This window comes from Mitsuaria sp. 7 (genome assembly GCF_001653795.1).
Lineage (GTDB): Bacteria > Pseudomonadota > Gammaproteobacteria > Burkholderiales > Burkholderiaceae_C > Roseateles.
Genome location: NZ_CP011515.1, coordinates 172487 through 227171 on the forward strand (window position 1 = coordinate 172487; position 54685 = coordinate 227171).

At 68.4% G+C, this 54685-nt stretch carries 55 protein-coding genes and 1 tRNA gene (2 of these 56 cut by a window edge); 27 read left to right on the plus strand and 29 right to left on the minus strand.

What is annotated here, in order from left to right:
- The 4 genes from ABE85_RS26235 to ABE85_RS26250 all read left to right on the plus strand — a co-directional run.
- On the plus strand, positions 1-121 hold the final stretch of the coding sequence (locus tag ABE85_RS26235; RefSeq protein ID WP_067283818.1) for a hemolysin family protein. The gene continues 1181 nt to the left of window position 1, outside the view; only the last 121 of its 1302 coding nucleotides appear in the window; the start codon falls outside the window, past its left edge; the stop codon is at positions 119-121.
- A complete protein-coding gene (locus ABE85_RS26240) occupies positions 118-867 on the plus strand; it encodes a SapC family protein (protein WP_067283820.1) in 750 nt (249 codons plus the stop codon). The genes ABE85_RS26235 and ABE85_RS26240 overlap by 4 nt, the downstream gene beginning before the upstream one ends.
- A gap of 164 nt (positions 868-1031) precedes the next feature.
- On the plus strand, positions 1032-2411 hold the full coding sequence (locus tag ABE85_RS26245; RefSeq protein ID WP_067283822.1) for a lyase family protein: 1380 nt from the start codon (positions 1032-1034) through the stop codon (positions 2409-2411).
- 485 nt (positions 2412-2896) lie between these two features.
- Positions 2897-3634: an N-acyl amino acid synthase FeeM domain-containing protein gene (locus ABE85_RS26250; protein ID WP_157523227.1), complete on the plus strand. Its 738-nt coding sequence runs from the start codon at positions 2897-2899 to the stop codon at positions 3632-3634.
- Positions 3635-3694: 60 nt separating this feature from the next.
- On the opposite strand, the gene egtD is transcribed toward ABE85_RS26250, so the two are convergent.
- Complete coding sequence (gene egtD, locus ABE85_RS26255; protein ID WP_067283827.1) at positions 3695-4609, minus strand: L-histidine N(alpha)-methyltransferase; 915 nt, start codon at positions 4607-4609, stop codon at positions 3695-3697.
- Positions 4606-5910, minus strand: coding sequence for an ergothioneine biosynthesis protein EgtB (gene egtB, locus ABE85_RS26260; RefSeq protein WP_067283830.1), 1305 nt, complete (start codon positions 5908-5910; stop codon positions 4606-4608). The genes egtD and egtB overlap by 4 nt, the downstream gene beginning before the upstream one ends.
- Positions 5911-6191: 281 nt before the next feature.
- Between egtB and ABE85_RS26265 the strand changes: the two genes are divergently transcribed.
- Entirely contained in the window at positions 6192-7100 is a 909-nt protein-coding gene (locus ABE85_RS26265) for a helix-turn-helix transcriptional regulator (RefSeq protein WP_067283832.1), read from the plus strand.
- Here ABE85_RS26265 and ABE85_RS26270 read toward each other — a convergent pair.
- Together ABE85_RS26270 and ABE85_RS26275 are read right to left on the minus strand one after the other, a co-directional pair.
- Positions 7072-7461, minus strand: a complete 390-nt coding sequence (locus tag ABE85_RS26270; RefSeq protein WP_067283834.1) for a VanZ family protein — start codon at positions 7459-7461, stop codon at positions 7072-7074. The two genes, ABE85_RS26265 and ABE85_RS26270, sit on opposite strands and share 29 nt — an antisense overlap.
- Positions 7462-7515: 54 nt before the next feature.
- Positions 7516-8313: a siderophore-interacting protein gene (locus ABE85_RS26275; RefSeq protein ID WP_082939125.1), complete on the minus strand. Its 798-nt coding sequence runs from the start codon at positions 8311-8313 to the stop codon at positions 7516-7518.
- A 58-nt stretch (positions 8314-8371) separates the two neighbouring features.
- Between ABE85_RS26275 and ABE85_RS26280 the strand changes: the two genes are divergently transcribed.
- From ABE85_RS26280 to ABE85_RS26295, 4 genes are all read left to right on the plus strand, one after another.
- Positions 8372-8827: a MarR family winged helix-turn-helix transcriptional regulator gene (locus ABE85_RS26280; protein ID WP_067283836.1), complete on the plus strand. Its 456-nt coding sequence runs from the start codon at positions 8372-8374 to the stop codon at positions 8825-8827.
- Positions 8828-8923: 96 nt separating this feature from the next.
- A tRNA-Thr gene (locus ABE85_RS26285) sits at positions 8924-8999 on the plus strand.
- 93 nt (positions 9000-9092) lie between these two features.
- Positions 9093-10475, plus strand: coding sequence for an alanine racemase (locus tag ABE85_RS26290; RefSeq protein WP_231993374.1), 1383 nt, complete (start codon positions 9093-9095; stop codon positions 10473-10475).
- A gap of 22 nt (positions 10476-10497) precedes the next feature.
- Complete coding sequence (locus ABE85_RS26295) at positions 10498-11871, plus strand: DUF2130 domain-containing protein (RefSeq protein WP_067283838.1); 1374 nt, start codon at positions 10498-10500, stop codon at positions 11869-11871.
- 104 nt (positions 11872-11975) lie between these two features.
- Here the strand turns inward: ABE85_RS26295 and ABE85_RS26300 are convergent, their stop codons facing one another.
- The 3 genes from ABE85_RS26300 to prfB all read right to left on the minus strand — a co-directional run bounded on the left by ABE85_RS26300 (position 11976) and on the right by prfB (position 16995).
- Positions 11976-12995: a class 1 fructose-bisphosphatase gene (locus ABE85_RS26300; protein WP_067283841.1), complete on the minus strand. Its 1020-nt coding sequence runs from the start codon at positions 12993-12995 to the stop codon at positions 11976-11978.
- Between the two features lie 73 nt (positions 12996-13068).
- Positions 13069-15816 carry an aminopeptidase N gene (gene pepN, locus ABE85_RS26305; protein ID WP_082939126.1) on the minus strand — a complete coding sequence of 916 codons (2748 nt, stop codon included), beginning with the start codon at positions 15814-15816 and terminating at the stop codon, positions 13069-13071.
- A 74-nt stretch (positions 15817-15890) separates the two neighbouring features.
- A protein-coding gene (gene prfB, locus ABE85_RS26310; protein ID WP_157523229.1) for a peptide chain release factor 2 occupies positions 15891-16995 on the minus strand; the annotation gives its coding sequence in 2 pieces (ribosomal slippage) (positions 15891-16913 and positions 16915-16995; 1104 coding nt in all).
- 206 nt (positions 16996-17201) lie between these two features.
- Between prfB and ABE85_RS28625 the strand changes: the two genes are divergently transcribed.
- Complete coding sequence (locus tag ABE85_RS28625; RefSeq protein ID WP_409072599.1) at positions 17202-17498, plus strand: DUF4212 domain-containing protein; 297 nt, start codon at positions 17202-17204, stop codon at positions 17496-17498.
- Between the two features lie 133 nt (positions 17499-17631).
- Here the strand turns inward: ABE85_RS28625 and ABE85_RS26320 are convergent, their stop codons facing one another.
- Positions 17632-18492 carry a plasmid replication/partition related protein gene (locus ABE85_RS26320; protein WP_067283845.1) on the minus strand — a complete coding sequence of 287 codons (861 nt, stop codon included), beginning with the start codon at positions 18490-18492 and terminating at the stop codon, positions 17632-17634.
- Between the two features lie 242 nt (positions 18493-18734).
- Here ABE85_RS26320 and ABE85_RS26325 point away from each other — a divergent pair, with 242 nt between their 5' ends.
- A complete protein-coding gene (locus tag ABE85_RS26325; protein ID WP_067284027.1) occupies positions 18735-19211 on the plus strand; it encodes a thioesterase family protein in 477 nt (158 codons plus the stop codon).
- On the opposite strand, the gene ABE85_RS26330 is transcribed toward ABE85_RS26325, so the two are convergent.
- The 3 genes from ABE85_RS26330 to ABE85_RS26340 form a co-directional block, all read right to left on the minus strand.
- Positions 19208-20134 carry an alpha/beta fold hydrolase gene (locus ABE85_RS26330; RefSeq protein WP_067283847.1) on the minus strand — a complete coding sequence of 309 codons (927 nt, stop codon included), beginning with the start codon at positions 20132-20134 and terminating at the stop codon, positions 19208-19210. The genes ABE85_RS26325 and ABE85_RS26330 overlap by 4 nt on opposite strands.
- 80 nt (positions 20135-20214) lie before the next feature.
- Positions 20215-20619 carry a hypothetical protein gene (locus tag ABE85_RS26335; RefSeq protein WP_067283849.1) on the minus strand — a complete coding sequence of 135 codons (405 nt, stop codon included), beginning with the start codon at positions 20617-20619 and terminating at the stop codon, positions 20215-20217.
- A gap of 11 nt (positions 20620-20630) precedes the next feature.
- A complete protein-coding gene (locus tag ABE85_RS26340; protein WP_067283851.1) occupies positions 20631-21203 on the minus strand; it encodes a GNAT family N-acetyltransferase in 573 nt (190 codons plus the stop codon).
- Between the two features lie 59 nt (positions 21204-21262).
- On the opposite strand from ABE85_RS26340, the gene ABE85_RS26345 reads away from it, so the two are divergent.
- Complete coding sequence (locus ABE85_RS26345) at positions 21263-21757, plus strand: GNAT family N-acetyltransferase (protein WP_067283853.1); 495 nt, start codon at positions 21263-21265, stop codon at positions 21755-21757.
- A gap of 26 nt (positions 21758-21783) precedes the next feature.
- Here ABE85_RS26345 and arsC read toward each other — a convergent pair whose 3' ends face one another.
- Positions 21784-22134, minus strand: a complete 351-nt coding sequence (gene arsC / locus ABE85_RS26350; RefSeq protein ID WP_067283855.1) for an arsenate reductase (glutaredoxin) — start codon at positions 22132-22134, stop codon at positions 21784-21786.
- Between the two features lie 229 nt (positions 22135-22363).
- Here arsC and ABE85_RS26355 point away from each other — a divergent pair, with 229 nt between their 5' ends.
- Complete coding sequence (locus tag ABE85_RS26355; RefSeq protein ID WP_067284029.1) at positions 22364-24088, plus strand: acyl-CoA synthetase; 1725 nt, start codon at positions 22364-22366, stop codon at positions 24086-24088.
- Between the two features lie 71 nt (positions 24089-24159).
- Here the strand turns inward: ABE85_RS26355 and ABE85_RS26360 are convergent, their stop codons facing one another.
- From ABE85_RS26360 to ABE85_RS26375, 4 genes are all read right to left on the minus strand, one after another.
- Positions 24160-24933 (minus strand): hypothetical protein, encoded by a 774-nt coding sequence (locus ABE85_RS26360; RefSeq protein ID WP_067283857.1) that lies wholly within the window; start codon positions 24931-24933, stop codon positions 24160-24162.
- A 191-nt stretch (positions 24934-25124) separates the two neighbouring features.
- On the minus strand, positions 25125-25820 hold the full coding sequence (locus ABE85_RS26365) for a hypothetical protein (RefSeq protein WP_067283859.1): 696 nt from the start codon (positions 25818-25820) through the stop codon (positions 25125-25127).
- Positions 25807-26049, minus strand: a complete 243-nt coding sequence (locus tag ABE85_RS26370) for a helix-turn-helix transcriptional regulator (protein WP_067283861.1) — start codon at positions 26047-26049, stop codon at positions 25807-25809. Before ABE85_RS26370 ends, ABE85_RS26365 begins: the two co-directional genes overlap by 14 nt.
- A 25-nt stretch (positions 26050-26074) precedes the next feature.
- Entirely contained in the window at positions 26075-26626 is a 552-nt protein-coding gene (locus ABE85_RS26375; RefSeq protein ID WP_067283863.1) for a DUF2975 domain-containing protein, read from the minus strand.
- 178 nt (positions 26627-26804) lie between these two features.
- On the opposite strand from ABE85_RS26375, the gene ABE85_RS26380 reads away from it, so the two are divergent.
- Entirely contained in the window at positions 26805-27863 is a 1059-nt protein-coding gene (locus ABE85_RS26380) for an aldo/keto reductase (RefSeq protein ID WP_067284031.1), read from the plus strand.
- Between the two features lie 165 nt (positions 27864-28028).
- On the opposite strand, the gene ABE85_RS26385 is transcribed toward ABE85_RS26380, so the two are convergent.
- Positions 28029-29138, minus strand: coding sequence for a DNA alkylation repair protein (locus tag ABE85_RS26385; RefSeq protein WP_067283866.1), 1110 nt, complete (start codon positions 29136-29138; stop codon positions 28029-28031).
- A 162-nt stretch (positions 29139-29300) separates the two neighbouring features.
- Between ABE85_RS26385 and ABE85_RS26390 the strand changes: the two genes are divergently transcribed.
- From ABE85_RS26390 to ABE85_RS26400, 3 genes are read left to right on the plus strand one after another with little or no spacing between them, the layout of a single operon-like run.
- Positions 29301-29804, plus strand: a complete 504-nt coding sequence (locus ABE85_RS26390; RefSeq protein ID WP_067283868.1) for an aminoacyl-tRNA deacylase — start codon at positions 29301-29303, stop codon at positions 29802-29804.
- Between the two features lie 6 nt (positions 29805-29810).
- Positions 29811-30527 carry a glycerol-3-phosphate 1-O-acyltransferase PlsY gene (gene plsY / locus ABE85_RS26395; RefSeq protein ID WP_197507422.1) on the plus strand — a complete coding sequence of 239 codons (717 nt, stop codon included), beginning with the start codon at positions 29811-29813 and terminating at the stop codon, positions 30525-30527.
- On the plus strand, positions 30524-30874 hold the full coding sequence (locus tag ABE85_RS26400; RefSeq protein ID WP_067283870.1) for a RidA family protein: 351 nt from the start codon (positions 30524-30526) through the stop codon (positions 30872-30874). The genes plsY and ABE85_RS26400 overlap by 4 nt, the downstream gene beginning before the upstream one ends.
- A 55-nt stretch (positions 30875-30929) precedes the next feature.
- On the opposite strand, the gene ABE85_RS26405 is transcribed toward ABE85_RS26400, so the two are convergent.
- From ABE85_RS26405 to ABE85_RS26415, 3 genes are all read right to left on the minus strand, one after another.
- A complete protein-coding gene (locus tag ABE85_RS26405; protein ID WP_067283872.1) occupies positions 30930-31577 on the minus strand; it encodes an L-threonylcarbamoyladenylate synthase in 648 nt (215 codons plus the stop codon).
- 132 nt (positions 31578-31709) lie between these two features.
- The gene (locus tag ABE85_RS26410; protein WP_067283874.1) at positions 31710-32576 is read right to left on the minus strand and encodes a 3',5'-nucleoside bisphosphate phosphatase; all 867 of its coding nucleotides are present in this window, start codon (positions 32574-32576) and stop codon (positions 31710-31712) included.
- Between the two features lie 104 nt (positions 32577-32680).
- The gene (locus ABE85_RS26415) at positions 32681-34519 is read right to left on the minus strand and encodes a bifunctional diguanylate cyclase/phosphodiesterase (protein WP_067283876.1); all 1839 of its coding nucleotides are present in this window, start codon (positions 34517-34519) and stop codon (positions 32681-32683) included.
- 294 nt (positions 34520-34813) lie between these two features.
- Here ABE85_RS26415 and ABE85_RS27220 point away from each other — a divergent pair, with 294 nt between their 5' ends.
- Both ABE85_RS27220 and ABE85_RS26425 read left to right on the plus strand, forming a co-directional pair.
- Entirely contained in the window at positions 34814-35215 is a 402-nt protein-coding gene (locus ABE85_RS27220) for a hypothetical protein (protein WP_082939129.1), read from the plus strand.
- Positions 35216-35225: 10 nt separating this feature from the next.
- Entirely contained in the window at positions 35226-35792 is a 567-nt protein-coding gene (locus ABE85_RS26425; RefSeq protein WP_197507423.1) for a type II toxin-antitoxin system MqsA family antitoxin, read from the plus strand.
- Between the two features lie 36 nt (positions 35793-35828).
- Here ABE85_RS26425 and ABE85_RS26430 read toward each other — a convergent pair whose 3' ends face one another.
- Entirely contained in the window at positions 35829-36290 is a 462-nt protein-coding gene (locus ABE85_RS26430) for a host attachment protein (RefSeq protein ID WP_067283879.1), read from the minus strand.
- Between the two features lie 189 nt (positions 36291-36479).
- Here ABE85_RS26430 and trxC point away from each other — a divergent pair, with 189 nt between their 5' ends.
- A complete protein-coding gene (gene trxC, locus ABE85_RS26435; protein ID WP_067283880.1) occupies positions 36480-36938 on the plus strand; it encodes a thioredoxin TrxC in 459 nt (152 codons plus the stop codon).
- Positions 36939-36952: 14 nt separating this feature from the next.
- Here trxC and recJ read toward each other — a convergent pair whose 3' ends face one another.
- Together recJ and ABE85_RS26445 are read right to left on the minus strand one after the other, a co-directional pair.
- Positions 36953-38710, minus strand: coding sequence for a single-stranded-DNA-specific exonuclease RecJ (gene recJ, locus ABE85_RS26440; RefSeq protein ID WP_067283882.1), 1758 nt, complete (start codon positions 38708-38710; stop codon positions 36953-36955).
- A complete protein-coding gene (locus ABE85_RS26445; protein WP_067283884.1) occupies positions 38707-39639 on the minus strand; it encodes a hypothetical protein in 933 nt (310 codons plus the stop codon). Before ABE85_RS26445 ends, recJ begins: the two co-directional genes overlap by 4 nt.
- Between ABE85_RS26445 and ABE85_RS26450 the strand changes: the two genes are divergently transcribed.
- Both ABE85_RS26450 and ppk1 read left to right on the plus strand, forming a co-directional pair.
- The gene (locus ABE85_RS26450) at positions 39634-40581 is read left to right on the plus strand and encodes a UDP-2,3-diacylglucosamine diphosphatase (RefSeq protein WP_197507424.1); all 948 of its coding nucleotides are present in this window, start codon (positions 39634-39636) and stop codon (positions 40579-40581) included. The genes ABE85_RS26445 and ABE85_RS26450 overlap by 6 nt on opposite strands.
- Positions 40582-40708: 127 nt before the next feature.
- Entirely contained in the window at positions 40709-42769 is a 2061-nt protein-coding gene (gene ppk1, locus ABE85_RS26455; RefSeq protein ID WP_067283885.1) for a polyphosphate kinase 1, read from the plus strand.
- A 202-nt stretch (positions 42770-42971) separates the two neighbouring features.
- Here ppk1 and ABE85_RS26460 read toward each other — a convergent pair whose 3' ends face one another.
- Entirely contained in the window at positions 42972-44486 is a 1515-nt protein-coding gene (locus tag ABE85_RS26460; RefSeq protein ID WP_067283887.1) for a Ppx/GppA phosphatase family protein, read from the minus strand.
- A gap of 112 nt (positions 44487-44598) precedes the next feature.
- On the opposite strand from ABE85_RS26460, the gene ABE85_RS26465 reads away from it, so the two are divergent.
- Both ABE85_RS26465 and ABE85_RS26470 read left to right on the plus strand, forming a co-directional pair.
- Positions 44599-45528 carry a dienelactone hydrolase family protein gene (locus tag ABE85_RS26465; protein ID WP_082939131.1) on the plus strand — a complete coding sequence of 310 codons (930 nt, stop codon included), beginning with the start codon at positions 44599-44601 and terminating at the stop codon, positions 45526-45528.
- A 240-nt stretch (positions 45529-45768) separates the two neighbouring features.
- Complete coding sequence (locus tag ABE85_RS26470) at positions 45769-46545, plus strand: ZIP family metal transporter (RefSeq protein ID WP_067283889.1); 777 nt, start codon at positions 45769-45771, stop codon at positions 46543-46545.
- Positions 46546-46562: 17 nt separating this feature from the next.
- Here ABE85_RS26470 and ABE85_RS26475 read toward each other — a convergent pair whose 3' ends face one another.
- From ABE85_RS26475 to ABE85_RS26490, 4 genes are all read right to left on the minus strand, one after another.
- Positions 46563-47015, minus strand: a complete 453-nt coding sequence (locus ABE85_RS26475) for a universal stress protein (protein ID WP_067283892.1) — start codon at positions 47013-47015, stop codon at positions 46563-46565.
- Between the two features lie 146 nt (positions 47016-47161).
- Complete coding sequence (locus ABE85_RS26480) at positions 47162-48091, minus strand: sulfurtransferase (protein ID WP_082939132.1); 930 nt, start codon at positions 48089-48091, stop codon at positions 47162-47164.
- Between the two features lie 6 nt (positions 48092-48097).
- Positions 48098-48994: a DMT family transporter gene (locus ABE85_RS26485; RefSeq protein WP_067283894.1), complete on the minus strand. Its 897-nt coding sequence runs from the start codon at positions 48992-48994 to the stop codon at positions 48098-48100.
- Between the two features lie 138 nt (positions 48995-49132).
- A complete protein-coding gene (locus ABE85_RS26490) occupies positions 49133-50263 on the minus strand; it encodes an aromatic ring-hydroxylating dioxygenase subunit alpha (protein WP_082939134.1) in 1131 nt (376 codons plus the stop codon).
- Positions 50264-50567: 304 nt separating this feature from the next.
- Between ABE85_RS26490 and ABE85_RS26495 the strand changes: the two genes are divergently transcribed.
- The 3 genes from ABE85_RS26495 to dxs are packed head-to-tail and all read left to right on the plus strand — an operon-like array spanning position 50568 to position 53732.
- On the plus strand, positions 50568-50828 hold the full coding sequence (locus tag ABE85_RS26495) for an exodeoxyribonuclease VII small subunit (RefSeq protein WP_067283897.1): 261 nt from the start codon (positions 50568-50570) through the stop codon (positions 50826-50828).
- A gap of 27 nt (positions 50829-50855) precedes the next feature.
- Entirely contained in the window at positions 50856-51716 is an 861-nt protein-coding gene (locus ABE85_RS26500; RefSeq protein WP_231993376.1) for a polyprenyl synthetase family protein, read from the plus strand.
- A gap of 60 nt (positions 51717-51776) precedes the next feature.
- On the plus strand, positions 51777-53732 hold the full coding sequence (dxs, locus tag ABE85_RS26505; protein ID WP_067283902.1) for a 1-deoxy-D-xylulose-5-phosphate synthase: 1956 nt from the start codon (positions 51777-51779) through the stop codon (positions 53730-53732).
- A 61-nt stretch (positions 53733-53793) separates the two neighbouring features.
- On the opposite strand, the gene ABE85_RS26510 is transcribed toward dxs, so the two are convergent.
- Positions 53794-54685 carry the 3' portion of a LysR family transcriptional regulator gene (locus ABE85_RS26510; RefSeq protein ID WP_067283904.1) on the minus strand. The gene runs 44 nt beyond the window's last position, so only the last 892 of its 936 coding nucleotides appear in the window; its start codon lies off the right edge, out of view; its stop codon occupies positions 53794-53796.

Genomic DNA, 54685 nt, shown 5'->3' on the forward strand with positions numbered 1-54685 from the left:
GCCGCGCACGGCCGACGTGGCGGAGTGGGACGCGTGGAGATTCGAGGTGGTCGACCTCGACGGCAAGCGTGTGGACAAGGTGCTGGTCTCGCGACTGGCGGACGATGGAGTGAATCAATGAGCAACCCCCCGATGTATGAGAACCTGGTCCCCGTGGACCGGGTGCAGCACAAGAACACGCGCATGAAGATCGGCGCGCCGGTGCTGGACCGCGTGACCAATCTGAACTCCCTGTTCGTGGCCGTGGCCGAGTTCGCCGACGCCAGCCTCGAATACCCGGTGGTCTTCGTGCGCGTCGGCCAGGCGGCCGAAGGCCAGCGTCCGGCGGTCGCCCCGCTGGCGGTGTTCGGTCTGCGGCAAGGCAGCAACCTGTTCGTCAAGGACGGCCAGTGGACCGGCCGCTACGTGCCGGCCTACATCCGCCGCTGGCCCTTCGCGATGGCCCGCATCGAGGAGAACACCTCCGACATGGCGCTGTGCCTGGACCTGGGCTCCGGCGCGTTCACCGACACCGCCGCCGACGGCGAGCCGCTGTTCAAGGCGGACGGCGAGCCCACCGAGCTGCTGCTCAACGCCAAGCAGTTCTGCGAGGACTTCGAGCGCGAGGCCGAGCGCACCCGCCAGGCCTGCGAACTGCTGCAGGACCTGGACCTGCTGCAGGACATGCGCTTCGAGGCGCAACTGCCCAGCGGCGAGAAGCTCGACGTGGACGGCTTCCTGACCATCAACGAGAAGGCCCTGGCCGAGCTGCCCGACGCGAAGATCGTCGAGCTGCACCGCAACGGCCTGCTGGAGGTCATCACGATGCATCGCCTGTCGCTGCGCCTGATGAGCCGCCTGGCCCAGATGTACGTGCCGGCCAACTGAACAGGCCGAACAGGCTGAACAGAGAGTGAGACCTCGCCCCGGGACCCCTGAACGAGGGGGGCCCTGACGGGCGATCACCGGCTGAGACAAACCCCAAGCGGGTTTGCTTGAGTACGGCGTACACGGGAGCCTCGATAGCATCGGAAGTCCTTAAAGGACGTTGGATGCTGTTCGAGGCTTTTTTGTCGTCCACCGCGATGGAATCGGTGTTCTCGCCGACCGCGGTGGTCCAGTCGATGATGGACGTGGAGGCCGCGCTGGCCCGGGCGTCGGCGCGCGTGGGATTGATCCCCGCGCCCGCGGCGCAGGCCATCGCCAGCCTGTGCCGGGCCGAGCTCTACGACGTGCCGGCCTTGATCGCCGCCGCGCCGCATTGCGGCAACCTGGCGCAGCCGGTCGTTCAGCGCCTGCGCGAGACGGTCGCGCTCTTCGATCCCTCCGCCGCGGTCTACGTGCATCGCGGCGCCTCCGCGCAGGACCTCATCGACACCGCGATGGTGCTGCGCACCCGCGAGGCGCTGCGCCTGCTCGACGACGACCTGCAGCAGCTCTGCGGGCAGCTGCTGGATCTGGCCGAGCGCCATGTCGCCGTCCCCATGCTGGGCCGCACGATGATGCAGCCCGCGCAGGTGATCAGCCTGCGCTTCAAGCTCATGAACTGGTTGATGCCGCTGCTGCGCAGCGCCGAGCGGCTGCGGGAACAGGGCTGCGCCTCCTTGCTGCTGCAGCTCGGCGGCGCGGTCGGCACGCTGGACGCCATGGGCGACCGCGCCGACGACATGCAGGCCGCCGTCGCGGCCGAGCTGTCGCTGCCGCGGCCCGACATGTGCTGGCACACGCAGCGCGACCGCTGGCTGCGCCTGGGGCTGGAGGTGGGGCTGCTCTGCGGCAACCTCGGCAAGCTGGCGCAGGACTTCGCGCTGATGGCGCAGGCAGAGGTCGACGAGCTCAACGAGCCGCCCGGCGAAGGCTACGGCGCCTGCCTGTCGATGCCGCACAAGAAGAACCCGGTGGCCGCGCTGCAGGCGATGGCGGCGGTGCAGCGCGCGCCGCAGCGCGTCGCCGGGCTGATGGGCTGCATGACCCCGGAACACGAACGCGGGCTCGGCCAGCATCAGGCCGAACTGGCGGAGTGGAGCGGCCTGATGGGCGGCGCGCACGCGGCGGTGCAGGCGCTGAATCGTGCGCTCGCCGAACCCGTCATCCGCGCCGACCGGATGCGCGCGCATGTCCTCGAACGTCAGGGGCTGGTGGCCAGCGAGCGCGTCGAGCATCTGCTGATGCCGCGGCTCGGGCGCCAGCGCACCGGCGCGATGATCCGCGACCTGATCCATCGCGTGCGCCAGGGCGAAGGGTCGTTGGAGCAGTTGCTGCGAACGGCGATGGCGGTGGGTGACCTCCCGCCCCAAGCGATTTCGGAATCCGAACTCAAGGCCGTGTTCGACCTGGATGCTATCGCCGCACAGGCCGACAGCCGCGTCGGTCCGCTGATGGCCGAGGCGCGCCAGCGCCTGGATGGGCTGGCTTCGCAACCCTGCGCGTGACCTGTTTCGTGACCTGTTTCACGACTCGTTCGCGGACGCAACGAGATACGAACTTCCTGATCGCTCTGCGAGCGAATCACGCGGGAAGCGACAAATATCCCCAGATGCCGTATGGATTTCCGCAAAAAAGTGGGCGGATGTGTCCCATGAATTCGGCATTTGAACGAAATACATCGAGTTACACCTGCAACAAACCGGGTGTCGGAAAGCGGGGTGGAACGGGAACCGGAATTCGATGGATACACACGCTGGCGCGGGTCGCCGCCGTTCGTCGCCGCCGTGCCCGCCATGTAACGGAATTCCCTCAAATGCGGGGTTTCACCCTGGCAAGGGATTGACCCCCGTTCAAACCCGGGACAGACCCGTAAGACGAGGGTCGCATTTGTTAACTATCGTAGCGACCTGCAGTAATTACTTTGAGTGGGCCATAGACTCGCCTTTGATAACGAAGCAGTCTGGAGTTGGGAATGAGCGACGAATCTCGCATGACGAACATTGAATTGGAAGCGCCGGCAAGCCCCTTGCAGGCGCTGCAATCCATTGGTTCGGAGATGTCGTTCCTCCGCGCCGATTCCGTGGCGCTCGTTTCCCGGGAAACCGAGTTCGGCCAGATCGACATCCGTGCGCTGATGGAAGGTACCGGCCACGCGCTGCTGGAGCGCCGCTACGCGTCACGGGGTTACAGGCTGAGCCGTTCCGCGGACGTGACCTTCGGCGCCTATTGGGAAGGCCGTCTGGTGGCCACGCTCGGGCTGCGCCGCGACGGGGGCAACCTCGCCGCGGACCAGAGCTTCCCCAAGGAGATGGCCGGCATGCGTCAGCAGGGCTGGCAGCTGTGCGAGTTCACCCGGCTGGCCGCGGACCCGGACGGTCCGTCCAAGCTGGTGCTGGCCAGCCTGTTCCACCTGGCCTACCTGCACGCCGCCCACCATTGGGGGGCGGAGTTCCTGGTGATCGAGGTCAATCCCCGTCACACCGCGTTCTACCGCCGGATGCTGGACTTCCAGCCCCACGGCGAGGAGCGCATGCACCGCAGCGTCGGCGCGCCGGCGGTGCTGATGAGCCTGTCCCTGAACTACGTCGAGAGCCAGGTCCGCAAGCTGGGCGGCACCCAGAAGGAAGACGGGAGCCGTTCCCGCACCCTGTTCCCGTACGGTTTCTCCGCGAAGGACGAACCCGCGCTGCTGAGCAAGCTCGCTGACGTGTACGGCTACGACGCCTGAGCGCGTCGTCTCCTCGTCGTCCTTGCCCTTTTTGTCCTTTTCCTCGTCCGCCGACGACCGTCACGCCTCCAGCCAGTGCAGGCTGAACCAGCGCTGATCGTCCGTCCAATGCGCTGACGGCTTGAACCCGGCTTCCCGCGCCAGCGCCTGGAAGCTCTCCACGCTGTACTTGTAGGAGTTCTCGGTGTGCAGGCTCTCGCCTGGCACCAGCGTGTAGCGCCGGCCCTGCAGCTGAAGGTGCTGCTCGCCGCGCGGCAGCAGGTGCATCTCGATGCGGTGCTTGCGGGGGTCGTAGAACGCGTAGTGGTCGAAGCCGCCCGGGTCGCACTCCAGCTTCAGCTCGCGTTGCGCGTGTCGCAGCACGTTCAGGTTGAAGCGCGCCGTCACGCCCGACGCGTCGTTGTAGGCCGCATGCAGCCGGGCCGGATCCTTGATCAGGTCCACGCCGATCAGCAGCGCCCCGCCGTCCAGTTCCTCGCGCAGCAGGCGCAGGAATTCCAACGCCTCGTCCGGGTTGAAGTTGCCGATGCTGGAACCCGGGAAGAAGCCGACGCGTCGACCGTCCGCAGGCGCATCGGGCAGCACATGCATGCGGGTGAAGTCGGCCACCACCGGCAGGATGCGCAAGGCCGGCTGCTCGCGCTGCAGCGACTCGCAGGCGGCCAGCAGATGCGGACCGGAGATGTCCACCGGCACGAAGCTGTGCAGCTGCTGCGCGCGTTCCAGCAGCAGCCGCACCTTCACGAGCGCGCCGGCGCCGTACTCGATCAACTGCGCGCCCGGGCCCATGCGGGCGGCGAACTCGTCGGCGTGCCGTTTCAGCAGCGCCAGCTCCGTGCGCGTCGGGTAGTACTCGGGCAGTTCGCAGATCTGCTCGAAGAGGGCGGAGCCCTGCGCGTCGTAGAAGTACTTGGGGGAGATCGCGTGCTCGGGGCCTGCGAGCGCCGCGTGAAGGTCCTCGGCGAAACTGCTCATGCGTGGGTCTCCGTGCGCGGGCGCGCATCGCGGGCCAGTCTCAGCCCGGTGAACTGCCAGCGCGCGGCTGGCGGAAAGAAGTTGCGGTAGGTCCGGCGCGTGTGGCCGGGCGGCGTCGCGAGACTGCCGCCGCGCAGCACCAGCTGCCCGACCATGAACTTGCCGTTGTATTCGGACGCGGCCCCTGCCATCGGCCGGAAGCCGGGGTAGGGGTGGTAGGCCGAGCGCGTCCATTGCCAAGCCTGGTCGTCGAGCTGGGCGATGCCGGGCAGCGTCGACGCAGCTTCCCACTCCGGCTCGCTCGGCAGGCGGGCGCCGGCCCATTCCGCATAGGCGGCGGCTTCGTAGAAGCTGAGCTGCATCACCGGCGCGGCGGGGTCCATCGGACGCAGGCCGTGCAGGCCGAACACCGACCAGCGCGAGCCCGCGCTGCCCGTGGCGTCGGCATCGCCCTCGGTCTTGGCGTGGTCGCTGTCGTCCACCCAGTACAGCGGTGCTTTCCAGCCTTGTTGCTGCACCATGGCCCAGCCGTCCGACAGCCACCAGCGCGGCTCGCGATAGCCGCCGTCGGCGATGAAGCGCTGGAAGTCGCCGCAGGTCACGAGGCGGCTCGCGATCTCGAAAGGCTCGAGCCAGACGCGATGCCGCGGGCCTTCGTTGTCGAAGGCGAAGCCTGACCCCGCCGCGGGGGCGGCGCCGTCGGCGCTCGTGTCGTGGCCGATGTCGACGAGGCCGCCGTCATGGCGCAGCCATTCGCTGGTACTGGCCGCGACCGGCGCGGGCGCCGCATCGATCAGCGCCGGCCGCCACGGATGGCAGGACAGCAGGTGCAGTGCGTCGGTCAGCAAGAGCTCCTGGTGCTGCTGCTCATGATGCAGACCCAGTTCCAGCGTCGGCGCGATCTCGTTCCACACCGCGTCGCTGCAACGCGCGATCAACTGCTGGATGTGCGTGTCCACATGGCGGCGGTAGGCGCGCACCTCGTCCAGCGACGGGCGCGTCAGCAGTCCGCGCTGGGGGCGCGGGTGACGCGGGCCGAGGCCCTCGTAATACGAGTTGAAGAGGAAGTGGAAGGACTCGTCGAGCGGCCGGTAGTCCGGCAGGTGCGGGCGCAGCAGCAGCGCCTCGAAGAACCAGCTCGTGTGGGCCTGATGCCACTTGGCCGGACTCGCGTCCGGCATCGACTGCGCGGCCTGGTCCTCGGCGGACAGCGGCTCGGCCAGTGCCAGCGTGTGGCGCCTGACCGCTTCAAAACGGCGCGAGAGATCGCGCCGCACCAGCGGCAGATCGTGATCCGACATGCAAGCAACTCCTGCGGCCCCGGGGGGAGGAAGGACCGGACATCAACGGTAGCCGATTTGCCGTGTCCCCGTCCGGTGCGGGCCGCTCGGCGGGCCCCGGCGGGGCGGCTCAACTGCCACCCGATGTCAGGTAGGGCAAGGCGGGTACCCGTCGGCCGATGCCGGCCATCGTCCGCCATCGCCGGGCGCCGTGAGGGCCTCGTGAGGGCGCCCGGCGGCGATTCATCGGGGCGTCATGCCGCGCGGGCAGGCTGACGGCGCCCCGGCTCACGCCTTTGCCCATGCCCATGATGCCGCCCTCGATCTCCTCGTCGCTGCCGACCCTGCTGCCTTCGACCGCTTCCCCTCCGGTGGGGCCGTCGGCTTCGCCGTCCGCGCTGTCGGCGATGGCCCTGCCGGTTCACGGCGGGGTCGACGGGGACGGCCTGCCCTTGTCCTGGCTGCAGGACCACGTGCTCGCCGAACGCCTGCTGGAGGCGCTGTGGAGCGCACGCCAGCCGGCCACGCCGGCTCAGTTCTTCGTCTGGAGCCAGAGCCGCCTGCAGCCGCTGCTGCCGCACCGGCTGATGGTGTGCGTCGGCGACCAGCCGCCGTCGCCGCGGCTGGCGGCGCAGCTCTTCCATCTGAAGCCGATCGGCGAGGGCTTGCACGCCCAGCTCGAATCGGCCGACCACGGCCTGTGGCTGCACCTGATCCGGCGCTGGGGCGACGGCCGGCGGCCGCTGCATGTCGACCTGGCGCGGGAATCGGACTCGGCGCTGTTCCAGCCCCTGCTGGAAGCCGGACTGCGGGAGCTGGCGCTGCACGGCGTCGCCGCCGACGGCGAGCGGCCGCAGAGCCTGTTCCTCTTCGCGGGAGAGGGTTGGTCCGACGACCACCTGCGCCGCCTGGAGCTGCTGACGCCGGCGCTGCACGCGGCCTGGCGGCGTGCGCGGCTGCAGCCGCGGGGTCAGGCCTTGCCGCGTCGCGCGGGGTCGCTGGTGACGCCGCGCGAGCAGCAGATCGTCGAAGGCCTGCGCGCGGGCCTGAGCAACGAGGGGATCGCGATCCAGCTGGGCATCAGCATGTTCACGGTCAAGAACCACGTGCGCAAGATCCTGCGCAAGCTGGGCGCGAACAACCGCGCACAGGCGGTCGCGATCGCGATGTCGCGCCGGGAGCTCAGCGAGCCGGAGACGCCCGCGGCGTGAGCACGCGCAGGAGCAGCGCATGCACGGCCACGCCGATGACCGCGCCGATCATGTCGGCGAGCACGTCCTGCGCGTCCGCGTCGCGGCCGGGGATCTGCGACTGCACCAGCTCGATCAGGATGCCGTAGGCGAGCAGCACCGCCAGCACGATCCAGCGGCGGCGCGGACCGGCGGCGAGGCACTGCAGCCCGATGACCGCGAGCGTGCCGAAGGCGGTGAAGTGGTTCGCCTTGTCCCAGCCGAGGTCGGCCGCGGGCGGCGGATGGGGCGAGAACGCCAGCCAGCTGGCGCCACAGACCACTGCGAGGAAGAGCAGGCGCCAGGCGTTGCGCCAGCGCGGATCGTGCAGGACTTCAGACATGCGAGGCAGTGTGCCATGCACGTGTGAAGCGAAAGTGAGGTCCCCTCAGTCCCCTCACTCCAGGTTCTCGTGATGATGGCTGGCGCCGCGCTTCCAGTAGGCCGCCGCGCGGATCGCGTGGCGGTCGTGGCCTTTCTCGTCGACGAGGATCTTGCGCACCGCGGTCATCGCGGCGGCCTCGCCGGCGCACCAGGCGTAGCCCTCGCCGGACGGCAGTGTCAGCGCGCGGGCGGCGGCCAGCAGTGCGTCGTCGCCGTCGACCCAGCGCAGGTCGAGGTCGGCCTGCGTGGCGAAGCGGCGGCGATCGCTCTCCGGCACGTTCAGCAGCGCGACGACGCGCGCGCCGGCCGGCAGTTCCTCGAGGCGGCGCGCGACGGCGGGGAGGGCGGTCTCATCGCCCACCAGCAGATGCCAGGCGAAGTCCGTCGGGATGATGAAGGAGCCGCGCGGACCGCCGACGGTCAGCGTGTGGCCCGGCTGCGCTTGTGCGGCCCAGGCCGCGGCGGGGCCGTCGCCGTGCTGCGCGAACTCGATGACCAGCTCGCGCGCCGCGTTGTCGAAGCGGCGCGGCGTGTAGTCGCGCATGACGGGGGAGCCGTCGGCCTCGGGTTCGAAGATCAGCTTCACGTGGTCGTCGAAGGAGGCGCTGACGAAGTCGGCGAGCGAGTCGCCGGTCAGCGTCACGCGGCGGAAGTTGGGCGTCACGTCGTCGACGCCGGTCACGGTCAGTTCGCGGCGCTTGAGTTCATGGCGCACGCGCTGGACGCGGCTCACGGCGGAGCCGGCAGCCGGCGTGGTCGTGGTCGTTGCGGCAGAGGAGGGGAGTGCGGTGTTCAGGGTGTCGGGCTTCATTGCGGCTGATCTCGATATCGTTGACAATGTCATCAATCTTGCGACGGAACGATTGACAATGTCAACTAACACCACTGGCCGAAGGGGCAAGGACGACGACGTCCTGGAGCTGGTGCATTCGGTGATGCATCGCTACCGCGCGTTGCAGTACCGCTTCCTGCGCGACGGTCCGCAGGACATCACGCACATGGAAGGCAAGGTGTTGTTCTTCTTCGAGCGCAACCCGCAGGCCACGCAGAGCGATCTCGCGTCGCACAGCGGGCGGGACAAGGCGCAGCTGGCGCGGCTGATCAAGACCTTGCGCGACAAGGGCCTGCTCGACGCGAAGACCGATGAAGTGGATCGCCGCCAGGTGCGGCTGAGCGTCAGCGACGCCGGCCTGACGGTGCAGCGCGAGTTGAAGCGTCAGGCGAAACAGGTGTCGGTGCAGGCGCTGGCGGGCTTGAGCGCGGAGGAGCAGGCGCAGCTCGCCGCGCTGCTGAGGCGCGTGCAGGCGAATCTGGGCGAGGAGTGAATCGGCCGCAGGCGTTGTCTGGGTGCGACGCGGGCGCCGAAATTGTCGGCGTCGAAAATCTGCGCTATAGTCACAGACTCTGTTGTTCGCGACAGCGCCGATGTAGCTCAGTTGGTAGAGCAGCGCATTCGTAATGCGAAGGTCGGGAGTTCGACTCTCTTCATCGGCACCAATACAGAAAAGCCGCTTGGGTATCCCAAGCGGCTTTTTCTTTGGCGCCACGCCGCGCCAACGGCGCCCGCCGACGGTGGCAACATGGCGCGCCATGAGCCCACACGACCCCAACGATCAGCCCGGCCTCGCGCCGGTGACGCTCACGCTCGCCGCCCTGGAGGCCGAGCCGCTGCCCGGCACGCTCAAGGGACTGCCCGCGGTCGCCGAGGGCGTGCCGCTGGGCGGCCTTGGCGCGTTGGGGCTGTCGCTGCTGGCCGGCGACCTGCCGCTGCCTGCGGCGATCCTGAAAGACTCCGCGCTGACGCACAACGCGCGCTGGATGCGCGAGTTCACCGCACGCGCGGGCGTGAGCCTCGCGCCGCATGGCAAGACGACGATGTCGCCGCAGCTGTTCCAACGCCAGTTCGACGAAGGCGCCTGGGGCATGACGGCCGCGACGGCGGCCCACGTGCGCACGTACCGGCGCTTCGGCGTGCCGCGCGTGCTGCTGGCGAATCAGCTGATCGGCAAGGCGGACCTGGAGCTCGTGTTCCGCGAGCTGGAGGCGTCGCCGGATTTCGATTTCTACCTGCTGGTCGACTCCGCTGCGGGCCTGGACCTGTTGCGTCGCGCGGCCGACGAGCGTGGCTTGAAGCGTCCGCTTCAAGTGCTGCTGGAAGTCGGCACGCCGGGTGGTCGCACCGGCGTCCGGACGATGGAGGAGGGCGCCGCGCTGGGCCGCCTCATCCGTGATGCCGCTCCGACGATCGTGCTTCGTGGCGTGGAGGCCTTTGAAGGCGTCTACAGCGGCGACGACACGGCGCGCGTGGAGCTCGGCGCGCTGACGATGATCGAGACGGTGGCGGAACTGACGCGCCTGGGCTGCGCCGAAGGGTGGTTCGCCGCGGGCGAGGTGCTGCTGACCGCAGGCGGCTCGGCCTTCTTCGACATGGCGGCGAAGACGCTGGCGGCGGTCGAGGCCGCGGGCACCGGCCACGCGCTGCGGGTGGTGCTGCGCAGCGGCTGCTACCTGAGCCATGACAGCCTGCAGTACGAGCGCATGCAGGACCGCATGCGGCAGCGCGCCGGTGCGCTGTGGGGCGAAGGCCCCGGCCTGCGCAATGCGATCGAGGTCTGGGCCTACGTGCAGTCGGTGCCGGAGCCTGGCCGCGCGATCTGCACGGCCGGCCGACGCGACCTCAGCTACGACGCCTGCCTGCCGCAACCGCTGTGGTGGTACCGCCCGAGCCTGCATGACGCGCCGCGGGCCACGCCCGCCCACTGGGCCGTCACGAAGCTCAACGACCAGCATGCGTACGTCGATGCAGGCGGCGAAGGCGGGAACAGATCGGACGGGGGCGAACTGCTGCTGCAGGTCGGGGACCTGATCGCCTTCGGCGTCGGCCACCCGTGCACGACCTTCGACAAGTGGCCGCTGCTCTACACGGTGGACGATCACTACCGCGTCATCGGCGGCGTGCGGACGTTCTTCTGAATCGACGGCGAGAATCCGCGCCATGCATGAAATCATCTGCCCGCACTGCAACAAGGCCTTCAAGATCGACGAGGCGGGATACGCCGACATCCTCAAGCAGGTGCGCGATACCGACTTCGAGAAGCAGCTGCACGAGCGCCTCGCGCTGGCCGAGCAGGACAAGCGCAATGCCGTCGAGCTGGCGCAGGCGAAGACGGCCGGCGAGCTGCAGAAGGCCGCCGCGCTGAAGGACGGCGAGATCCAGGAGTTGAAGGCCCGGCTCGATGCCGGCGAGGTGCAGCGCAAGCTGGCGGTGAGCGAGGCGCTCGGCGGCCTTGAGAAGCAGCTGCAACAGTCCGTCGCGGCGAAGGACGCCGAGATCCAGGCGCTCAAGGCCAGGCTCGACGCGATGGGCGTGACGCAGCAGCTCGCGATGACGCAGGCCGTCGGCGCGGTGGAGAAGGAACGCGATCAACTGCGCAGCGGCCTCGAACGTGCGGAGCTCGAGAAGCAGCTCTCCGAGAAGTCGCTGAAGGACAAGTACGAGACGCAGATCAAGGACCGCGACGACGCCATCGAGCGCCTGCGCGACATGAAGGCGCGGCTGTCGACCAAGATGGTCGGCGAGACGCTCGAACTTCACTGCGAGACCGAGTTCAACCGCATCCGCGCGACCGCGTTCCCGCGCGCGTATTTCGAGAAGGACAACGACGCGCGTTCGGGCAGCAAGGGCGACTACATCTTCCGCGACGCCGATGAATCCGGCACCGAGATCGTCTCGATCATGTTCGAGATGAAGAACGAGAACGACCGCACCGCCACGAAGAACCGCAACGAGGACTTCCTCAAGGAGCTCGACAAGGACCGCGTCGAGAAGGGCTGCGAATACGCGGTGCTGGTCTCGCTGCTGGAGCCCGAGAGCGAGCTCTACAACACCGGCATCGTCGACGTGTTCCACCGCTATCCGAAGATGTATGTGGTGCGGCCTCAGTTCTTCTTGCCCATCATCACGCTGCTGCGCAACGCGGCGATGAACTCGCTCAAGTACAAGGCGGAGCTCGCGCTCGTGAAGGCGCAGAACATCGACATCACCCACTTCGAGTCGCAGCTCGAGGGCTTCAAGTCGGCGTTCGGGAAGAACTACGAACTGGCGTCGCGGCGCTTCCAGACGGCGATCGACGAGATCGACAAGTCCATCGACCACCTGCAGAAGACCAAGGAAGCGCTGCTCGGCACCGATCGCAACCTGCGCCTGGCCAATGACAAGGCGCAGGACGTGACGATCAAGAAGCTGACCAAGGGCAACCCGACGATGGCCGGGAAATTTGCCGAGCTCAAGGGCAACGACAAGCCGGCCGCTGCCGATCGCAGCAGCGATGGCAACGAGGGCAAGGGCGACGAAGGCAGCCTTTTCTGAGGCCTGAGCGCTGAGGGCGCTCAGAAGCACGAAGGCCGCTCATCGAGCGGCCTTCTGCATTGCGGACATGTCGGACCCGGCGCATGCCGGATCGCGGGGTCACATCACTTGGCCTTGTCGGCTTCCAGGTGGTACTGCGTGACCCGCTCGACTTCGTTCTTCGAGCCCAGCACGACCGAGACGCGCTCGTGCAGCTTGCCCGGCTGCAGGTCCATGATGCGCTGGCGGCCGTTGGTGGCCGCGCCGCCGGCCTGCTCGACCAGGAAGGCCATGGGGTTGGCCTCGTACATCAGGCGCAGCTTGCCGGCCTTGTTCGGCTCGCGCTTGTCCCACGGGTACAGGAACACGCCGCCGCGCGTCAGGATGCGGTGCACGTCCGCCACCATCGACGCGATCCAGCGCATGTTGAAATCCTTGCCGCGCGGACCCGTCGTGCCGGCCAGGCACTCGTCGATGTAGCGCTTCACCGGCTCGTCCCAGTGCCGCATGTTGGACATGTTGATCGCGAACTCCTTGGTGTCCGCGGGGATCTTCACGTCGTCGGCGGTCAGCACCCATGAGCCCTGCTCGCGGTCCAGCGTGAACATGGCCACGCCGTCGCCCACCGTCAGCACCAGCGTCGTCTGCGGTCCGTAGACGCAGTAACCCGCCGCCGCCTGCGCGGTGCCGGGCTGGTGGAAGTCTTCCTCGCTGACGCCCTTGCTGCCTTCGACCTTCTTCAGCACCGAGAAGATGGTCCCGATCGACACGTTCACGTCGATGTTGCTCGAGCCGTCCAGCGGATCGAACATCAGCAGGTATTCGCCCTGCGGGAAACGGTTGGGCACCAGGTGGATGCTCTCCATCTCTTCCGAGGCCATCGCGGCCAGGTGGCCGCCCCACTCGTTGGCTTCGATCAGCACCTCGTTGGCGATGATGTCCAGCTTCTTCTGGACCTCGCCCTGCACGTTCTCGGACCCGGCCGTGCCCAGCACGTCACCCAGCGCGCCCTTGTTGACGCTGATGGCGATGCGCTTGCAGGCCCGCGCGACCACCTCGATCAGCAGCCGCAGCTGCTGGGGGATGTGGCCGTGCAGACGCTGCTGCTCGACGAGGTATTGGGTCAGGCTGACGCGTTGACTCATGAAACGACTCCGATGGTTGCAAATCTCGTGCGCCGCGGAACGGCCCGGCGCGCGGACCGCTCCGGGCGCTGAATCAGGGCTGCGCCGCCGGCTCGACGGTCGTCGCTCCGGAGGTCGATTCCGGGGCGGCGGCCTGCGTGTCGGACGCCAACGCGCGCTGGATGATCTCGCGCACGTCGTTGGACAGGTCCGGCTTGGCGGCGACGCGGGCGATGGCCTCGCGCGCGGCGCTGCGGTACGGCTGGGCCAGCGCGGTCCAGCGGTCCATCACGCGCGCCAGACGGCCGGCGACCTGCGGATTGATCGCGTCCAGCGCCAGCACCTGCTCCGCCCAGTAGACGTAGCCCGCCGCGTCGGCGCGGTGGAAGGCGGCCGGGTTGAACATCGCCAGCGAGAAGATCAGGCTGCGCGCGCGGTTCGGGTTCTTCAGCGTGAAGTCGGGGTGCTTCATCAGCTGCTTGACCTTGGCGAAGGTCTTGCCGTCGCGCTCGGCCGCGCGGCCTTGCAGCGCGAACCACTTGTCGATGACCAGCGCCTCGTCCTTGAACTGGGCGTGGAAGCGCGCCAGCGCGCTGTCGGCCAGCTCCGCGTGCGCATGCACGAGCGCGGACAGCGCGCCCAGGCGGTCGGTCATGTTGGTCGCGTCCTTGAAGCGCTGGTACGCGCGGCCCGGCCACACGCCGTCGCCGCCGCGGGTCGCGTTCAGGACCAGCATCGCCAGCGACAGGTTCACCAGCGCGCGCTTGCCGCTCTGCACCGGGTCCGGGTTGTAGCCGGTCGTCACCTGATGCGCGTCGAAGGCCCAGGCCCAGTCGGCCTGCAGCGCCGATGCCAGCTGCGTCTGCGCCGCTTCGACGGCCGCGTGGATGGCTTGAGGATCGACAACGTCGAGCTGCTCGGCGATGTAGGCCTCGTCCGGCAGTTGCAGCGCCAGTGCCTTGAAGGCGGGGTCCAGCTCCGCATGGCGCAGCACCGCCCGCATCGCGTCGATGTACGCGGCGTCCAGCACCAGCGGCTGGCCCGAACGCACGGCGCCCAGGATGCGGTTCAGCGCCAGGCGCTGGCTGGCTTCCCAGCGGTTGAAGGCGTCGCTGTCGTGCTTGAGCAGGACCAGCAGCTCGGCGTCGCCGAGGCCGTCGTCCAGCACCACCGGCGCGGAGAAGCCGCGCAGCAGCGACGGCACCGGCTCGGACGGCACGTTGACGAACACGAAGGACTGCTCGGCCTGGTCCAGCACCAGCACGCGCTCGGTGTCGGTGGCGCCGGCGGCGCCGTCTTCACCTTGCAGCATCAGCGGCAGCGCCTGGCCGTCGCGCGACAGCAGGCCCAGCGACACGGGGATCACCTGCGGCAGCTTGGCGGCCTGGCCTTGCGCGGCGGCACTCGATTGCGTCAGCGTCAGCGTCCAGGTCTGACCGGCGGCGTCGTACACGCCACGGGCCTGCAGACGCGGCGTGCCGGCCTGCGCGTACCAGCGCTTGAAGGCGTCCAGGCGCGTCGTCAGCGGCGAGCCCGGGTTCGCGTCCGCGATCGCCTGCGCGAAGTCGTCGCAGGTCACGGCCTGGCCGTCATGGCGCTCGAAGTACAGCGCCATGCCCTTGGCGAAACCGTCGCGGCCGACCAGCGTCTGGTACATGCGGACGACTTCCGCGCCCTTCTCGTAGACGGTGGCGGTGTAGAAGTTGTTGATCTCGACGTACTCGTCGGGACGCACCGAGTGGGCCATCGCGCCGGCGTCTTCGGGGAACTGGCGGGCGCGCAGCGCGCGCACGTCCTCGATGCGGCAGACCGCGCGCGCGCTCGGCGTGGCGGCCATGTCCTGGCTGAACTCCTGGTCGCGGAAGACGGTCAGGCCTTCCTTCAGCGACAGCTGGAACCAGTCGCGGCAGGTGACGCGGTTGCCGGTCCAGTTGTGGAAATACTCGTGCGCGACGATGGACTCGATGCGGGCGAAGTCCGCGTCGGTCGCGGTGGCGGGGGAGGCCAGCAGCGCCGAGGTGTTGAAAATGTTCAACCCCTTGTTCTCCATCGCGCCCATGTTGAAGTCGGACACGCCGACGACCATGAAGCGCTCCAGATCCAGCGGCAGGTTGAAGCGCGCCTCGTCCCACACGACCGACGCGATCAGCGAGTTCATCGCGTGTTCCGTCTTCTCCAGGTCGCCCTGGCGGACGTAGACCTGCAGCAGATGGTCCTTGCCGCCGCGGGTGCGGATGCGCTGCTCGCGCGCGACCAGATCGCCGGCCACCATCGCGAAGAGGTAGCTGGGCTTGGGGAAGGGGTCGTGCCACTTCGCCAGGTGACGGCCGTTGTCGAGGGCAGCCGATTCGACCAGGTTGCCGTTGGACAGCAGCACCGGGAATCTGGCCTTGTCGGCGCGCATCGTCACCGTGTAGACCGCCATCACGTCGGGGCGGTCCAGGAAGTAGGTGATGCGGCGGAAGCCTTCGGCCTCGCACTGCGTGAAGAAGCTGCCGCCGGAGGTGTAGAGACCCGACAGCGTCGTGTTCTTGTCCGGGCAGCAGGTGTTGCGGATCTCGAGCGTGAAGTCCGCGTCCGGCACGTTGTCGATGATCAGCTCATGGCCTTCCTGGCGGAAGGACACGCTCTCGCCGTCGATCAGCACGCGCAGCAGGTTCAGCTCCTCGCCATGCAGGCGCAGGGGGCCGTGGGGCACCGCGGCGTTGCGTTCCAGGCGCATCTTGCTGGCGACCAGCGTCTTCACCGGATCGAGGTCGAAACTCAGGTCGACGGTACGGATCCAGAAGATCGGCGCGACGTAATCGGCGCGGCGGATCAGGGTGGCAGTGCCTTCACGCATGGCGGACTTCCTTGTAGGAATGAAGAAGCCCCGGGCCGGGGATCGAGCACCGGGGCATTTGTCTCTTGTTGTGCTTACACGCCCTGCTTGAGGGACGCGGTGATGAATGCGTCGAGATCGCCGTCCAGCACCTTCTGGGTGTTGGAGATCTCGACGTTGGTGCGCAGGTCCTTGATGCGGCTCTGGTCCAGCACGTACGAGCGGATCTGGTGGCCCCAGCCCACGTCGGTCTTGCTGTCCTCGAGCTTCTGCTGCTCGGCCATGCGCTTCTTCATCTCATGGTCGTACAGGCGCGAGCGCAGGCGCTTCCAGGCGACGTCGCGGTTGCTGTGCTGGCTGCGGCCGTCCTGGCACTGGACGACGATGCCGGTCGGGATGTGGGTCAGGCGCACCGCCGAGTCGGTCTTGTTGATGTGCTGGCCGCCCGCGCCGGAGGCGCGGTAGGTATCGGTGCGCACGTCCGACGGGTTGATGTCGATCTCGATCGAATCGTCCACTTCCGGATACACGAACAGCGAGGCGAAGCTGGTGTGGCGGCCGCCCGAGGAGTCGAACGGGCTCTTGCGCACCAGGCGGTGCACGCCCGACTCGGAGCGCAGCAGGCCGAAGGCGTACTCGCCTTCCACCTTGATGGTGGCGCTCTTGATGCCGGCGATCTCGTCGTCGGTCTGCTCTTCGACGTCGGCCTTGAAGCCCTTGCGCTCGCAGTACTTCAGGTACTGGCGCAGCAGCATGCCGGCCCAGTCGCAGGCCTCGGTGCCGCCGGCGCCGGCCTGGATGTCGATGAAGCAGTTCAGCGGGTCGGCCGGGTTGTTGAACATCCGGCGGAACTCGAGTTCCTCGACCTTCTCGCTCAGCTTGACGGACTCCGCCTCGATGGTCTGGATGCCGGCGATGTCGTTGTCGTCCTTGGACATCTCGTACAACTCGAGGTTGTCGGTGATGTTGGACGTCAGGTGGTTGATCGTCTCGACGACCTGTTCCAGCGTGCGCTTTTCCTTGCCGAGCTCCTGGGCCCGCTTGGGGTCGTTCCAGACGTTGGGGTTCTCCAGGGCGGCGTTGACTTCGTTCAACCGCAGCGCTTTGCGGTCGTAGTCAAAGGTACCCCCTTAGCGCGTCGGTACGCGCTTGCAGATCGGACAGCGTGTTGCCGATCGCATTGATTTGTTCGATGTCCATGATTCGCTCGAATGGTGGAGCCCCCGAGAGGGGGCCCGAAGCCGGGTATTTTCTCATGCTGACGCGAACGGGCTCCCTAAGATGCCGGGATGCGTCCGAAACCGCCTGTCCCCGATGCGGGTTACCCCTCCGGTACCCCCGTCGGCAGCCCTTCCGGCACCCCCTCCGGCACCCCCTCCGGCACGATACGCGCCCGGCGCCGCTGGGTGCGCCGTGGGAACTGGCGGTTGACGCTGATGCTGCTCGTCGTGTGGGCGCTGGTGACCTTCGGGGTCGCTTACTTCGCGCGGGCGCTCAGCTTCGATTTCTTCGGCTGGCCGTTCAGCTTCTGGGTGGGGTCGCAGGGAGCGCTGATCGTGTACGTGGCGATCGTCGTCATCTACGCGACCGTCATGAACCGCCGGGAGGCGGAGGCAGGGGTGCAAGACCCGGCACCCTACTTCGACGACGTGGAGTCGAAACGGCCGGAGCGGGAGCGCTCCGGGCCGATCACGGGGTTCTGAAGACCGCCGATCTGCTCGGGCCTGGGCGTTGGCCGCCGAGGTATGGGGCCCCAGCCGCAAGGGCTGAAACCCCACACCTCACCGTCCCCGACCACTGCCGTCCTTCCACGGATCTGCTACCGAGGACTGCGGGTCAGAACGGGGAGCCGTCCTGCTTCGCGGCGGCGAGTTGCGCCTGAAGGTCCGCGACCTGCGCACGCAGCTTGATGTTCTCGTCCTGCAAAGCGCCGACCTGCGCACGCAGGAGGGCGACCGCCGGATCGGCTTCGAGTTCACCATCCTCGTTCGTCGGCACGCCCAGCAGCTCGACCGCCACTTCGGCGACCGCATCGCCCGCAGCCTTCTTGCCGACCTTGGACTCGCGCACGCGCTTGGCGGCCTGGCGCAATTCCTTCTTGCCGCCAGCAGCGGCAGCGGCCTGCTCTTCAGCGGGCAGATCGGAGATGACGGCGGCGGCGCTGATCGACACCTCGCCCGAGCGCACGGCGGCGACGAGTTCCGGCGCGGCGGCCTTCTGGATCTTCTCGATCTGCGTCACGGTGGCGCTGCTGATGCGCGCGGCGCGCGCGATGGCTTCGCGGCTCTTCAGCGGCGGGGCTTCGGGCACCGGCGCGGCGCTGGCGTCGGCGGCGGGCGCTTCAGGCGCCGGATCGTTGAGCACGGCCAGCCGGCGCGCTTCCATGATCTCCTTCTTGCGCAGGGCGAGCACGCCGCGCTGGAAGTCGGAGACGCTGCGGCGGCCCAGATGCTGGTCGATCATCCACAGGTGGACGTCCTCCATGGACTTGAAGCGGGTGTTCTGCACCGTCTGGAAGGGGATGCCGTGCTTGGTGCAGATGCCGTGGCGGTTGTGGCCGTCCACGAGGATGTCGCCCCAGAGCACTAGCGCGTCGCGGCAGCCCTCGGCGAGGATGCTGCGCTCGAGCGCGGCATGTTCGTCCTCGGTCAGGGGATCGATGTAGGCCTTGAGTTCTTCGGTGACGATGATGTTCATGGGGACGGGCAGCGGGACGGCAGGAAGGCGGAGCCGACAGGGCATGACCCGGTCGGCGAGGTATTCGGAAGGCGCAGCTTGCGCAGGATGTGCGATAGGCGCGCGGGTCGCACGGGCGACGGACGACGCCGGAAAAGGGCGGCATTCTGCCTGCCTCGCGACGCTACCCTGTCGCACACCGAGCACGAGCGTCGGATATCCCACGGAACCCACCCCCAGATGAGCGCCCCCAGATGAGCGAGATGAACGAAGCGATCCCCGCGCCGGTCGACCCGTTGTCCAGCGGCTGGGACTACCCGTCCCCCCATCGATTGACGGTGAGCCCCCAACCGGCGGACATCGACGGCCTGAATCACACCAACAACGCGGTCTACGTGAAGTGGTGCGAGCAGGTGGCGTGGTCGCACTCGGTGGCGCTGGGCCTGGACATCGAGGACTACCGCCGCCTTGACCGCGCGATGGCGATCCGCCATGGCGGCTACGACTACCTGCTGCCTTCCTTCGAGGGTGAAGCGCTGGTGCTGGGCACCTGGCTGACGGCGGGTGACGGCAAGCTCGCGATGGAACGCCGCTTCCAGCTGCGCCGCGCGAGCGACGGCCAGACGCTGATGCGCGGCCGCTGGGAGCTGGTCTGCATCGACATCAGCGGCGGCCGCCCGAAGCGGATGCCGCCGGAGTTCATCGCGGCGTATCAGGCAGCGGTCGTCGCTACGGACTAGCCGAGGAACTCCTGCACCGCCTGCGCCAGCGCCTCGGGCTGGTCGTGATGCATCATGTGCGCCGCATGCTGGAGCGTGACGCGCCGCAGGTCCTTCACGACGCCGAGCCGGCTCTCGAAATCCTCACGCGGATAACGATCGCCCCACCATTGCGAAAGCTTGGTCTCGCTGCCCTCAACCCACAGCGTCGGCGCCTCGATGCGCGACCAGCAGGCGAGGGCCTCGGCCTTCTTGTAGAGCACCGGATTGGTCCGCTTATGCGCGGGGTCGCCGAGGATGTGCCAGCGCCCGTCGTCGCCCTGCTGCGACCATTGCGGCGCGAGCCACGCGGCCTTGTCGGCGGAGAGCCTCGGATTCGTCTTCATCAGCCGCTGCGCCACGCCTTCGACGCTGTCGTAGGTCTTGAGGCTCTGCGGCTCCTTGAGCTCATCGAGCCAGCTCGCGAGCCGCGTCGGCGCCATGTCGGGCGTCGTCTCCGGCAGCCCGAAGCCCTCGAGGTTCACGAGCTTGCGCAGCCGCTGCGGCCGCACGCCGGCATAGGTCATCGCGATGTTGCCGCCCATGCTGTGGCCGAGCAGGTCCACAGGCGCATCCGGACTGACGGCGTCGAGCAACGCATCGAGATCGCCGAGGTAGTCGGGGAACCAGTACGCGTCGCCGCCGTTGGCGTCGGTGAGCCCGAAGCCACGCCAGTCGATGGCGACGACGCTGCGGTCTTCGCGGAACGCATCGACCATGAACTGGAACGACGCGCCGACGTCCATCCAGCCGTGGACCATCACGAGCAGCGGCCGTTGCCCATCAGGCTCCGGACCCCAGCGCAGCACGTGATGGCGCAGACCGCGCAGCGTCAGGAACTCGCTGCGATGCGGACGGCGGACGGAGTACTCAGTGGCGGGCGTAAGACTCGTGTCGGTGCTCATGAAGGGCGACTGTAGTGCGCTGCGGGGGAGGGCGCTTTCGCCATGGAGACAGTGTTCATTGCTTGCATTCGCAATGCGGATCACTTGGGAAAGAGCTCGCCGCAGGTGATGTCCGGCACGAACGCCAGAAACCTGTCGCGATCAGTCTGGTGGGCGAAGAGCCACTCGTTGAAGCCGAAGTTGTAGGCGATCTTGGCAAGCCACTCCGTCCGCCAATTGCCCTCATGGCCGTGATCTCCGGTCTCGCGGCAGACTGGATACGAAGAGTAGCTCTGGTAGCAAGGGCCCGAGGCTGAACCGAATTGTTCCCAGCACCAGCGGTTGGCGAAGTCCATTTCCGGATACCTCACCTGAAGCACCACGCTGTACGGAAACTCTGCCAGGCGGCGTTGTCGTTCCTCGGTCTCCGCGTCACGCCCCGCCTGGGCGTCGACTTCGCCTTCGGGGTAGACCTCGTCGAGGAATTCTTCGAATGTGGAGAGCATGGGCCGGCAGTCTAGGACCGCACCGCAGCGTAGATGCTGGTGCTTCTCGCGACGCCTTCAGGCGTGACGCGATCGTTGCGCAAGACGCCTTCCAGCTGCATGCCGATCGCTTCGCAGACGGCTCGGCTTCCCGCGTTGGCTTCGTCGGGAAATGCCTCGACGCGTCGCGCGCCGAGCCGGTCGAACGCGTAGCGCTTCAACGCCGAAGCGGCTTCGCTCATGAGGCCTTGACGCTGGCGACTGGCGCGGCACCAGAAGCCGAGTTCGAACTTGGGCACGACCCAGTCGATCGAATGCAGGCTGAGACTGGCCACGAGCGAGTCCTGCGCATCGAACGCCAAGTACACCAGCGCCGAGCGCTTGATGAACGCGGCGGCGCTCTCCCTGCAGTACACCTCGGAGGCGTCGACCGAAGGCTCGAACATGGCCCAGGGCAAGGACGCGGGCCAGGCTCTCAACGCATCGAGCGTTTCCACGACGGCCTCGTGGACGCGTGCACCGTCGCCGGGCCTCGGTATGCGGAGCAGCAGCCGGTCGGTCCTCAGTTCGGATGCGACTTCGCGAAGGATGGGGTCGAGAGGCATGGGACTGTCGAAGCTGGCGAGAATGAACCCCGAATCTTCACCGAATCCGGAACGTCTCCATGACCGCCACGCCCGATCCCTACACCCTCCGCCCCGCGCGCCCCGACGACCTGACCGCGATCGTCGGCCTGATCGGCGAGCTCGCCGATTTCGAGAGCCTCTCCCACCTGATGGACGTGACGCCCGAGAAGCTGCTCCCGCATCTCTTCGGCGAGCGCCCCGTCTGCGAGGCCATGGTCGCCGAGCACGACAGCGGCGCGGTCGTCGCCTTCGCGCTGACCTTCACCAACTTCTCGACCTTCCTCGGCAAGCCCGGGATGTACCTCGAGGACCTGTACGTGCAGCCCGCGCATCGCGGCGCGGGCCTGGGCAAGCGCATGCTGACGCGCCTGGCGCAGATCGCGATCGAGCGCGACTACGGCCGCTTCGAATGGTGCGTGCTCGACTGGAACGAGGACGCCATCCGCTTCTACGAGAAGATGGGCGCCACCATCATGCCGGACTGGCGCTTGTGCCGTCTTGCCGGCGATGCGCTCGCGCGCTTCAAGAGCTGATCAGCTCAGGCCGATCGCCTCGACCATCACTTCAACCAGTCGTTCAGCAGCTCCGGCGGACGCGCGATCAACGCGCGGTCGCCCTGAACGACGATCGCCCGCTGCAGCAACTTCGGACGATCCGCAACCGCCTGCAGCAGCTGCGTGTCGCTCAGCGAGGCGTCCGCCAGGTTGAGCTCGCGATAGTCGTCCTCGTTGTCGCGCACCATCGCGCGCACCGGCGTGCCGAGCTGGCGGTGCAGCGTCTGCAGCTCGGACAGCGTCAGCGGCGTCTCCAGATACTCGACGACCTCGGGCTGAAGGCCGCGGAACTCCAGCAGCGCGAGCGCCTCGCGCGACTTGGAGCAACGGGGGTTGTGCAGGATCTTGAGGCTCATGCGGACGAGTGTAGGAGGCGCGATCCAGATATCGATATGCGGATCGCCCGCCGTTTGACCATGCACCTCTGGCGGGCATCGGGATCGTCCGCAGGCACCGACCTGGCGCTACGGGCTTTCCATGACGACCGCCCCGGACCCGGTCGCTAGCATCCACGCTCTTGTTCCAGTCCAGGATGGAGACACGATGACCGGCAAGACCGTCAAGGAAGCCGGCCCGGCCAACGGCATGACCGTGCCACCCGCGGCGACCCGCGCCGCCCCCGATGCCTACGCGCTGATCCACGGCGCCTTCCGATGGCAGGTGCCCGAACGCCTGGCCATCGCCGAGCTCTGCTGCGGCCGCTGGGCGCGCGAGACGCCCGACGCGCCCGCCGTGTACTTCGACAGCGACAGCGGCTGCCGCGCGCAGTACTCCTTCGGACAACTGCAGCGCGCCGCCAACCGGCTCTCCAATGCGCTCAAGCGCCTGGGCGTCGAAGCAGGCGACCGCGTCGCGCTCGTGCTGCCGCAGCGCTTCGAGACCGCCGTCGCGCACATCGCCATCAACCAGCTCGGCGCGGTCGCGATGCCGCTGTCGATGCTCTTCGGGCCCGATGCGCTCGAGTACCGGCTCAAGGACAGCGAAGCCACGGTGGCGATCGTCGAGGGCGGGGCGCTGGACGCGCTGCGCTCGGTGCGGGCCTCCTGTCCGTCGTTGCGCCACGTGCTGGTCGTCGGCGAGTCCGATGCCCGCGAGGGCGAAGCCGGCTGGATGGCCGCGCTGCAGGCCGAGGACGCGCGCTTCGCCGCCCGCGACAACGCGGCCGAGGACCCCGCGATCCTCATCTACACGAGCGGCACGACCGGCGCACCCAAGGGCGCCTTGCTGCCGCAGCGCGCGCTGCTGGGCAACCTCACCGGTTTCATCGCGAGCCAGAACTGGTTCGGCTTCGATCCCCACGATCCTTCCGTGCGCAGCGAGGCCGTGTTCTGGAGCCCCGCCGACTGGGCCTGGACCGGCGGCCTGATGGACGCGCTGCTGCCGTCGCTGTGCTTCGGCCGGCCCATCCTCGGCTACCAGGGCCGCTTCTCGCCGGAGAAGGCCTTCGAGTTGATGCAGCACTACCGCGTCAGCCACACCTTCCTGTTCCCGACCGCGCTGAAGGCGATGATGAAGGCCGTGCCGCATCCCGCCCAGCGCTACACGCTGCACCTGCAGGCCATCATGAGCGCGGGCGAGGCCGTCGGCGACGCGGTGTTCGACTGGGGCCAGCGCGAACTCGGCGTGACGATCAACGAGATGTTCGGGCAGACCGAGATCAACTATGTCGTCGGCAATTGCGCGCGGCTGTGGCCGGCCAAGCCCGGCAGCATGGGACGCGCCTATCCGGGCCACCGCGTCGCGGTCATCGACGACGAGGGTCAGGTCTGTCCTCCCGGGCAGATCGGCGAAGTGGCGGTGCATCGCCGCGACGCGCATGGTGCGCCGGATCCCATCTTCTTCCTCGGCTACTGGCGCAACGACGCGGCCACGGCCGCGAAGTTCTCCGGCGATCCGGCGGACAGCTGGTGTCGTACCGGCGACCTCGCGCGCACCGACGAGGACGGCTATCTCTGGTATCAGGGACGCTCCGACGACCAGTTCAAGGTCGCGGGTTATCGCATCGGACCGGGCGAGATCGAAAACTGCCTCGTGCGCCATGAGGCGGTCGCCAACGCCGCGGTCGTGCCCAAGCCCGATGCCGAGCGCGGCGCGCTGGTGAAGGCTTTCGTCGTGCTGGCGCCGGGTCGGACGCCTTCGGCCGCGTTGACCGCGGAGCTGCAGGACTTCGTCAAGCAGCGGCTCGCACCCTACGAGTACCCGAAGGAGATCGAGTTCCTCGACGCGCTGCCGATGACTACGACGGGGAAAGTGCAGCGGCGCGTGCTGCGTCAGCTGGAAGCGGACCGCGCATCGGGACCGGCTGTCTGATCCGTTGCCTGCCTAGGCCGCTGGCCCTCACCCCCGCCCTCTCCCGCAAGCGGGAGAGGGAGTAAAGCCAATCAGCTCGCGCGCGTGTTGCGCAGCTTCACGTAGAGCTTGGTGTTGGCACCCGGCTGCGGTTGCAGCAGCGCCGCATCGGGCCATTGCTCCTGGCCCGTCAGCACCGTGCAGGCGCGCGACGGCTTGTCCTTGGGCGTCTCGGGCTCGCGCTGCTGGGCCTCGGTGGGCAGGGGCAGGCGCAGGCGCTGGCCGCCCTCCGTCCAATCGAGATTCCACTGCGGCTGGTCGCTGCACACGATGACGCCGTCGATCTGCGGGAACATCCAGCGCACGTACCAGGGCAGCAGCTCGGTGCGCAGCCGCTGGCCGACGCCGACGATGCGGCGCACGGTGGCCATGTCCAGCATCTCCGGCGGCGTCGCGATGTCGATGCTGAGCCGCACGCCCAGTTCGCCCTTGGGCACGTTGGTGCCGAACTCCATGTCCTTCGCCTGCTTCTCGGGGAAGGTCGGCAGGTCGAAGCGGCCCTTGTCGTCGATGGGGATCGGGATGTAGTCGTCGTCGCTCATCAGCGCGAGCTTGGTACCGACCGGCGGCGGCTTGGCCATGTCCTTCGGGTCGGTCAGCACGAAGCGGCTCAAGAACAGGCCTTCGCCTTCGGTGCGCAGCTTCGACAGCAGCTCGTTGAGCCGCTTGTAGGGGAAGGAGGCGCCGCGCTTCATGTCGCTCTGGACAGTCGGCAGGGCGACCGCGTCTGAGGACGACGAGGCCGCAGCGGCCGGCACCGGCTCGGCAGCTGCAACCGGGTCGCACGCCGCCAAGGCGCCGATCATGGCCAATGCAAGCACGACGACTGGAACGCGGCGTGCCGCGGGGGTGAACTGCTGGGGCTTCACTTCGACTCTCTCCCTGTGTCGCAAGACTCTTGTCGCGAATGCGATCTGCGCTGAACGGTGCGCGGCCGGTATGCGTTGACGAGGCGTGTCCCGCGTCGGGGCTTCATCGGCCGCCAGAGCGCCCGCGCTCATCGCCGGCATTTGCCGCGCGCCTCGGCGAGCAGCCAGAACGGCACGCTCAGCAGGCCCGCGCCGGCGCCCGCGAACTCGCCTTTCAGGCAGTCGCCGCTGGCGCCTTTCATCATCTCGTTGCCGAGCTTCGTCGACGCGTCGACCCTGTCCGGCGCGAGGCTCGCGGTGTCCGCGCGCTCGGCGAGCAGCGGTTGTCCCTGCGTTCCCTGGCGGATCGCGCGCTGCGTCGCGGCGCCGTACATCAGGTCGCGGCCGGACGGTCCCGATGCGCCCGAAGCCGGCGCGGGCGCGGCGATGACGACCGTGGAGCGCGGCTCCTCCTCGTGGCGGTCGACCTCGGGCCGGGGCGCCTGCACGCGCGTGGAAGGAGGCGACGTCGATGCGCTCGCCTGCGTCGATACCCTGGGGTCAGGGCTTGCTCGACGATCCGGAGATCGCGCGACCGACGCCGCTTTCGGCGTCGTCTTCGGCAGCGGCGGCAACTGGATCGTCACCATGCGGATGGAGGAGCTGCGTTGCTCGCGGTGCGAGTCGGCCCGGTGCCAGGCCTGCTGCAGCCAGCCGATTAACACGACGTGCAACAGCAGGACCGCGCCGATGGCGATCGCGCGCGGGCCGAGGCGGCGCTTTGATCCGGGAGTGCCAGGCGGATGAAGCGGATCGCAAGCATCGAGGGAATCAAGCGCCGCCATCGGCTCCTCCGTCCTCGGGCTCATCGCCCGGTTCCCAGGCGAGCAGGTCGCCGGGCTGGCACTGCAGCACCGCGCAGATCCGCGACAGCGTGTCGAAGCGCACCCCGCGCACCTTGCCGGACTTGAGCAGCGAGAGGTTGGCCTCGGTGATACCGATGGCCTCGGCGAGCTCCTTCGAGCGCATCTTGCGCTGCGCGAGCATCACGTCGAGTCGGACGACGATGGGCATGGGCGGGGTTTCTGCGCCGGTCCGTTCAGACGAACTCGGCGTTCTCCTGCGCCATGCGCTGGGCTTCGCGCATCACCATGGCCATCGCGATCAGCACCAGGCCCAGCAGCAGCACGACGTAGTGCTGGCTGCCCAGGTGCACGGACAGCATCCGCTGACCGGGCGGATTGCCGAGCGTCAGCGCGAGGATGGTGACCGTGTCGGTCAGCGGCATGACGAGCGCCATCGCGGTCACCGACTGACCCAGGCGACGCAGGTGGCGCGTCGCGCCATCGGTGAAGACCTCGCCGCGCAGGTAGGCGCCGAAGAGGCGCCACAGGCACAGCAGCGCGAACAGCGTCAGCAGTGCCTGCGGCAGGTTGACGGCCAAGCCCCAGGCGCGCGAGACGGCGTCGAATTGCATGGGGCAGTCCAGGCACCAGTCCTTGCGCGCGGTGCGTTCCACCAGGCCGCGGTCGGCCCAGAAGATCGCGTGGAAACCCACCACCACCGCCATCGCGATCAACGCCATCGCACGCACGCAGTGGGCAATCCAGCGGATGCGCTGCAGGCTGGCAGGGAAGGAGGCGTCGCTCATGGTCTTACCGTCGGGTGGCAAGAAATTACTGTAAAACAATAATTTCATCGATGCAATGGCGAGGCGCGTAAAGGCGGGGGCGGGTGCCCGCGCGGCGATCGCCCGGGCATCACCCGCACACACGGCGACGATGCGCGGGCTCATGCACACTGGCCGGTTGCACGTCACGGAGAACAAGATGGAACGCATCACCCTCGGACAGTCCGACCTCTCGGTCAGCCGCATCGGCCTGGGCACGATGACCTTCGGCGAACAGGTGGACGAGGCCGGCAGCCAGGCGCTGCTCGATCGCGCGGTGGCCGCGGGGATCAACCTGCTCGACATCGCCGAGATGTACCCGGTGCCCGCGCGCGCCGACACCTTCGGCCGGACCGAGGAGATCATCGGCCGCTGGCTGAAGGCGCGACCCGGGATGCGGGAGCAGGTGGTCGTCGCGACCAAGGTCGCGGGGCCTTCGCGCGGCTATGACTGGATCCGCGACGGCAGCATGGACCTCACGGGGGCGCAGATATTGCAGGCCTGCGAGGACAGCCTGAAGCGGCTGCAGCTCGACACCATCGACCTGTTCCAGATCCATTGGCCGGCGCGGCATGTGCCGATGTTCGGCCGCGTCTATTTCGAGCCGGCGAAGGACAAGCCGGTCGCGTCCATGCATGAGCAGCTGGAAGCGCTCGGGCAGTTGCAGCGCGCGGGGAAGATCCGCCATGTCGGTCTTTCCAACGAGACGGCCTACGGCGTCGGCGAGTTCGTCCATCTGGCCGCGCAGCACGGCCTGCCGCGCATCGCCAGCGTGCAGAACCCGTACAGCCTGGTGAACCGGATCGTGGAGAACGGCCTCGACGAGGCGCTGTACCGGCATCAGGTCGGGCTGCTGGCGTACTCGCCGCTGGGGTTCGGCTCGTTGACGGGGAAGTACGACGCGCTGGGTTTGAGCGACCCCGCCAAGCCGGGTCGGCTCGCGATCTTCGAGAGCATGAAGAAGCAGCGCTGGGCCCGGCCCGAGACGCTGGCTGCGGCGCGCCGCTACAACGCGCTGGCGGCGGAGCTGGGGATGTCGCCGTCGACCCTGGCGATCGCATGGGTGCACTCGCGGTGGCAGACGGCCAGCACGCTGATCGGCGTCACCACCGCGGCGCAGTTGGACGAGAACATCGCCGCCATCGGGCGGACCCTAGACGCCGACCCGCTGGCGCGCATCGATCGAATCCGCTGGGAGATCCGCGACCCGGCGCAGTGAGCCTCCGTACTTCCGCCGCCGCTGGCCCTCACCCCCACCCTCTCCCGCAAGCGGGAGAGGGAGTCCGACCGGCCCCACTCGCAGCGCCCGCTTCTCTTGCTCCCTCTCCCGCTTGCGGGAGAGGGCAGGGGTGAGGGGCGCGCGCAGCGCGCGGGGTCTAGGCAGTCATCCCACCAGCAATTCGAACGTCCCGTCAGCAAGCCGCTGACCGTTGACCATCACTTCGATCGCATGCGTGCCCGCGTAGTGCGTGCGCGTCGTGAAGTTGCGCAGCGCGCGGCGGATGCGGATCGTCGTCGACGCGCCGGCCGCGAGTTCCACCGTCTTCAGCTTGAAGACCTTCGGCGACGCGCGGCCGTTCTTCTTCACGTAGTGCACGGCGTAGTCGACGACCAGACGCTGCGTCGTCTCCGCGGTCGATCGCAGTTCGAAGGCGATCTCGATTTCTCCGCCGATGGCCACGCGTGACGGCTCGATCGCGAGCCGCTCCACGACGGCCAGCGCGCCTTCGCTGGCGCCGATCAGCTTCAGCGCCCGCGCGTCGCCCTGCTTGATCCGCGAGCGCAGCGCATGCTTGACGATCCACGCGCTGCGCTCGTCCTCGAGGTCCCAATGGGCTACATGTGCGAACACCCAATCCGCATGGTCCTTGGTGATGTCGTTCAGGTTGTTGGCGACGGAGCGCCGCACGTAGAGGCTGTCGTCGGCGCGCAGCGCCTGCAGGATCTCCGCCAGCGGCGCCGGATCTGCGACCAGCGCGTCGAGCCGGAACGACCACGGCAGCCGCGGCCGGCAGCCCTCGCTGGCCAGGCGGCGGACGTGCTCGTCGCGGTCCGAGGCCCAGCGCGTCATCGTCTTCAGCGTGCCGGCCTGATCCTGGCGCAGGAAGGGGCGGATCGCGAATTCAGCGGTGCCGTGCGCGGTCATCCGCTTGAGCGCCTTCAGCGACGCCGCGGGATCGTTCAGCCCGTAGCTCGCGACGAAATCGCACAGCCCCATGTTCACGAATGCGCCGCCGGTGTTCGGCGCCGCGGCGACCACCGCATCGAGCTTCGCCGCGAAGCTGCCCGGCAACGCGGCATCGAGCGCCTCGGCCACGCGGTGCACGCGCTGCATGATCGACAGCGGCTCGAGCCCGTCGGTCGCCACGGCCATGAAACGCTTGCGCTGGAAGCCCGGCGCCGATTCGGCGAACACGGACGCCAACGACCGCAGCGCGGTCTCGCCGATCAGGTCCTTGAGGTTGTAGCTGGAGGTCGAGGCGGCGTCCGTCATGAGGGCTCGGTGAACTCGAAGTGCAGGGAGGGCGCCGGAGCGTAGCGCGGACCTTGCCATCGGTTGTCAGCAGGCGTTCCTCCGCGCTGCGGAAGGGCATCTCGTGCGACGCGCAGCAAGCTCGTACAAGCGGCGGGCGCGGCCAACGCGGAGAATCGCGCCATGAGCAAGAAATCCGCCCATGTCAGCGAGACGCTGGCGACGCAGATGCTGCGCCAGCACAAGGTCGTGTTCGGCGAGCACGTCTACGACTACGTCGATCACGGCGGCACCGGCGAGTCCTCCAAGCAGCTCGGCGTGCCCGAGCACGAGGTCGTCAAGACGCTGGTGATGCAGGACGAGAAGGCGCAGCCGCTGATCGTGTTGATGCACGGCGACTGCACCGTCAGCCTGAAGGAACTCGCCCGCCAGATCCCCTGCAAGAAGGTCGAGCCCTGCAAGCCCGACGTCGCGCAGCGCCATAGCGGCTACCTCGTCGGAGGCACCTCGCCGTTCGGGACGCGCAAGGCGATGCCGGTGTTCGTTGAATCCAGCGTGCTGGCGCTGCCCCGGATCCTGATCAACGGCGGGCGCCGCGGTTACCTGATCAGCCTCGAACCCCGGGTTTTGACGGAGCTGCTCGAGGCCCGTCCGGTCGAGTGCGCGCTGAAGTCCGGGGCAGAATAGCGCCCCATGCAAAGTGTCCTGTTCCCCTTGTTGGCCGCGTTGGCCGTGTTGGCCGGGTATCTGATCGGCTCCCTGTCCTTCGCGGTGATCGTCAGCCGGCTGATGGGCCTGTCCGATCCGCGCAGCTACGGCAGCGGCAACCCGGGGGCGACCAACGTGCTGCGCTCCGGCAACAAGGCCGCCGCCATCCTGACGCTGGTCTTCGACGCGCTCAAGGGTTACGTGCCCGTGCTGCTGGTGCTGAAGTTCGGCCCGGCGTACGGCCTGGAGGAGGGCACCGCCGCGCTGGTCGGCCTGGCCGCCTTCGTCGGCCACCTCTGGCCGGTCTTCTTCAAGTTCATCGGCGGCAAGGGCGTCGCCACCGCGGCCGGCGTGCTGCTCGCGATCAACCCGTGGCTGGGCCTGTCCGTGCTCGGCGTGTGGATCGTGATGGCGGTCGTCTTCCGCTACTCGTCGCTGGCGTCGCTGGCCGCCGCCGTCGCCGCGCCGCTGCTGCAGATGCTGATCTGGGACGTCGGTCCCGAGCTGCCGGCCATCGCGCTGATGAGCCTGCTGCTGATCTGGCGCCACGCGCCCAACATCAAGAAGCTGATGGCGGGCACCGAGAGCAAGCTGGGCCAGAAGTCGGCCCCGGTCCCTCACGTGCCTGTCGCCAAGTCCCATCGCCACGAACAGTCGCGGGCGCACAAGTCTTCCCACAAACCCAAGCACCCCAGCAAATGAGCAACATCGAACGCTTCGACGTCGGCGCGCGTCTCTCCGAGATGGCCATCCACAACGGCGTGGTCTACCTGGCCGGCCAGGTGCCGGAAGACGCCACCGCCGACGTCAAGGGCCAGACCGAACAGGTGCTGGCGATGATCGACAAGCTGCTGGCCCGCGCCGGCAGCGACAAGACGAAGATCCTGCGCGCGCAGCTCTACATCGCCGACGTCAAGGACCTGGCCGGCATGAACGCCGCCTGGGACGCCTGGGTGCCGGCCGGCCACACGCCGCCGCGCGCGACGGTCGAGGCCAAGCTGGCGAAGCCGGAGTGGAAGATCGAGATCGTGATCACCGCGGCGGTCTGAGCCTCGTCGAGGCCACGGGCCTCTTCATGAAAAACGCCGGCATCGCCGGCGTTTTTCATTCCTCCTCGGCTTCCTGGAGCTCCAGGCCCAGGCAGGCCGGATCGCCGCAGCCGCGCCGCACCAGGACCGGCGGCTCTGCCGTCAGGTCCACGACCGTGGTCGGCTTCATCGGGCAGGCGCCCGCGTCGATGATCAGCTGGATCAGCTTGTCGTAGCGGGCGGTGATCTCTTCGGGGTCGTTGATCGGCTCGTGCTCGCCGGGCGGGATCAGCGTCGTGGCCAGCAGCGGTCCGCCGATCAGCGCGAGCAGGTCCTGCGTGACGCGGTGGTCCGGCACGCGCAGGCCGATGGTGCGGCGCGACGGGTGCGACAGGCGCCGCGGCACTTCCTTGGTCGCCTCCAGGATGAAGGTGAACGGACCCGGCGTGGCGGTCTTGATCATCCGGTACTGCTTGTTGTCGACGCGGGCGTAGCTGCCGAGCTCGCTGAGGTCGCGGCACAGCAGGGTCATGTGGTGCTTGTCGTCGACGCCGCGGATGCGGCGCAGCGCCTCGGCGGCGGCCTTGTCGTCGAGCTGGCAGACCAGCGCGTAGCTGGAGTCGGTCGGGATCGCGCCGATGCCGCCCTGGCTCAGGATCTGCGCCGCCTGGCGCAGGAAGCGGGCCTGCGGGTTGTCGGGGTGGACTTCGAAGATCTGGGCCATGGTCCTCACCTGGGGCAATCGGCATGCGAGCCGATCATGGAGCCGGTCTGCGCCGGCGGATGGTCCGGTGATCCCCGCCGCGACGCCCGTTGATCCCGAAGCGATCCGCGGAGATCCGCAGCAGACGGAGGGTCAGGCCGGCCAGTGGATGCGATGCTCCAGCGCGTCCCACACCGGTTTCAGCCGGCCGGAGAGATGCTGGTCGAGTTTGCCGACGTCCACGCGGCTTTCCTCCGGACTGTGGAAGTCCGAGCCGCGGGAGGCGAGCAGGTCGAATTCAAGCGCCGTGTCGGTGTACTGGATCATGTCCGCCGCGGTGTGGCTGCCGGTGACGACCTCGATGCCGCGTCCGCCGTGCGCGATGAACTCGGTGATCAGCGCGTACTCCTCGGTCGGCGTGAAGCCGTAGCGGCCCGGGTGCGCGATGACGGCCACCCCGCCGGCATCGACGATCCAGCCGACCGCGTCGCGCAGCGCCGCCCAGCGGTGCGGCACGTAGCCGGGCTTGCCCTCGGTGAGGTAGCGGCGGAAGACCTCGGGCACGTCCGAGCACTGGCCGGTCTCCACCAGGAAGCGCGCGAAATGGGTGCGGGAGATCAGCTCCGGATTGCCGGCGAACTTGAGCGCGCCCTCATAGGCGCCGTGGATGCCCGCCTTGGCGAGGTCATCGGACATCTCCCTGGCCCGTCCGCCGCGACCGCCGCGCGTGGCGCGCAGGCCGGCGTCGATGCGCGGGTCTTCATGGTCGAAACCCAGGCCCACGATGTGCACGACCTTGCCGGCGAAGGTCACGGAGATCTCGACGCCTGTCAGGTAGGGCAGCCCCGCCGCTTTCGCGGCCGCCATCGCGCGCTGCTGGCCGCCGACCTCGTCGTGGTCCGTCAGCGCCCAGAGCTCGACGCCGTTGGCCTTGGCGCGCGCGGCCAGGGCCTCGGGCTGCAGGGTGCCGTCGGAGATGGTCGAGTGGCAGTGGAGGTCCGCGTTCGTCTGCGCGTGCAACGCCGCATGGCGCACGCTCGGCCCGGACGCGGCGGCGGAAGCCGGCGGCGCGTCGGTGGGGGCGGAGGATTCCGGCAGGACCGGTCGAACGGGGGGAGGGGTGTTCACCCCGCCGATTCTAGGAGCGGCGCCATGTCCGTGGCGCTGGCACTGGTTCGGCGGCGGTCGACGAAGTAGCGGCTCGGTCCCGTGCCGCACTTGGCGACGTGCTTGGGCTCGGCCAGCGCGGCGGACAGCGCACGCACGCTGTCGAAGGCGCCGGGTTGCACCTGGATCACGCCGGCGCTCAGCGTCGGCAGCGGATTGAAGGATTCCTGGTTCTGGCGGTTCAGCGTCACGTAGCCGCCCAGCGCCTGATGCTCCGCCGAGAAGAACGGGCGGATCTGGCGGTCGAACTCGCGGCAGACGCGGGTGACGCGGGCGGTCCAGTCGGGCGAGCCCAGCACCATCACGAAGTCGTCGCCGCCGATGTGGCCGACGAAGTCCAGCGCCGGGTCGGCGGCGTCCTGCAGGATCTGCGCGCAGAGCTTGATGATGTCGTCGCCCGCGGCGTAGCCGTAGACGTCGTTGAAGGGCTTGAAGTGGTCGATGTCCCAGGCGACGACGACGAACTCGCGCGCCTCGTGCAGCAGCGCGTCCAGGTGCTGGTCGGTCGGCACGTTGCCTGGCATCAGCGTCAGCGGGTTGGCGTAACGCGCGCTGTGGACCTGCAGGTCGGAGACGGCCTTCAGCAGGTCGGTGCTGCGGCCGGTGCCGAAGTACTCGCCGTTGCGGGTGACGATGAAGCCGTCGACCATCAGCCGGTCGTCCAGGCTGGAGATCGCGTCGCTCATCTCGCGCAGCGAGGTGCCCGCGTCGAAGATCAGCGGCTGCGGATCCATCAGCGCGGTGCAGGAGCGCTTCTCGTGGATGTCCATGAAGTAGCGCTCGGCGCTGCGCTTGAGCACCTGCAGCGAGCGCAGGATGCCGATGGGGCGGTTCGATTCGTCCAGCACCGGCATGGAGAACAGCTGCTCGTCGCGCTGGAACATGTCGGCGACGGTCTGGCAGTTGAGCTTGGGCGTGACGGTGTGGCTGCGGCGGGCCAGTTGCGCGGCGGTGGTGATCGCGTCGGGCGGCAGGCGCATCCAGTCGGCGTTGCGGCGGCGGTGCTCGGGCGCGAGCAGCGCGTCCACCTCGGCGCGCAGCGCGGCGCGCGGGGCGGCGCTCGGACGCGCGAGCAGGTAGCCCTGGCAGACCGGCACGCCGAGACGGCGCAGCACGGTGAGATCGCTGAACTGTTCGAGGCCTTCGGCGACGACGGTGCAGCCGGAGGTGGCCGCCATCTCGAGGATGGAGCGCACGAACTGCTGCTTGAGCGGATCCTGCGCGATGCCGTCGATGAAGTGCCGGTCGATCTTGACGAAGTCGGGCCGGATGTCCATCCAGCGCTTCAGGCTCGCGAAGCCCTCGCCCAGGTCGTCCAGCGCGACGACGAAGCCCAGCTCGCGCAGGCTGCGCATGCTGTCCTGCAAGCGCTCGGGCTCGAGGATGGGTCGGGTCTCGGTGAGCTCGATGACCACGCGCGACGCGGGCAGGTCGAGCTGCGCGAACTCGCGGGCGATCAGCGCGCCGCGGTCGCTGGTGGCGAGCAGCGTGTCGGCGGTGAGGTTGAGGAAGAGCTGGCCGGGGAGATTGAGTTCCTTGAAGCGGCGCAGCGCACGGCGTACGACGATGCGTTCCAGCTCCACGAGCCGGCCCAGCCGCGCGGCGGTCTCGAACAGCACCAGCGGCGAATGCAGCGGCGTGTCCGCCGGCCCGCGCGTGAGCGCCTCGTAGCCCAGGATGTTCGCGCGTTCGACCTCGACAAGGGGCTGGAAGTGGATGTCCAGCGCGCCGTCTCGAATGATGGCGGACAGGGCGATGCTGAGCGGGTCGGGCGGTTGCAGGTGGGTGGTCGGCATTGGAGGACACCACGGCGGACGGAGCGCCGCGTGGTGTCCCCATTCTGGGTGGCCTCTATGTCATAGCTTTGACAAACTGTTACAGCAGGGGTCAGGTGTGAAGTCTGGCGCGGTCTTGCCGAACACCGATGTCTGGTTCGCTCTGCGGGCGACGGATCAATTTCGATCTCGAATCCGTCAAACAAAGAGATCGTTGACGCGACGAAGGCGAAGCGGAGGGCCGCTTTTGAATTTCGCCACGGGCAAGTGGATTTCAAATCGGAGACCGGTCCCAGAGCTACCAGGACGGTAAGAATGGATGTTGTCTCCGAATACAGTGAAGCGCCGCCTGCCGAAGCCGGACGCGTGAAGATCTCCGGTCCGATCTATGCGTTGGATCGCGTGCAGAGACTCGCGGAAGATCCGGAGAGGATCCTGATGTGGACGCTGAAGAGCCAGCGTGATATCGAGGTGCTCTTTGAAAGCGACACCGAAGAATTGGCTCGCGTTGTCCGAACCTTGGCGCCGCAGCATTACCTGAACTCTGAGTGGTGCACGGACGGGCGGAATCGGATCGCCGCTTGCGACGCCTACTGCCTGGATCGCAGGGAGACGACTGCGGCAGGATCGACGATTCAGGTCCAGTACTTTCTGAAGTTCGCCATAGACGTTGAAGGCATGCTGCTCCTGTTGGTGTCATGTCATCTGTCGAATTGAAAGGATGACCATGGAGGCTCTGAAAACCTGCCCCTTCTGCGGCAAGGAGGCTGTTCAACAACGGTCCGAAATGCGGGAGACGGAATACAAGGGACATCGAGCACAACTGCCATTGCACTACCTGGTGTGCGAAGCATGTGGCGCCGATTTCGGTTCTGCCCACGAGGCGAAGTTGACTCGCCGCGCAACCCTCGCATGGCGCAAGCAGATCGATGGACTGCTTCCTGGTTGCGACATTGCCGCGCTGAGAAAGCGCTATGGCCTGACGCAGGCTCAGGCTGCCACGCTGTTTGGCGGTGGGTCCGTCGCCTTCAGCAAGTATGAGAACGATGAGGTCATGCAGTCCGAGGCCATGGACGCGTTGCTCAGGCTCGTCGCCGATGACGCCCGAGCGTTTGAGACGCTCGTTCACGAGAAGGGAATGGGAGGTGAGATTCGTGGCCAGGGTGATGAACCTGCCATCCGGCAAGCCGCCCATCACAGCGAACGCAAGGCGACGGATCAGACAGCGCTTTACGAACCCAGGCAATTCCGTTTGACCGAAGAGGACCGCGCGCTAAAAGGGAAGAAGCCCTGAAGTGACGGCCGGCCGCTTTCGCGGCCGCCCCCATCCTTACGGCTTCTGCTTGCTGAAATCCCGCTCCGGGAACAGGCGCGTGGTCAGCGCGCCCAGGCTTTCGTGGACGACGTCGACGTTGGTCTCGTCGATGACCAGCTTGGCGATCTGCGGGCTCATCGCCTTGCGCAGCAGGCCCAGGAAGCGCGGCGCGGCGACGACGCGCAGCTGCGTCACTTCGCCGTTGTTGTAGCCGTCGTCCAGCGTCTTGGCCACGCGCGAGGCGAAGCTGATCGCCTCCTGGTGCGACGCGTCGACGCTGGCCGACGAGGTCACGCTGTTGCCGCGCCGGCCTTCGGCATCGCGGCGCAGGTCCGAATTGTTCGCATGGGCGGCGGCATCGGTCAGCGTCGTGACGTCCTCCAGGTCGCCGCCTTCCTCGGGCAGCTTCAGCAGGCGCGCCACGCCCTCGTCGGCCACCAGCACCCAGAGCTTCCCGTCATCCTTGTATGCAGTCATCCGGCTTCCTTCAGCAGAGTTGTCGTTGAAGGAAGGGTGGCAATCGCCGTACCTCGCGCGGGTCGCTCGGGTCGCTCGGGTCACGCGAGGCATTGCGCCGCTCGGCAGCGGTGCCCGACGTCGGGCGCAGAGCAGGGAACATGGCTTGCCCGCCGGTACATTGCACCGGCTCCCCGACATGAGACCGCCATGGACACCGACCACTCCTCCGCCGCCGTCAGCCTCCACATCGTCTGCCCGTCCTGCGGCGCGAAGAACCGCGTGCCGCGCGAGCGCCTGAGCGAGTCGCCTGACTGCGGCCGCTGCAGCACGCCGCTGATGCGGGCCGAGGCGCTGGACCTCACGCCGGAGGTGTTCGACAAGTTCGTCGCCGGCACGGAGCTGCCGGTCGTCGTCGATTGCTGGGCGGAGTGGTGCGGCCCCTGCCGGATGATGACGCCGCAGTTCGAGAAGGCCGCGGCGATGCTGCCCGAGGTCCGCTTCGTCAAGCTCGACACCGAGGCCGCGCCGCAGCAGAGCGCGCGCTACGGCATCCGCAGCATTCCCACGATGCTGCTGTTCCTCGACGGGCAGGAGATCGCCCGCGAGTCCGGCGCGATGCCGGCAGCGGCGATCGTGGAGTGGGTGCGCAAGCAGTTGCTCGGCTGAGCGCGCCGGCCGAGCTATTCGGCCATCGCCTCCACGACCATCTGCACGCGCTGCTGCCCCTGGAATTCATCCAGGCTCAGGCGGTAGGCCAGCGTGACCTGCTCAGGCAACTGCTCGGTGTGGCCGAACCAGATGGCGTCGCGGATCCAGGCACCCTGGCGCAGGCGCAGCTTCAGGTGGCGCTCGCCGACGATGCGCTGGTTCACGACCTGCACACGGTCGCAGAACAGCGGCGCCTCGAAGGCCTGGCCCCAGACCTGGGCTTCCAGCTCCTGGACCGTTTCGGCGCAGAAGGCTTCCGGCGGCAAGGGGCCGTCGGTGCGCAGCGTGCGGGTGAGCGAGGCCTCGTCCAGCCATTCCCGCGCGACGTCCTCGAAGGCGGTGCGGAAGGCGTCGACGCCGCCCGGCCCCAGCGTGCATCCCGCCGCCATCGCGTGGCCGCCGAATTTCTTCAGGAGTTCCGGATGGCGCTTGGAGACCAGGTCCAGCGCATCGCGCAGGTGGAAGCCGGGGATCGAGCGGCCCGAGCCCTTGAGCTGCCCGTCCGCGCCCTCGGCGAAGACGAAGACCGGGCGGTGCAGCCGGTCCTTGATCCGCGAGGCCACGATGCCGACGACGCCTTCGTGGAAATCGGCGTCGAACAGCGCGAGCGCGGGCGGCGGCGCGCCGTTCAGGCGCGGGTCCGTCATCAGGCGTTCGAGCAGCGCGAGCGCCTGCTCCTGCATGCCGGCTTCGATCTCGCGACGCTCGCGGTTGATGCGGTCGAGCTCGCGCGCCAGGGCCAGCGCCTGCTCGCTGTCGTCCGTCGTCAGGCAGGTGATGCCCAGCGTCATGTCGTCCAGGCGGCCGGCGGCGTTGATGCGCGGACCGAGCGCGAAGCCGAGGTCGAAACTGTTGGCGCGCGACGAGTCGCGGCTCGCCGCGGTGAAGAGCGCCTGCACGCCCGGCTGCATGCGGCCGGCGCGCATCCGGCGCAGGCCTTGCGCCACCAGGCGACGGTTGTTGGCGTCGAGCCGCACCACGTCGGCGACGGTGCCCAGCGCGACGAGGTCGAGCAGGCCGTCGAGGCGCGGCGGCACGCCATCACCCGGGGCGCCGAAGGCGCCGCGGCGGCGCAGTTCCCCGCGCAGCACCGTCAGCACGTAGAACGCGACGCCGACACCGGCCAGGCTCTTGCCGGGGAAGGGGCAGCCGGGCTGGTTGGGATTCACCAGCGCATCGGCGTCGGGCACCGTCGGCTGACCGTCGGCGGTGACCGCGGGAAGGTGATGGTCGGTGACGAGGACCTTCAGTCCGAGTGCGCGCGCGAAGGCCACGCCGGCATGGCTGGCGATGCCGTTGTCCACGGTCACGAGCAGCTTCGGCTCATGCTTCATCGCCAGCTCGACGATCGTCGGCGTCAGGCCGTAGCCGTGCACCGCGCGGTCGGGCACGACGTAGCTGACCGTGCCCGGCTGCGCGCCGAGCAGCGCCAGGCCGCGCAGCATCACCGCGCAGGCGGTGGCGCCGTCGCAGTCGTAGTCCGCCACGATGCAGATGCGATCGCCCGCGGTGATCGCGTCGGCCAGCAGCACCGCAGCCTTGTCGATGCCGAGCATCCCCAGCGGGCCTTCGGGCGGGAGCAGGTGCTTCAGGTCCGGATCTAGCTCGTCGCGCGACAGCACGCCCCGCGCCGCGAAGAGCCGCGACAGCAGCGGCGAGAAGCCCGCCTCCTGCAGCGCGTGGGCGGAGTCCGGCGGGACGTCGCGGGTCAGGATGCGGGGACTGCTCACAGGTTCTCCAGGGCGGTGGCGACGACGGCGCTGGGGGCCGCGAATCGTTCCTTCAATCGCTGCCAGCCGCCGGCAGGCTGGCGTCTCCAGGTGCGCGCGAGACGCTCGCCGCTCAGCGTGAGCGAGACGGGCGCGTTCGCGCGCGCGGCGTCCAGCGCCTGCGCGATCGGGCCCTGGTCCAGCGCCTTCCAGCTCTCGCTCCAGCGGTAGAGGTCGCCGGTCAGCATCGGTGCGCGCAAGCGGTCATCGACGATGAGGTCGGCGGGCAGCGCATGACCCCGCTCCCGTGCGCCGCCGCCTATCCAGACGGCGTTCAGCGGGCGCAGCCTGCGTTCCTCGCGCGCCTGGTTGAGCGGGTGATCGTGCAGCAGCATCTGGGCCTCGTTGAGCAGCGTGCGCAGCCGGCGCGCGCGCGGGTACCAGGTCTCGACACCGCGATTGAGCACGCGATCCGCGCTGGCGGCTTCGAGGCCGTCGAGCGCGTCGTGCGCGACCGCCCACTCGCCGGTGGACAGCCACGCGGTCCGCCAGCCTTCGGCGGCGGGGAACAGCGCGGTCGACAGCGCGTCGAGGAAGGCGCGGGATTCGGCTTCATCCAGATCCAGCGTCTCGGGGCCGAGCGCGGTGACGCCCTCGGTGCCGATGGCGAAGTGGGCGGGCGTCAGCAGCGCCCAGGCGGCGTCGGCGGGATCCTGCCCGGCGGCGCGCACGCGCCAGGCGGCGATCGGGGGATGCGGGTCGGCAACGCCGCGCAGGCGCGCCAGGAATTGTTCGTGGGGAGGGAGCGGGGAGGTCTCGTCGGCATCGCCGACGTCCTCCACCGGGGCCAGCAACCCGAGCAGGCGGCTCAGGTCGGGCAGCTCCAGCTCGCGCAGGGCGCCCTCGAAATGAGGGTCCAGCGAGCTGGCAAAGGGGATCATCAGATGCATGGCGGGGGATTATCGGGGGTCCGGTCATCAAGCTTTCATCCGGCGTCGGCAACCTGTGGGGCCATGCTGACCGACACCTTCATGGCCGCCGCGCTTTCGAACGAACCGCCCGTGGCCGGGGCGGCGGAACCCGACGAGGGCGGTTCGATCCGTGTGCGGACGGTGTGGATCTCCGATCTGCACCTGGGCACGCCGGGCTGTCAGGCGAGGGCGCTCCTCGAGTTCCTGCGGGAAGTCGAGTGCGAGCAGCTCTTCCTCGTCGGCGACATCGTCGACGGCTGGCAGCTGCGGCGCAGCTGGTACTGGCCGCAGGAGCACAACGACGTCGTCCAGAAGCTGCTGCGCAAGGCGCGCAAGGGCACCCGCGTGATCTACGTGCCGGGCAACCACGACGAATTCGCGCGCAAGTACCTGCAGCACAGCTTCGGGGGCATCGAGGTCGCGCACGAGTGGATCCACGAGACCGCCGACGGCCGCAAGTTCTGGGTCACGCACGGCGACCTCTTCGACGGCGTCATCCAGCATGCCAAGTGGCTGGCCCACCTCGGCGACACGCTGTATGAGTTCACGCTGAAGCTGAACCGCCACCTCAACTCGCTGCGCGCGCGCCTGGGCCTGCCGTACTGGAGCCTGAGCAAGTACCTGAAGCTCAAGGTCAAGCGCGCCGTGTCGTTCATCGGCGAGTTCGAGCAGGCGCTGGCCCGGGAGGCCCGCAAGCGCGGCGTGCAGGGCGTCGTCTGCGGCCACATCCACCACGCGGAGCTGCGCGACATCGACGGCATCACCTACGCCAACGACGGCGACTGGGTCGAGAGCCTCACCGCGCTGGTCGAGCATCCGGACGGCCACCTCGAGATCCTGGACTGGGCCGAGCGCCAGCGCCAGATCGCGGCTCAGGGGACGGCCGATGCGCTGGCCGCCGCGATGCGCCAGCCGGCCTGATCGACCAGATCGACCAGATCGATCAAAGCGGTAGTCGGGAAACCGGGAAATCGGAACCCGGAAACCGGGCGAGACCCGCCCGAAAGAGGGTCATTGGGCTGTCACACCAGCTTCATAGAATGGGTTCATGACTCTGCCTGACGTCCCGCTGCTCAACCGCGAAAACGCGATCCTCGAGTTCAACCGGCGCGTCCTGGCCCAGGCCCAGCGCGTCGACGTGCCGCTGCTGGAGCGGCTGCGCTACATCTGCATCGTGTCCAGCAACCTCGACGAGTTCTTCGAGGTGCGTTTCGCCGACATGCTGGACGTGCAGCGCGACGGCAGCGGGCTGGTGACGCCGCGCGACGTCGAGCGGGTCGGCCGCGCCGCCCACGACCTGATCGACGAGCAGTACGCGATCTTCAACGACCAGGTCATGCCCGCGCTGCGCGAGCACAACATCCAGATCCTGAACCACGCCGACCGCACCGACGAGATCCGCGCGTGGGTCGCCAAGTTCTTCGAGCGCGAGGTGCGTCCGCTGCTGGTCCCCGTGGGCCTGGACCCGGCGCATCCGTTCCCGCAGGTCGGCAACAAGTCGCTGCACTTCATTGCCCGGCTGTCGGGCAAGGACGCGCTCGGCCGCGACAACCGCATCGCCATCGTCAAGGTGCCGCGCGTGCTGCCGCGCGTGATCAAGGTGCCGTCGGTCATCAGCGGCGGCAAGCAGAGCTTCGTGCTGCTGACCAGCGTCATCCGCGCCCACCTGGAAGAGCTGTTCCCGGGGCGGCATGTCGAGGCCTTCTCGCAGTTCCGCGTCACGCGCGACTCGGACCTCGAAGTCGACGAGGAGGAGATCGCCAACCTGCGCCACGCGCTGCGCTCCGGCCTGACGACCCGCCACTTCGGACGCGCGGTGCGGCTGGAGGTGGTCAACACCTGCCCCGAGGAGCTCTCGCGTTTCCTGCTCCAGCAGTTCGATCTGCCGGAGGCGGCGCTGTATCGCGTCAACGGGCCGGTGAACCTCGTGCGCCTGAACGAGCTGATCGACCAGACCGACGCCGACGACCTGCGCTTCCAGCCCTATGAGCCGAGCTGGCCCAAGGGCCGGCTGCCGCGCGGCAAGTCCATCTTCGACAAGCTGCGGACCAAGGGCGACGTGATGCTGCATCACCCGTTCGAGAGCTTCGATCCGGTGGTGCAGCTGCTGCGCGAGGCGGTCGAGGATCCGGACGTGCTCGCGATCAAGCAGACGATCTACCGCACCGGCAGCCAGTCGGTACTGGCGGACCTGCTGATCGAGGCGGCGCGCCGCGGCAAGGAAGTGCTGGCGGTGGTCGAGCTCAAGGCGCGTTTCGACGAGGAGGCCAACATCAACTGGGCGGAGCGGCTGGAGGCTGTCGGCGCGCAGGTGGTGTACGGCATCGTCGGCCTGAAGACACATGCGAAGCTGATGCTGATCACGCGCCGCGAGGGCGGGAAGCTGCGTCGCTACGGGCATCTGTCCACGGGCAACTACAACCCCAAGACGGCGCGCTTCTACACCGACCTCGGGTATCTGACGGCCGACGCCGAGATCACGGCTGACATGGACCTGGTGTTCAGCCAGCTGGCGTCGCTGTCGAAGTTCAAGGCGCCGAAGAAGCTGCTGCTCGCGCCGTTCAACCTGCACCGCACGATGTGCGAGCTGCTGACGCAGGTCGAGGAGGCGGCCAGTCGCGGCGAGACCGCGCGCGTGGTGCTGAAGATCAATGCGTTGACCGATGCCGAGCTGATCAACGGCCTGATCCGCGCGGGCAAGGCTGGCGCGAAGATCGACCTGATCGTGCGCGGTGCCTGCATGCTGCCGCCGGGGTTGCCGGGCGAGACGGACAACATCCTGGTGCGCTCGGTGGTCGGTCGATTCCTCGAGCACTCGCGGATCTTCTATTTCCGCTGGGGCAAGGACGAGCAGGAGGCGCTGTATCTGTCGAGCGCTGACTGGATGGCGCGCAACATGCTCAGACGCATTGAAGTGGCGTGGCCGATCACCGACGCGAAGCTGCGTCAGCGCGTGATCGACGAGGGCCTGACGCCCTATCTGTACGACAGCCTGGACGCGTGGCAACTGGGCCCGGACGGCACCTCGCAGCGCATCGGCACGGAAGACGACCCGAACAGCGTCTGCGCACAGCAGGCCCTGATGCGGCTCTACCGCGAAGACCTCTGACCTGACCTCACCTGACCTGACCCTCGACAACGTCCTCGTTGCCGGTGGACGGGCATGGCCCGAGCTGGCGACGAAGTCGAGCTTCAAGAAAACTGACTTGGGCGCCGTCTGTCCGAGAGCAGCGAACCGAAGGTGAGCGAATCGAGTTGGCGCCCGCTCGACGCCCGGCGCCGGCTCGGGCCATGCCTGTCGCGCCCGGTCTTCAGGCCTCCAGCGCCAGCTGCACCTTCCCGACCTTCGCCCAGGCGTCCAGCTCCTCCCGGAGCAGGAAGTGCGCCCGCGGGTGGGTATCGGCCCAGCCCTTGCGCATCTCGATGGTGACGTCCATGCCTTCGCGTCGGATCTTGATGTCGGCCGCGTCGACGTTCGTGCGTGCGTGGCATTTGATGGCTGCGAGCCGTAGCGCGAGCAGCTGCCAGACCATGGGTTCTTCCTGCAGCTGTTCTTCCAGCTTGCGCAGCCCGCCGCGCTGACCGAGCGCGAGGTCGCCGAGGCGGCGCAGCTGGTTCTGCGAGAAGCCCGGCGCATCGACATGCGACAGCAGGTAGGCGCTGTGGCGATGGTGGTCGTGATGGGAGACCATCATGCCGATCTCATGCAGGGCCGCGGCCCACCCGAGTTCGCGGCGATGTTCTTCCTCGGCCTTGGGCGACAGCTGCGCGTGCAGGCGCTGCGCCAGCGACTGCACGCGGCCGGCCTGGTCGCGATCGACGGCGAAGCGGTGCTGGAGCTCGATGACGGACTGTTCGCGCATGTCGCGGCCGGCGGCGAGCAGGCTCGGGTCCAGGCGCTCCGCGAGGTCGAAGATCACCCCTTGGCGCAGGGCGCCCTTGGCGGGGTAGAGGCGCTCGATGTCGAAGTGCGTGAGCAGCGTGTAGAGGATGCACAGGCCGCCGCCGACGACGGCGCGGCGATCTTCCTTCAGGCCGGGGAGCTTGAGTGCGTCGACGCGGCCCGCGACCAGGCACTGCTCGATGCACCAGCGCAGGCCGTCGAGGGTGATGGAGCCATCCGGGCTCACGCCGCTGGCGGCCAGGATCTGCGAGACCGCGCCCACGGTGCCGGACGAGCCCAGCGCCTGCTTCCAGCGCGGTTGGGCCGACTGGCGGGAGAACTCGGTGATGGCTTCCTCGAGCTCGGCGCCCGCGGCGACCTGCGCGGCGCGGAAGGCTTCGGCCGTGAAGCGGCCGTCGGGGAAGAAGCGCATCGACAGGCTGACGCTGCCGATCTGGAAGGATTCGGCGCTGACCGGCTGCGGACCGCGGCCGAGGATCATCTCGGTGGAGCGGCCGCCGATGTCGATCACCAGGCGCGGGTCCTCGGCCGTCTGCAGCCGGGCCACGCCGGCGTAGATGAGGCGGGCCTCCTCGCGGCCGGAGATCACTTCGATCGGATGGCCCAGCACCTCCTGCGCCCGCGCCAGGAAGGCGTTGCGGTTGCGCGCCTCGCGCAGCGTCTGCGTGGCGACCGCGCGCACCTGGCGGCCGGGCAGTCCCGACAGACGTTCCGCGAAGCGGCGCAGGCAGGCGAGGCCGCGCTCGGTGGCCTCTTCGGTCAGCATGCTCATCGCATCCAGGCCGGCGCCCAGGCGCACCGTTTCCTTCAGGTAATCCAGGCGGCGGTACTGCCCGTGATGCAACTGGGCGAGTTCCAGACGGAAGCTGTTGGAGCCCATGTCGATGGCGGCCAGGATCAGGGGAACTTGCGCTTGCGTCATGGGTCGCGATTGTCGCGGTGTTTGGTGTCCCTTCCGGGAACGAAGTGCTTTCATCTTCACTCGCGCTAGCATCCGGCGTTCCGTCCACAACGCATCCACCGAGGAGCCGCAGATGACGAATTCCGATTCCCGCGCCGAGGGCGCCGCCGGCGTGTCCCCTGAACTGGCCGACGCGATCCGCGACGACATCGACGCGCTGACGCCGGGCCGGGCCTTCAGCCGCCGGGCGTTCGTCGGCACGGCGGTGGGCAGCGGGTTCGCGGCGGCGGTGCTGCCCGTCTCGGCGCAGACGATCACCACCGACACGCAAGGCCTGGATGCGGGGCCGGTGTCCATCCCGGTCGGCGACTTCAAGATGCCGGCGTACGTCGCCCAGCCGGCGGGCAAGAAGAACGCCCACGTGGTGCTGGTGATCAGCGAGATCTTCGGCGTGCACGAGCACATCGCCGACGTGGCGCGGCGCTTCGCGAAGCTGGGCTATCTGGCGATCGCGCCCGACCTGTTCGCGCGCCAGGGCAACGCCACCGTGTATTCGGACATCGCCAAGCTGCAGACCGAGATCATCCAGCGCACGCCTGACGCGCAGGTCATGAACGACCTGGACGCCGCCGTCGCCTGGGCGAAGCAGCAGGGCGGCGACACCTCGAAGCTGGCGATCACCGGTTTCTGCTGGGGTGGCCGCATCGTGTGGCTGTACTCGGCGCACAGCAAGGCCGTGAAGGCCGGCGTGGCGTGGTACGGCCGCCTGCAGGGGCAGACCAGCGCCATGACGCCGAAGCATCCGATCGACGTCGTCGGCCAACTGAATGCGCCGGTGCTGGGCCTGTACGGCGCGCAGGACAACGGCATCCCGGTGGCGACGGTCGCTGCGATGCAGGAGGCACTCAAGCAGGGCAGCGCCGCCGCCAAGGCGAGCGAGTTCGTCGTCTACCCCGACACCGGCCACGCCTTCCACGCCGACTACCGCCCCAGCTACAAGCCCGAGCCCGCCAAGGATGGCTGGGCTCGGTGCCAGGCCTGGTTCAAGCAGCACGGCGTCTGAACGCCCAAGGCCCGAAGTCAGCGGGAGAGGCTGGGGCCGGAATGGGGCTTGGGGTTCGCGGACGCGAGGCCCCATGCCCCGTGGAGAGCCCGCGCTCACCGTCTCGAAGTCTTCCCCGGCCCCCGCGCTCACGGTCACGAAGTTGATGCCAGAGCCCGCGAAACCGGCGGGGCTTGACGAGTCTGAGACAATTTTGAGAACCCCATCCGGCGCACCCTCAGTGGTGCGCCTTTTTTATCCATGACCCTGACCTACATCCTGCTGGTGACCTTCGCCGGCGGACTTGCCTCCGTGACGATCGCGGCGATGCTGACGGTCGGCCTGCTGAGCCGCATCGTCAAGCATCTGGTGAGCCTGTCGACCGGCGTGCTGCTGTCGACCGCGCTGCTGCATGTGCTGCCGGAGGCGTTCGAGAGCGGGGCGGATCCGCACAACCTGTTCCTGGCGCTGCTGGGCGGGTTGATGTTCTTCTTCCTGCTGGAGAAGGCCGAGCTGTATCGCCACACGCACCACCATGAGGGGGACGGGCATCACCACCACCACCATTTCGACCAGGAGCAGGCGGGCCGGGGTGGGTTGTCGGTGCTGGTGGGGGATTCGATCCACAACTTCTGCGACGGGATCATCATCGCCGCGGCCTTCCTGGCCGATCACCATCTGGGGTGGGTCACCGCGATGGCGATCGTGGCGCACGAGATCCCGCAGGAAGTCGGCGACTACATCGTGCTGCTGAATGCCGGCTTCACGCGCAAGAAGGCCTTGTTCTTCAATGCGGTGTCGGGGATGGCGGCGGTGGTCGGCGGGCTGGTGGGTTACTACGTCGTGGGTCCGTGGCAGCAGCTGTTCCCCTACCTGCTGGTGGCGGCGTCGAGCAGCTTCGTCTACGTCTCGGTCGCCGACCTGATCCCGCAGCTGCAACGCCGGCTGCCGTGGAAGGACACCGTGCTGCAGCTGCTGTGGCTGGGCGTGGGGATCGTGTTCGTGCTGATCGTCGTGGGCGGCAAGCACGCCCACTGAAGCGACTGCCCAGGCGCCTACTGCGGCGCGCCTTCGCCGTGCACCACCAGCACCGGGAAGGCGCAGTGCGTCAGCACCTTCTGCGTCTCGCTGCCCAGCAGCAGCGCCTGCAGCCCGCGCCGGCCGTGCGTGGCCATCACCAGCAGGTCGGCGTTGACGCGCTTGGCGTGTTCGATGATGGCTTCCCAGGGGTGGAGTGCCTCCACGCTGTGGGCCTCGATCTCCAGGCCCTGGGCCCGCGCCAGCGCGAGCACCTGCGTCAGGCGCTCCTGCGCGATGCGCTCCTGGGCGTCGAAGAATTCCTGCGGCGGCGTCGGCTGCATCTCCGATACGGCGCTGTAGGGGAAGGGCTCCTTGACGCTGATGGCGAACAGCCGGGCGTCGTGGAACTTCGCCAGCTTGATGGCGGTGTCTATCGCCTTGGCGGTGATGTCGGAACCGTCGGTGGGAATCAGGATGCGCTGGAACATGGCGAGCCTCCTTCGAGCGAACGGGGTAGGGCTGGGTAGACCCGGGCCCCACCACAGGCAGGGTCAGGACTTGCCTTCGCAGTCTGACCTCGCCATGGTGCTCGCGCCATGCGCAATGTCAATAAGGGCCGGCGTCAGCCCGCCGGTCAGCCCTTCGCGAGCGGGAAGCGCGGGTTCGCGCTCCATTCGCTCCAGGAGCCGGGGTAGAGCCGGCTGCCCGGCAGGCCGGCATGGTGCATCGCCAGCAGGTTGTGGCAGGCCGTCACGCCGGATCCGCATTGGTGCACCGTCCCGGCCGCGCCCTGCGGGCCGAGCAGTACGGCGAATTCCTCGCGCAGTTGCGCGGCGGGCTTGAACCGGCCTTCCGGCGTGAGGTTGGACTTGAAGAACCGGTTCGTCGCGCCCGGAATGTGGCCGGCCTGGGTGTCCAGCGGTTCGACTTCCCCCCGGAATCGCTCGCCCGCACGGGCGTCGATGAGGCGCACCCGGCCGAGGCCGGCGAGCAGTTCCTGCGCGGACCAGGGCGCTTCGAGCGGGGTGCCAGGCTGGAAGGTGGTGGAGGGGGTCGAAGCGCTGGCGGGGACGTCCGTCGTCACCGCGGCGCCGGCCTGCTGCCAGGCAGCGAATCCGCCGTCCAGCACCGCCACCTGCGCATGGCCCAGCCAGCGCAGCATCCACCACACGCGGGCCGCGTACATGCCGTCGGCCGCGTCGTAGGCGACGAGCTGCCGGCCCGGCGTCATGCCGAGTTCCCGCAGCCGCGCGGCGAAAGCCTCGCGTTCCGGCAAGGGGTGGCGGCCGCGGAAAGCGCCGAAGGCATCCTGCTTCGGGCCGCTGAGGTCGCGGTCGAGATTCAAGTAGAACGCGCCGGGCACATGGCCGGCCGCGTAGGCGCGCTCGCCGGCCGCGGTGTCGGCCAGGTCGAAGCGGACGTCGACGATCAGCGGCGGTGTCGACGAGCCCATCAGCGCCTGCAGCTGTTCGACCGTGACCAGACCGTCAAGACCTGACCCGGCGGGGGGAGTCTCGGGGGATGTCGAGGGAGAAACCGGGTGGGGCGTCGCTGGCGTCGTCATGGTCGTTCAAGATTCCTGGACAGAATGCTGGGCGTCCTTGGGCGTGTTCCGGGCGCGCAGCAGCGTCGCCCCCAGGCCCGCGACGACGATCAGCAGGATGCCGAGCCACGAGAGCAGGCCCAGCAGGTCACCGAAGATCAGCACACCATACAACGCCGAGAACACGATGCCCAGGTACTGCAGCGATGCGTTCACCAGCGGCTTGCCGGTGCCGTAGGCGCGCGTCATCAGCAACTGGGCGGCGGTGGCCAGGACGCCGACGGCCAGCAGCAGCGCCGCGCCCGTCCAGGTGTGGCCGTGCCAGCCGCCGTGCGACACGATCGTCGTCAGCGCGCCCGCGACCACGCCGCCCATCGAGAAGTAGAAGACGATGCGGAACTCCGGTTCCCCCGCGCGGCCCAGCGAGGTCACCTGCAGGTAGGCCATCGCCGACAGCATCCCCGAGGCCAGCCCGGCCAGGCCGTGCCAGACCTGCTGGTCCTCCATCGCGGGCTGCAGCACCAGCCCGACGCCGACGAAGCCCAGCAGCACGGTGATGATCAGCCGCGGATCGACCTTGGCCGCGCCCATGAGCACCGCGCCGCCGATCAGGAACAGCGCCATCCACACCGAGGACATGTAGTTCAGCGTCATCGCCGTCGCGAGCGGCAGCTTGCTGATCGCGAAGAACCACAGCGACAGCGCGATCACCCCCGACAGGCTGCGCCAGAAGTGCATCGCCGGCACGGCGGTCTTCAGCGACAGCCCCTTGGCGCGCGACAGCGCGAACAGGAACAGCGTGCCGACCAGGCCGCGGTACATGACGATCTCGCCCGCGCCGTAGTAGGCCGAAGCCAACTTGACGCAGACACCCATGGTGGCGAACAGCAGCGTCGCCAGGACCATCAGAAGGGGTGCAGACATGCCGCCGATTCTCGCGCCGAAGGCCGGTCCGTCCTGTGGGGGGCAGCCGCAAAAACGAACGCCCCGCAAGAGCGGGGCGTTGTGCGCACCTGGGCGGGTGCGAAGGCGACGGCGCGTCAGCGCACCGTCGATGCGGCGTCAGCGCTTCATCAGCCCGCGGTACCACTCGTGGAAATGCTTCATGCCGTCTTCCATCGGCGTCTGGTACGGGCCGACCTCGTTGTCGCCGCGTTCCATCAGCGCCTTTCGGCCGGCATCCATGCGCAGCGCGATCTCGTCGTCCTCCACGCAGGTCTCCATGTAGGCGGCCTGCTGGGCGTCGATCATGTCGCGCTCGAAGGCGATGACCTCTTCCGGGTAGTAGAACTCGACGATGTTGGTCGTCTTCTGCGGCCCCTTGGGGAACAGCGTCGACACCACCAGCACGTTGGGGTACCACTCCACCATGATGTTGGGGTAGTAGGTCAGCCAGATGGCGCCCTGGTCCGGGGACTGGCCGCCGGAGAATCCCAGCACCTGGTCGTGCCACTTGGCGTAGACCTCGGAGCCCGGCTTCTCGAGCGCCTTGTTCACGCCGACCGTCTGCACCGAATAGTCACGGCCGAACTCCCACGCCAGGTCGTCGCAGGTGACGAAGTGGCCCAGGCCCGGGTGGAACGGACCGACGTGGTAGTCCTCCAGATAGACCTCGATGAAGGTCTTCCAGTTGTAGTCGCACTCGTGGACGTGGACCTTGTCGAGCTGGTAGCCGCTGAAGTCCAGCGCGCCGCGCGGGCCCAACTTCGCCAGGTCGGCGGCGATGTCGCGGCCGTTGTCCTCGAACAGCAGGCCGTTCCACTCCCGCAGCTTGTAGCGGTTCAGGTGCAGGCAGGGGTCCTGCTTGAAGTGGGGCGCGCCCACCAGCTCGCCCTTGAGGTCGTAGGTCCAGCGGTGCAGCGGGCAGACGATGTTGCTCTGCGTGTTGCCGCGGCCGCGCAGCATCACCGCCTGCCGGTGACGGCAGACGTTGGAGATCAGTTCCAGGCCTTGCGCGCTGCGCACGATGGCGCGGCCTTCGCCTTCCTGCGGCAGGGCGTAGTAGTCCCCGACCTCGGGCACGGCAAGTGCGTGGCCGAGGTAGCGGGGGCCGTGCTGGAAGATCAGTTCCTGTTCGCGGCGGAACAGGTCCTCGTCGAAGTAGGAGGTGACCGGTAGCTGGGGGGTGTTGGGGGCCGTGCTGCCCGTGCTGCTGCGCTCAAGCGCGCTGAGAGGGATGCTCAGGTCGGACATGATCCAAGAGGGTCTCCAAGACTCCAATGTCAACCGTGACGGCCGCCCCCCAGATTGGACGGACCGGCATGTGGGGGCTGAAGTGAAACAGTGCCCGCCGGACCCCCTTTTAGGGCATCGCAGTGGGCAAAGGAACCGGTGATTGTACCCGGCCCGCCCGTGGAGGGGAAATCGATGGGTGTCAGGTGTCCCCCAGCGCCCGAAACACCCGCTGACGCCTGTGGCGGCGCGCTCACATCCCCCGACGGTCGGACGGCGGACGGGGTGGTGACGGTGCTTACAATCAGCCTTTTCGCGTTTTGAAATGAGCAAGCCTTCCGCCAGCGCCAAGACGGCGCAGCCCACGATCCAGGAGCAGGAGCCTGCCAGCTATGAGCTGGCGGTCGAGGAGTTGGAACGTCTGGTGCAGGCCATGGAGGCCGGGCAGCTGCCGCTGGACCAGTTGCTGGCCAGCTACCAGCGGGGAGCCGCCTTGCTCAAATACTGCCGCACCCGACTTCAGGCCGTCGAACAACAAGTACAGGTCATTGAAGGTGGGAGCGCGCAGGCTTGGGGAGATGAATAAGTGGATGCGGGTATTTTCGAACGTTGGGTGAGTCAGTCGCTCGAGGACGTCGAGCGTGCGCTGGAGGCCTGGGTGCCCGAAGCGGCACCGGCCGGTCTCGGCGAGGCCATGCGGTATGCCGTCCTCGGTGCGGGCAAGCGTCTGCGTCCGCTGCTGGTGCTGGCCGCGGCCGATGCCGCCGCCGGCCGGCGCGAGGCGGCGATGCGTGCGGCGTGCGCGGTGGAGCTGATCCACGCGTATTCGCTGGCGCATGACGACATGCCCTGCATGGACAACGACGTGCTGCGCCGCGGCAAGCCGACGCTGCACGTGCAGTACGGCGAAGCCCAGGCGATGCTGGCCGGTGACGCGATGCAGGCGCTGGCCTTCGACGTGCTGACGCCGGACGAGGGCGTCGAGCCCGCGTTGCAGGCCCGGCTGTGCCGGCTGCTGGCGCGCGCCAGCGGCTACGACGGCATGGCCGGCGGTCAGGCGATCGACCTGGCCAGCATCGGCAAGCCGCTGGACGAAGCCAAGCTGCGTGACATGCACCGCCGCAAGACCGGCGTGCTGCTGCAGGCCAGCGTCCTGATGGGCGCGGCGTGCGGCGAGTTGACGCCCGCCGCGTGGGCGTCGCTGAGCCGCTACGGCGCGGCGATCGGCCTGGCCTTCCAGGTCGTCGACGACATCCTGGACGTGACGCAGGACAGCGACGTGCTGGGCAAGACCGCCGGCAAGGATCAGGACAACAACAAGCCGACCTACGTCAGCGTGCTGGGCCTGGAGCCCGCCCGCGCGTATGCGCTCCGCCTGCGGGACGAGGCGCATCAGGCGCTCGCCGGCAGCGGCCTGGCCGACACCGCCTGGCTCAGCCTGCTGGCTGACAAGGTGGTCGAGCGCGACAACTGAGATCCTCGTCGGACCCGGCAAGGTTCCGACAAGGCTCCGGCAAAAGAGAGAGGCGACGCCATGAGCGAGAACCCATCGAACGCGACAGCCGCGCAGACGCTGCTGTCGACCATCGAGAGCCCCGCGGACGTGCGCCGGCTGTCGCGCGGTCAGCTCCCGCAGCTGGCGGACGAGGTCCGTGCGCACATCCTCAACAGCGTGTCCAAGACCGGCGGCCATCTGTCGTCGAACCTGGGCACCGTGGAGATGACGGTCGCGCTGCATTACGTCTACGACACGCCGCGCGACCGGCTGGTGTGGGACGTCGGCCACCAGACCTACCCGCACAAGATCCTGACCGGTCGCCGCGACGCGATGGCGACGCTGCGTCAGCAGGGCGGCATCTCCGGCTTCCCGCGCCGCGACGAGAGCGAGTACGACACCTTCGGCACCGCGCACTCGAGCACCTCGATCTCCGCCGCCCACGGCATGGCGATGGCCGCCCGGATCAAGGGCGAGTCGCGCCGCGTGGTCGCGATCATCGGCGACGGCGCGATGACCGCCGGCATGGCCTTCGAGGCCTTGAACAACGCCGGCGTCGCGCATGGCGGCCTGCTGGGCGACGTGCTGGTGATCCTCAACGACAACGACATGTCGATCAGCCCGCCGGTCGGCGCGCTGAACAAGTATTTCACCCGGCTGATGAGCGGCAAGTTCTACGCCGCCGCGCGAGAAGGCGCGAAGTCGGTGCTCAAGCACACGCCGCTGTACGAGTTCGCGCGCCGCTTTGAAGAACACACCAAGGGCATGTTCGTGCCCGGGACGATCTTCGAGGAATTCGGCTTCAACTACGTCGGCCCCATCGACGGGCACGACCTGGACGCGCTGATCCCGACGCTGGAGAACCTGCGCGACAAGAAGGGCCCGCAGTTCCTGCACCTGGTCACGCGCAAGGGCCAGGGCTACAAGCTGGCGGAGGCCGACCCGGTCAAGTACCACGGCCCGACGCCGTTCAACCCGGCCGAAGGCATCAAGCCCTCGACCGCGCCGGCCAAGAAGACCTTCACGACGGTGTTCGGCGACTGGCTCTGCGACATGGCCGAGGCTGATCCCACGCTGGTCGGCATCACGCCGGCGATGCGCGAGGGCTCGGGCATGGTCGAGTTCCACAAGCGTTTCCCGACGCGCTACTACGACGTCGGCATCGCCGAGCAGCATGCGGTGACCTTCGCCGGCGGCCTGGCCTGCGAGGGCCTGCGGCCGGTGGTGGCGATCTATTCGACCTTCCTGCAGCGCGGTTACGACCAACTGGTCCACGACGTGGCGCTGCAGAACCTGCCCGTGCTGTTCGCGCTGGACCGCGCGGGCCTGGTCGGCGCCGACGGCGCGACGCACGCCGGCAATTACGACATCGCCTTCACGCGCTGCATTCCGAACATGAGCGTGATCACGCCGTCGGACGAGAACGAGTGCCGTCAGGCGCTGTACACCGGTCACGTGCACAACGGCCCGGTGACGGTCCGTTATCCGCGCGGCGCGGGCATAGGCGCGGAGATCCGCAAGGAGATGGTCGCGCTGCCCTGGGGCAAGGGCGAGATGCGCCGGACCTCGTCGCTGCCGGCGACCGGTGGCCGTGCCGGGTCGCATGCGCCGCGCGTCGCGATCCTGGCCTTCGGCACGCTGCTGCATCCGGCGCTGAAGGCGGCGGAGGCGCTCGACGCCAGCGTCGCCAACATGCGCTTCGTGAAGCCGCTGGACGTCGAGCTGGTGAAGGAACTGGCCCGCACCCACGACGCGCTGGTGACCGTCGAGGACGGCTGCGTCATGGGCGGCGCCGGCAGCGCGGTGCTGGAAGCGCTGCAGGCCGAAGGCCTGTCGCTGCCGGTGCTGCAGCTGGGTCTGCCCGACGAGTACGTCGAGCACGGCGAACCCGGCAAGCTCATGGCCCAGTGCGGCCTGGATGCCGTCGGCATCGAGCGCTCGATCCGCGAGCGCTTCCTGTCGACCCTCGCGCCGGTGGCCGTCAAGGTCGCCTGAGCGCGCGGCGCTCTCCTTCGAACGGCGCTCAAACGACGCTCAAACGACGCTGGCCTCGTGGTCAGCGCCGTTTTGCTTTGCCGGCCGGTCGTTGGCTGGCCATCGCGGGCGCGAGCGCACGCTTCACCGCATCAATGAAATCCTGCGTCAGCGCATGCATGGCGCGGTGCAGCGGCCACAAGGCCTGGATGCGGAAGGGCACCGACACCGAGAACGGCCGCAGGTGAAGATCCGGTCCGGCGCACGCCCGCGCGGTCAGCGGATTCACGAGCGCAATGCCCAGGTTTTTCTGAACCAGCGCGCAGACGGCGATCGCGCTGTGTGTCTCCATTTGCAGACGACGCCGCACGCCGGCACTTGCAAAGATGGCGTCGAACTGGCGGCGGTAGGGATCCTCCGCGGACAGGCTGACGAAGCGCTCGCCCTCGAAGTCCTGCGGGGTCAGGACTTGCCGCTCCAGCAGCCGGTGACCCGCGGGCAGCACGCAGACCTCGTCGAGCTCGGCCAGCGTCTCGCTGCGCGTGCCGGGCACGGTGGTGGACACCTCGCTCAGGCCGATGTCGAAGCGCTGGGCGGCCATCCATTCCTCCAGCAGCGGTGATTCCTGAGGCGTCAGCGTCAGTTCCGCCTGCGGATGCCGGGCGAGCCAGTCGGCGCTGGCGTCCGGCAGCAGCGCGTGCGCCAGCGCCGGCAGCGTCAGGACGCGCAGGCGTTCGTCCTCGGCGCGGCCCAGGGACTGGGCGCGGGCGACGACCTGATCCAGGCCCTGGTAGGCGCGCTGGACTTCATCGAACAGCGCCAGCGCCCGCGCGGTCGGACGCAGCCGCCCCGGCGCGCGGTCGAACAGCGCGTAGCCGAGCAGCGATTCCATCCGTGCCAACTCCCGGCTGATGGTCGGCTGGGACGTGAACAACAGTTGCGCGGCGCCGGTCACGCTGCCGGCGGTCATGACG

Coding starts and splice junctions, on each gene's coding strand:
- ABE85_RS26245 (WP_067283822.1), top strand. CDS start 1,032: ATGCTGTTCGAGGCTTTTTTGTCGTCCACCGCGATGGAATCGGTGTTC.
- ABE85_RS26240 (WP_067283820.1), top strand. CDS start 118: ATGAGCAACCCCCCGATGTATGAGAACCTGGTCCCCGTGGACCGGGTG.
- egtB (WP_067283830.1), bottom strand. CDS start 5,910: ATGTCGGATCACGATCTGCCGCTGGTGCGGCGCGATCTCTCGCGCCGT.
- ABE85_RS26340 (WP_067283851.1), bottom strand. CDS start 21,203: ATGCCTCTCGACCCCATCCTTCGCGAAGTCGCATCCGAACTGAGGACC.
- ABE85_RS26380 (WP_067284031.1), top strand. CDS start 26,805: ATGGAACGCATCACCCTCGGACAGTCCGACCTCTCGGTCAGCCGCATC.
- ABE85_RS26495 (WP_067283897.1), top strand. CDS start 50,568: ATGAGCAAGCCTTCCGCCAGCGCCAAGACGGCGCAGCCCACGATCCAG.
- ABE85_RS26365 (WP_067283859.1), bottom strand. CDS start 25,820: ATGGCGGCGCTTGATTCCCTCGATGCTTGCGATCCGCTTCATCCGCCT.
- ABE85_RS26250 (WP_157523227.1), top strand. CDS start 2,897: ATGACGAACATTGAATTGGAAGCGCCGGCAAGCCCCTTGCAGGCGCTG.
- egtD (WP_067283827.1), bottom strand. CDS start 4,609: ATGAGCAGTTTCGCCGAGGACCTTCACGCGGCGCTCGCAGGCCCCGAG.
- ABE85_RS26450 (WP_197507424.1), top strand. CDS start 39,634: ATGCATGGCGGGGGATTATCGGGGGTCCGGTCATCAAGCTTTCATCCG.
- dxs (WP_067283902.1), top strand. CDS start 51,777: ATGAGCGAGAACCCATCGAACGCGACAGCCGCGCAGACGCTGCTGTCG.
- ABE85_RS26290 (WP_231993374.1), top strand. CDS start 9,093: ATGAGCCCACACGACCCCAACGATCAGCCCGGCCTCGCGCCGGTGACG.
- ABE85_RS27220 (WP_082939129.1), top strand. CDS start 34,814: ATGGATGTTGTCTCCGAATACAGTGAAGCGCCGCCTGCCGAAGCCGGA.
- ABE85_RS26475 (WP_067283892.1), bottom strand. CDS start 47,015: ATGTTCCAGCGCATCCTGATTCCCACCGACGGTTCCGACATCACCGCC.
- ABE85_RS26430 (WP_067283879.1), bottom strand. CDS start 36,290: ATGACTGCATACAAGGATGACGGGAAGCTCTGGGTGCTGGTGGCCGAC.
- arsC (WP_067283855.1), bottom strand. CDS start 22,134: ATGAGCCTCAAGATCCTGCACAACCCCCGTTGCTCCAAGTCGCGCGAG.
- pepN (WP_082939126.1), bottom strand. CDS start 15,816: ATGCGTGAAGGCACTGCCACCCTGATCCGCCGCGCCGATTACGTCGCG.
- ABE85_RS26405 (WP_067283872.1), bottom strand. CDS start 31,577: ATGGCCCAGATCTTCGAAGTCCACCCCGACAACCCGCAGGCCCGCTTC.
- ABE85_RS26335 (WP_067283849.1), bottom strand. CDS start 20,619: ATGCTCTCCACATTCGAAGAATTCCTCGACGAGGTCTACCCCGAAGGC.
- ABE85_RS26370 (WP_067283861.1), bottom strand. CDS start 26,049: ATGCCCATCGTCGTCCGACTCGACGTGATGCTCGCGCAGCGCAAGATG.
- ABE85_RS26330 (WP_067283847.1), bottom strand. CDS start 20,134: ATGAGCACCGACACGAGTCTTACGCCCGCCACTGAGTACTCCGTCCGC.
- ABE85_RS26325 (WP_067284027.1), top strand. CDS start 18,735: ATGAACGAAGCGATCCCCGCGCCGGTCGACCCGTTGTCCAGCGGCTGG.
- plsY (WP_197507422.1), top strand. CDS start 29,811: ATGCAAAGTGTCCTGTTCCCCTTGTTGGCCGCGTTGGCCGTGTTGGCC.
- ABE85_RS26345 (WP_067283853.1), top strand. CDS start 21,263: ATGACCGCCACGCCCGATCCCTACACCCTCCGCCCCGCGCGCCCCGAC.
- ABE85_RS26275 (WP_082939125.1), bottom strand. CDS start 8,313: ATGAAGCCCGACACCCTGAACACCGCACTCCCCTCCTCTGCCGCAACG.
- ABE85_RS26375 (WP_067283863.1), bottom strand. CDS start 26,626: ATGAGCGACGCCTCCTTCCCTGCCAGCCTGCAGCGCATCCGCTGGATT.
- ABE85_RS26270 (WP_067283834.1), bottom strand. CDS start 7,461: ATGTCTGAAGTCCTGCACGATCCGCGCTGGCGCAACGCCTGGCGCCTG.
- ABE85_RS26295 (WP_067283838.1), top strand. CDS start 10,498: ATGCATGAAATCATCTGCCCGCACTGCAACAAGGCCTTCAAGATCGAC.
- ABE85_RS26360 (WP_067283857.1), bottom strand. CDS start 24,933: ATGATCGGCGCCTTGGCGGCGTGCGACCCGGTTGCAGCTGCCGAGCCG.
- ABE85_RS26490 (WP_082939134.1), bottom strand. CDS start 50,263: ATGTCCGACCTGAGCATCCCTCTCAGCGCGCTTGAGCGCAGCAGCACG.
- ABE85_RS26415 (WP_067283876.1), bottom strand. CDS start 34,519: ATGCCGACCACCCACCTGCAACCGCCCGACCCGCTCAGCATCGCCCTG.
- ABE85_RS26265 (WP_067283832.1), top strand. CDS start 6,192: ATGCCCATGATGCCGCCCTCGATCTCCTCGTCGCTGCCGACCCTGCTG.
- ABE85_RS26445 (WP_067283884.1), bottom strand. CDS start 39,639: ATGCATCTGATGATCCCCTTTGCCAGCTCGCTGGACCCTCATTTCGAG.
- ABE85_RS26320 (WP_067283845.1), bottom strand. CDS start 18,492: ATGAACATCATCGTCACCGAAGAACTCAAGGCCTACATCGATCCCCTG.
- ABE85_RS26460 (WP_067283887.1), bottom strand. CDS start 44,486: ATGACGCAAGCGCAAGTTCCCCTGATCCTGGCCGCCATCGACATGGGC.
- ABE85_RS26400 (WP_067283870.1), top strand. CDS start 30,524: ATGAGCAACATCGAACGCTTCGACGTCGGCGCGCGTCTCTCCGAGATG.
- ABE85_RS26480 (WP_082939132.1), bottom strand. CDS start 48,091: ATGACGACGCCAGCGACGCCCCACCCGGTTTCTCCCTCGACATCCCCC.
- ABE85_RS26280 (WP_067283836.1), top strand. CDS start 8,372: ATGTCAACTAACACCACTGGCCGAAGGGGCAAGGACGACGACGTCCTG.
- ABE85_RS26465 (WP_082939131.1), top strand. CDS start 44,599: ATGACGAATTCCGATTCCCGCGCCGAGGGCGCCGCCGGCGTGTCCCCT.
- trxC (WP_067283880.1), top strand. CDS start 36,480: ATGGACACCGACCACTCCTCCGCCGCCGTCAGCCTCCACATCGTCTGC.
- ABE85_RS26390 (WP_067283868.1), top strand. CDS start 29,301: ATGAGCAAGAAATCCGCCCATGTCAGCGAGACGCTGGCGACGCAGATG.
- ABE85_RS26355 (WP_067284029.1), top strand. CDS start 22,364: ATGACCGTGCCACCCGCGGCGACCCGCGCCGCCCCCGATGCCTACGCG.
- ABE85_RS26485 (WP_067283894.1), bottom strand. CDS start 48,994: ATGTCTGCACCCCTTCTGATGGTCCTGGCGACGCTGCTGTTCGCCACC.
- ABE85_RS26300 (WP_067283841.1), bottom strand. CDS start 12,995: ATGAGTCAACGCGTCAGCCTGACCCAATACCTCGTCGAGCAGCAGCGT.
- ABE85_RS26425 (WP_197507423.1), top strand. CDS start 35,226: ATGGAGGCTCTGAAAACCTGCCCCTTCTGCGGCAAGGAGGCTGTTCAA.
- ABE85_RS26385 (WP_067283866.1), bottom strand. CDS start 29,138: ATGACGGACGCCGCCTCGACCTCCAGCTACAACCTCAAGGACCTGATC.
- ABE85_RS26470 (WP_067283889.1), top strand. CDS start 45,769: ATGACCCTGACCTACATCCTGCTGGTGACCTTCGCCGGCGGACTTGCC.
- ppk1 (WP_067283885.1), top strand. CDS start 40,709: ATGACTCTGCCTGACGTCCCGCTGCTCAACCGCGAAAACGCGATCCTC.